The organism is Spirosoma sp. 48-14, from assembly GCF_001898575.1.
Classification (GTDB): domain Bacteria; phylum Bacteroidota; class Bacteroidia; order Cytophagales; family Spirosomataceae; genus Spirosoma.
Genome location: NZ_MKUD01000041.1, coordinates 134687 through 177619, shown reverse-complemented (window position 1 = coordinate 177619; position 42933 = coordinate 134687). Strand labels below are relative to the sequence as shown.

The following is a 42933-nucleotide window of genomic DNA, read 5'->3' as shown; positions in this document are numbered from 1 at the left end:
TACGCACAGACTCAAATTCAATGGCGGCAGGATGGGTGCTTCTACCCCTGTCACGCTGATGGGTGTGGTGGAGGTACAACCCAGCGGAGTGGTGGACGTCAGGTTGAACAGGTTCACCCCAGCACTGATGCTCACCGGAGAAGTCAGGATCTGACCTGTTACCAGACTACCCAGTCGGAATACATTGGTCAATCCACTTAAGGCTGACAACGCGCCCGTCGGACTTACCAGACTACCCAGATCCAGGTTCGTACCTACGCACAGACTCAAATTCAAAGGCGGTAAGATCGGCGCTTCGACACCTGTCACGCTGATGGGTGTGGTGGAGGTACAACCCAGCGGGGTAGTGGACGTCAGGTTGAACAGGTTCACCCCCGCACTGATGCTCACCGGCGAAGTCAGGATCTGACCCGTCACCAGGCTACCTAGTCGGAATACATTGGTCAATCCACTTAAGGCGGACAACGCGCCCGTTGGACTTACCAGACTACCCAAATCCAGATTCGTACCCACACACAAGCTCAAATTCAAAGGCGGAAGGAGCGGTGCCTGTACACCCGTGATAGCAATCGGAGCGGTTGAGGTACAACCTAATGGGTTCGTCGATGTAACATTGAACAGGTTAACCCCTGCCGATACAGAAACAGGTGTACTCAGTATGGAACCCGACCCAAGTATATTACCCAGGCGTAACACGTTCGTCAATCCAGAAAGAGCCGTCAAGTTACCACCAAGGCCACTCAGATTGGCAGGATCGATCGTTGTACCCACGCACAAACTCAGACTCAAGGCTGGTAATATGGGCCCATTTATCCCCGTCACGGTTACTGGCGTCGTTGCTGTACAGCCCAATGGAGTGGTCGATGTAACGTTGAACAGGTTTACACCAGCACTGACACTGATTGGAGCGCTAAGGATTGAACCCGAACCAAGAATATTCCCCAGACGCAATATATTTGTTAGACCCGATAGAGCGGTTAAGCTTCCTCCTAATCCACTCAGGTTGGTTGGGTCAATGGTTGTACCAACACATAAGCTTAGGCTGAGTGGAGGCAGGGTCAACGCAGGGTTGACCGTTATTGTAACAGGGCAGCTACCCAGAACAGAACCGACAATGGGTACTACTACTGTAGCCAGATAGGTAGTGGTAACGGTCGGCGAAACAACGTTCGACGTAAATGTATTGATCACATTCCCAAGCGGCCCTAATTCGCTGAAACTTAATAGACCGCCCAACGGTATCCCTGCAACATCCAGTTCAACGGATTGTCCAGCACAGATCGTGGACGCCGACGGAGTTAGATTAATGAGTGGAGTTGTACTGACCGTTACCGATGCAGTAGATGTTACCAAACAAACAGGGCTGCTATAAACCGTAACGGTAAAGTTATTTACCCCCGTGGGCAGATTTGTAGCAATCGCCGTAGCCGTATTGGCCCCCGTCAACGAAACCCCTACGGGTCCACTAACTACGTATGTATAATTATTCGCTGGACTAACGGTTGTAAGTAAGGCAACTGTTTGCCCCTGACAGATGGCATTGGGAATAGCGGTTAGGGTGAGTGATGGGGGCGTACAGGGCGCGTAACCCGCATCGAACGAGAAATCGTTCACGCCAGCCTGCCCTAGTGTGAATGTAACGAGGCCTGACGCATTCGGATCTGTATCGATATTATCCGTATTCGTTCCCGTTGCCGAATTTGGTTTGGTACTCAGGCTGGCGGTACTGACGCTGGTCGGAAACGTAAGTGTATAGGAACTCCCGCTCGTAAGACCAGTCAAACTATAAGCAGATCCCAGAACGTTCGTGCCGCTCGCATTGGAGAAATAATATTCGCCAGATGCGTTGGTTGTTACACTGACCGGCGAAGCCAGACCAGGCCCACTTAACGTTACTCTGACGCCAGACAAGGGGGTTTCGCCTGGATCCTGTATACCGTTGTTATTTGAATCCAGCCAAACCCGGTTACCTATCTGAGTTGGTGCAAGATTACATAACACAGCCAGGCCTCCCAGCCCGTTGGCTTTACCGTAGCCAAGCGCATCGGACGTGTACAATTCTGCACCAGCAGCTACGTTCGTTGTGTTACTTATATAAGTAGCATTGCCATCTTTAGCTCCTGTAGCGTTGATCAGCCGCTTTATCCCGCCTGTATTAAATATGTCCAAAGGATCAACAGCCGTCATCGCTACTTTGGCGCTGCCGGGCAACTGAGCAATACCACCTTGAGAACTTAAGCCGTGGTTAGCGGCATTCTGCACCTCGTCTCCCCAATAGTATTTACCATCACCAGGACCTGCCGTAGATGACTGCGCTAACGAAGTAGTGCTTCCACACAGCGACCCTCCGCTTTCTATAGACCATTGTACATCCGTCACATTACACTTTCGAGCCCGCAATATCTCGCCTGGCGTAATTGCGCTATATAAAGTTGTCGACGTAGTAAAAGGCAGGTAATTCTGGTAACCCATCTGGTCGCCATATCGGTCCCGTATGCCTAAGATCATATCGCCGGTCGCGGGCTCAAATTCAATATCCGTTAGCCACGCTTGCGGGTACGATAAAACGCCATCATTTCGATCTGTTTGAAATACGGAAGTCCAGGGCCGCCAGTATTCGGCGCGAGACTGGCCAGTCTTATCGGCGTTCGTTGGAGCCTTCTGATAGGTTAACGGGAAAGACAGAACCGTTGTGAATGACGACAATGCCGTTGGGTCAATCGCATAAACAGTAGCACTCAGACCAGCCGTTGACCCATAAGTAACGGTTGTCGAACCCAAATCTTCACGCGTACAAACTACACCAACGTATACTTTATCCCGATAATATTTAACCGCAAACGGCCGATAGCTCCCATTGACTGCGGTCCCGGTGGTCGGGCACCCTGGGTTGGGAATGGCAATACTCGTGTACGATTTATCGGCAGTGCTGATCCTATATAAATTACGATTCTTAAGATTGACAACAAAAAGAGATTTGTTATCATCCGACAGGTCCATCCCTCCCAGGCTGGTTTTACCTACGGCATCAAAGGCCGCATTATCGTGGCTCGCCAAACTGGTCGAGGTAGGCAGATCGGTTCCATGGGCTTCTGTAGTGGATGTAACCGCCGAGCTGCCTACCGTCGTAAAATTGAAGAATTCAGTAGTATTACCACTAGTAGCCGAGGTAACGTTTGTGACATAAATCGCATTAGGCCCACCCGTTGCAAATCCCACATGGCGTTTTGTAAAGGACGCCGAAAACAGTCTATTACTGGCTGGAGTATTATCGTACGCAATTCCCCAAACGGCCCCTACTTCACCAACCGTGGCATAGTCGGTCACTACCTTACTGGTTTCTACGACTGTATACGAAACGCTCACCGTTGCTGGTCGTGCCTTAACAGAGGCAATCGCGTTGGCTGCATCTGTAGCTACAAAGCAACTGGTGATCAACTGTGGCGAGGTCGATTGGCAGTAATCGGCGGGATAGTTCAGTCCAAAATTGACATTCGTAGCTCCACCATTGACAAATTGGATCGATGTGGCGTTACCAGAACCATGAAAGCCCTCATAATCAGGCCCAACAAATCCTGTAAACTCTACCCGATAGGCATTTGTATTCGCTACGTTTAAGGTATAGCTGCCTAGGGAAGCCGTTAATGTGCTGCTCGTTGTAGAGGCCGTTACAACACCACTGGCATTATAGGCTTTAATAGTTACTCCTCCTACGCCCGGTTCACCATACGCGTAAGTTCCTGAGAGGGGCGTACTGGTATAGGCCCCATCACTATTAAAATCACGAAACACCGTCCCTGTGATAGTTTGGCCCAAACCGGGCAGCGATGACGCTAAACAGACTGCCAGGAAAAGAAATAGCCGACTTAAGGCTTTAGTAGTAGAAATAGGCATATTTTCTTGTGTTACAAGTAAATATTTATGACACACAAGTCTTAGTTTCAAAAAATATGCCGCAAAGAGTCTTATATGATTTTATATTAAATTATAATCACCTAATCGTATAATCAGCAAAAATTCAATAATCTTATATTACAATAGTTTAATAAAAATGGACCTTATCAAAATTTATGCCGATTATAAGTTACCTTAAAAACCAATAATTAAATTTATAAACTCACCAAACACAAATAATTAAAAATAAATATACATTTCGTGCAACAAAACAACTAAACCCACTAAATTCCATACCACACTCGAAAAACCGACCTTACTTATAGACATCCAGATGCATCAATCGTCCCCCTATTGCCAACAGATCGCGAACTTTATCGAGTAAGGGTATGCGGCAATAGAAATGCTCCGGCATTCAGTGGTAACATTCTGAAAACCGGAGCACCGTATCGCTAACAAGATCATCTATTGACCAATTGTAATCTCCTTCTCCTTATAGCCACCCCGTGTAGAAAGCAACTTGACTTTGGCCTTGACTGGTCCTGGCTGGCTCAGTTTGACCCGGAAGGTAGCCTCTTTCTTCTCGCCGGGCTTTGTATAACCAGCATAAACAGTTTTATCGAATAAAGCTGGCTGAGTGATGATGACTTTAGCCTCTTTGAACCCTTTCAGCAATGCTTTATCGAAGTCGAGCGTAACCCGGTCCTCCTGCACCATCTTTACTCGCTTAGCCTGTTCAAGGGCCACGGGTAATTTACCGGAGTTCGTCCAGGTGGCTTTCACTTCATATTCGTTATCAGCCAACGGTTTTACGGTTACGCCGGTCAAGTCAACTTGTGGAAGTTCTTTGGCCATTGCCAGGTTAAAGAGTGATTCTCGCGAAATCCAGTTTTCCAGTTGCCAGGCCGGGCCATTCTGCGCGAAAAATTTTGGATGGAATCCACCGATTTCAACGGCTCCCAACTGCGGGTGGGTAAACTTGGTCCAAAGCTTGAAACCTTGTTTTTTATTCGCTTCATCGTCCCACATCAACCCATCGTATTCATCGTAATCGCCGTCGCCATCGTAATCTTTCATGGCTCCCCCATTCCAGAGTTCATCACCATACCACACCGCCCCGTACTGAAAATAGCCAAAGTCAGGGCCGTGTCCAAAAAGAGGCTCCGGCTTGGATGGATCACCCGTCAGGCGGTTCACTTTGTTGCGGGTATTATACACATCATACACATCACCCGCCCAGGGATAGTGGGTAAACGATAAACCCAGGCTATCCATATGCTTGTAAATCGCCAGATCGGGAGGAAACATACTTTCGGCACTAGCCGAGGTGGAGGGTGGACGCAGATGCATCGGTACGCGGGTATCCATCGAGTTGACGACCGTAATATTCGGATGCCCCATCAGCCACACATAGGTAGCCCGTGTTTCGGGTTCACTGAGCGGGAATTCACTGGCGCCACCCTGTGTGTAGCCTCGCCCGGTGAAATCGCCCCCCTGATCGGGTCGCCAGTTTTCAGGATAGTTGCGGTGATTATCCAATCCGCCGATACCATCTTCATTGTATTTGCCATCGCCGTCGTTATCAATGCCCTCGGTATAGACCAGATAATCGCCCTGACCAGCCTGCACCCGCTTCATCAGCCGCCCCGCTTTATCTTTCGGATCGATGACATAATCGGCTTTTTCCAGTTCTTCTTTCGTTACGGCTTTTTTCCGAATCTGATAAATGATGCCGTCGCCATCCAGATCATCTTCCGAATCTTCGTCCAGCAGGCCATCCCGGTCGTCGTCGCGCGGGCGCATGGAACTACGGTTGCGTTGTGCCGTATAGAGGTACATGGTAGCCCCGTCGGGGTTGTTTTCCGGACGCAGGTAGATCGATTTGGTATCCAGCAATTTGGTGATAGCGGGGTCTTTACCGTAATTGTCGAGCAGGTGTTTAGTCAGCCAGAGTACCGCTTCACTACTGGTTACTTCACCACTGTGTCGCCCGCCTTCAAAGTAGGCAGCAGGCTTGTCGGTATGCTTTCCCGTCTTCTTGTTGGTCAGCGTCATCTGCAAAATCGGCCGACCTTCGTAGCTTCTGGCCACTTCGTACAGATCGACCAGATTGGGGTATTGTTCGGCCCATTTCCGGCACCAGCTATACATCACATCGGGCGTGTGATAGATATCGAAGGTAAGCGTTGAACCAGGCTCGTACTGAACTTCTTTGAACCGATGTTTTTTGAAATAGCTAATTCCGTGTCGTTCTCCTTTTACGGTATACACTTTACGGGCTGTATCCTGTTCAGGCCATTTTTCTTCGATGCCATAATAGGATTTCTGGGCGTAGGCGGCTCCGCAAATAACTAGAGAGAGTAGTAAGGTACTAATTTGTTTCATGGAAGAGAGGTTGTGATGAAGCAATATATTGATGATTTTGCGAAAGGCGAAAACGAACGAATAATCCGTATCCAAATCCCACGTCTTACCAACTAATCCAACAGCAAAGGCCTATTTTTTACCTATTTCATCCTATACGCCTTTCCAAATGAACCCGTTAACCGTTCACGAAACAGGGTAGTTACCGGTTTCGGTTTTGTGTCTGAAATCACGTATTTGCCTGTCAATACGTTCACGTCCTAACTCCTATGAAACACTGGCTACTTATTACCTTTCTTGTCTCTTCCTTCGTAAGCTGCTCAGATACATCCAACAAAAGCGATTCGACTAATCCAGCCGACTCGGCCCGAGCCACAGGGGGCCCATCTACCTATGAAGACACAGAAACCTCATCGTTTCAACTGCTGAAAAAAGACAGTACACAAGGCTGGCAATATCGAACCGACGAGACTACCTATAAAGTTGTGTATATAGCATTGGCAGGAAAAGACACTCAGCACTACATAGCCAGATACCGAACCATAACCAATGGTGCGACTGGCTTGGAGGGGCAGACCCGTAGTATTCAGGTCTCGCTGAGTTCACTGGAAAACCCAGCCAAAACACGACTGAAAGCCAAACACGACTGCGACGAACTTACCCTGAATGCCCGGAATTTTCAAACGGTAAAACATGGCTGCTGTGGTAGCCTCGATCAGGTAAAGCTGTACGACTATCAGAATCGGCTGATCATTGAGGGCGACAGTAAAATCATTCCGGCCGAAGTACCCAACCAGTTTACATTTTACCTGTCTTTTCAGGCGGGTGGATCAGATAAGACTACCATCGGTACGGTACATCTGAGTTACGGCAGCAACGAAGCCTACCATATTCAAATCAAATCCCCTAAACCTGCATCCGAAAACTGTGGCCCGGTTGTTCCGGCTTTAACACTCCGGTCAGCCAGCAAAAAGGATTCGTACAATGAAGGATTGAATCAGTATGACCTCTGGTCGCTGGAGCACAGCACATCGCCCAGCCAACTTAATAACCTGACCATCCGGGCCAATTTCGACTGCGACCCATCGCTCGGCCTCATCGATATCCCCATCATCAAGGGTCGCCCATTCGGGAAAGCTGAAACCAATCAGGTATACTGGATACAGGGAAAAAGTATAAATAAATAGAACCATATCGACGGACCGTCAGATTTTTATGATCTTTATACGTCCTTATAATCTGTGTAAATCATAACGATCATAACGATCCGTGTTCTATTTTACCCTAGACCCTATGAAACTTTACCTCCTATCCCTCCTAGCCTGTTTATGTACACAGCTAGCCTGGGCACAGCCCGCCGTACAGAAACGTTACCAGACCCAGTTGATCATGGCCGACAATGGCAGCACCATCGACCTCGATGCGGGCACCTTTACCTTCACGGGTAGCCTGTCGTTGCAGGACAAAAAACGGATTGTGATCCGGGGAAAAGGCATCGACAAAACCATCCTGAGCTTTAAAGGCCAAACCGACGGAGCAGAAGGTCTGCGGGTATCCAATGCCGAAGATATTGTAATCGAAAACCTGACCGTGCAGGACTCCAAAGGCGACGGCATCAAAACCATGAACGTGAAAGGCATTACGTTCCGAAACGTGAAGGTCGAGTGGACGGGCGCCCCCAAAGCCGAAAACGGTGGCTACGGCCTATATCCGGTTCAGTGCGACAATGTCGTGATTGATGGCTGTACGGCTATTGGAGCTTCCGACGCCGGTATTTATGTCGGCCAATCGCGCGGTATTGTGGTCAAGAACAGCAAAGCGTATCATAACGTAGCTGGTATCGAGATCGAGAACTCCCGTAATGCCGATGTATTCGACAACGAAACCTACGAAAACACAGGCGGCATTCTGGTGTTCGACTTACCCGATCTGGTCCAGAAACAGGGGGGCAATGTGCGGGTATTCAACAACTACGTCCACGACAACAATTTCCCCAATTTTGCCCCAGCCGGGAATATTGTAGCCAGCGTGTCGGACGGAACAGGTCTAATGATTCTGGCCGCGAATAACGTAGAAGTCTTCAATAACCGATTTATCCGTAACCAGACACTGGGCACAGGTATCATCAGCTACCTGCTCACCGAGCGGCCCATTACCGACAAAGCTTACTACCCTTTCGCCACGGGCATATCGATTCATGACAATGTCTACGAACGGAATGCAGGGCCCGTCAGCCAGCGCGGTCGGTACAATAAACTATTCAGCCAGGTCTTGAAGCCGGGGCAGGATGTCCCACACATTATTTACGACGGCATAGCTGATCCCAATACGCTGGATAAAGACGGAAAACTACAGGCCGACAAGCGCATCTGCATCCGAAACAACAAGAATCAAAGCTTCGTCAATCTGGATGCTGGGCGTGGTTTTCAGAATGTTTCGTTCAATACAACCCTATTCGATTGTCAGTTGGAACCAATCAAGACGTCGGTAAGCAACAACCGTTAAACCATGCGAACCTGTCTAGTCTGGGGTGTGCTGCTGAGCATTGGCTGGCTGATGCTAGGTAGCTGGCAAACCGTACCCATTCCCGAAAAACTGTCAGATTACGGCTTTTTTAAGGGTAATCTAGCTAATCAGCAGCCTGCCGATGGGGTTGTCCAGTATGCGCTCAATACCCCCTTGTTCTCGGATTATGCCGAAAAACTCCGGTTTGTCAAGCTGCCTGCTGGTCAGTCAGTGGCCTATAACGACACGGCTGTACTGGACTTCCCGGTAGGCACTACGCTGATCAAAACGTTTTACTATCCGAACGATTTTCGGAACCCCGCCAAAGGGCGTCGCCTGATCGAAACGCGGTTGCTGATTCATCAGTCTGAAGGCTGGAAAGCGCTCGATTATGTCTGGAACGACGACCAGACGGATGCACTCCTCGAAGTGGCGGGCGATACCAAAACGGTTAGCTACATCGATGCCAATGGGCAGTCTCAGCAACACCCGTTCGTCATTCCGAACCTGAACCAGTGCAAAGGGTGCCACAACCGGGCCGAAGTGATGACGCCCATTGGCCCATCGGTCCGGCAGTTGAACGGCGATCTGGCTTATGGAGCTACCCGACCTGAAAATCAGCTACGCCACTGGCAACGAGCGGGTATGTTGACTGGGTTACCAGCTCTGGAAAAATGTCCGAAAGCTCCCGTCTGGAACAAGCCCGAAACGGGGTCTCTCAACGACCGGGCACGCGCCTGGCTCGACATCAACTGCGCCCATTGTCACAACCCCAAAGGGCCAGCCATGACATCCGGTCTCAACCTGAATTATTCCGAAAAAGACCCTACGGCACTCGGCATTCAGAAAACACCCGTTGCGGCAGGACGCGGTTCAGGCGGACGCACTTACGACATCGTACCCGGAAAACCCGACGAATCGATCCTGATTTATCGCCTGGAATCGACCGATCCCGGTGAAATGATGCCCGAACTCGGCCGCAAAACCGTCCATCGCGAAAGTCTGGTGTTGTTAAGAGAGTGGATCAAAGCAATGAAGTAACTAGTTAGCCCATCAGTATTTTTCTTCAGCGGGGTTCACCTGATCCGACTTGTGCTGATGCGTTCAGTTAGTTTTACACGAGCTGATTGTCTATCTTTACTTAGGTTTCATCCAGTACTATTATCGTTTTTTTATCTATGGACGTGCAATATCTTTCTGATGCCCAGGGCCGACATACGGCTATTGTGATTCCGATTGAGGAATGGAATACCATCACGGCGAAACACGAAGAGTTGAAAATGATAGGAGCGCCGAAGCAGAAACTATCCGAAAAATATGCCGGTAAGCTACCTTCTACGCTTGCCGACGAACTTCAACACTATGTAACTCAAACCCGTACTGAGTGGAACAGCAGTATTTGATTGATACGAACGTCGTTATAGACTATCTCGGCCAAAAACTCCCAGCTTCTGGTATGGCTTTTATGAACAATGTTATCGATGCTGTGCCGAATCTATCAGTGGTTACAAAAATTGAAGTACTTGGCTTTAATGCTCCCGATGAGCATTATCAATTGCTTATCGGTTTTATGGAGGATGCATCCATCCTAGACTTGACTAGTCCGGTTGTCGATCAGTGCATTGACCTGCGTAAAAACTATAAAGTCAAACTACCTGATGCCATTATTGCTGCAACTGCTCTTGTTCATGGACTAGCCCTGTTGACGCGAAACACCAAAGATTTTCAGACTATTTCGGGCCTGGTTAGTATAAATCCACATGAGTTATAGTTGCCTCTCTACGTCGTCCCCTACCCTTTCCCGGCGGGATTTTGCCGCAGGTCTACTTGCTGCCGGTATTCTGAGTCACCCAGCCGTTGAAGCGGCCGACGCGCTACTCAACCCAACAGCCAAACCTTCCGACAAACTGGTTATCTACCAGATTTTTACCCGGCTGTTTGGCAATCAGAAAACGGCCAACAAACCCTGGGGTAGCCGCGATGAAAACGGCGTCGGAAAATTCAACGACATTACAGCCAAAGCGCTACAGGAGCTAAAAAATTTCGGTATATCACATGTGTGGTATACAGGTGTCATTGAACATGCGGTCATGACTGATTACTCGGCCAATGGCATTCAGCGCGATAATCCACTCGTGGTAAAAGGCAGAGCTGGGTCACCGTATGCCATCAAAGATTATTATGATGTTAATCCCGATCTGGCGGTCGATGTCAATAACCGGATGGCGGAGTTCGAAGCGCTGCTCAAACGCTCGCATGCCGCTGGCCTGAAGGTGATTATCGATTTCGTACCGAACCATGTAGCTCGCCAGTACCATTCGGATGCTAAACCGGCTGGGGTTCAGGATTTAGGCCAGGGCGATGATACTGCAAAAGCCTTTTCGCCCAACAACAATTTTTACTACCTGCCTGGTGAATCGTTTCAGGTTCCAGATGGTGTTTCCATTCCCGATGGCCTGTCGATTGGCCCTTATGTCGAAAATCCAGCCAAAGCGACGGGCAACGATGCCTTCAAGGCTAAACCGGGAATTGACGACTGGTACGAAACCGTGAAGCTCAACTATGGCGTCGATTATGCCAATAACCGCCAGACCCACTTCGACCCTGTTCCGTCAACCTGGGTCAAAATGCGCGACATTCTGCTATTCTGGGCTAAGAAAGGCGTCGATGGGTTTCGGTGCGATATGGCCGAGATGGTTCCGGTTGAGTTCTGGGGCTGGGCCATTCCACAAGTAAAAGCCACTCGCCCCGGCCTGATCTTCATTGCTGAAATCTATAACCCCCAACAGTACAAAGCCTATATTCAGCAGGGCAAATTCGATTACCTCTACGACAAGGTCGGCCTGTACGACGCCCTACGCCGTTTGATGGAAGGTAAAGGCACCGCAGAAGACATTACGAAGGTCTGGCAGAACGAGTCGGGAGATATTTCGGAACACATGATGCGTTTTCTGGAAAATCATGACGAACAACGTATTGCCTCCCGATTCTTCGCGGGCGATCCCTGGGTTGCCCTACCTGCCATGACCCTCTCCGCTACCCTGCACACCGGCCCCACTATGCTCTATTTTGGACAGGAGTTGGGAGTAAATCCAACTAAAGCCGAAGGGTTTCAGGGTGACGATGGACGAACTACGATTTTTGATTACTGGGGCATACCAGAATACCAGGCCTGGGTCAACAAAGGAGCCTTCGATGGTGGGCAATTAACGCCCAACCAACGGAAACTCCGTCAATTCTACCAGCAACTGATCCAGCTTGTCAACACCAGCGATGCTATCCGAACGGGCAGTTTTTACGACCTACAGGCCAGCAACAAAAATGGCCAATCTTCGGGTTATGATGGCAATCGACTCTACAGCTATCTTCGCTATTCAGGGAGGCAGAAGCTGCTGATTATCTGCAATTTCGACAAACAGGAACCCGTCAACACAACCGTACAGATTCCTACCGAAGCCTGGAAAGCTATGAACCTGTCGGGCTCGCAAACGCATGTATTCCAGGATATTTTCCGGACAAAAACCCGGATTGCCGCCCGCAATAGCGTTCCTGTTACATTACCCCCGCTAGGCGTATTGGTATTGGAAATTAAGTAGTGTTCTGAATGAACGGCAATGGCGCTAAAGTGCTAATCAGTACGACCTCGATGGGGTCGTACTTTGTTTTGTTAAAGCACTTTCAGGCGATTGCGCGCTTTGCGACAAACTTTGCGTTCTTTGCGTTTAAACGATTTCCAGCAAACTGAAATGAAAAAACTACTACTCTGCCTACTTGCCACGACATCTGCCTTTGCGCAACCAGGAACCAATCGTTCCGTAGCGCATGTGACTACCTATCAGCCCCCCACCTTCACCGATGGTGATCGGCTAAAAAAACTGGAAGCCGCCTTTCCCATTGTTGAAAAGCTATTCAAAGACGCGGTCGAAAAGCGGCACTTTCCAGGATTGGCCTTTGGCATTGTGCTGGACGGTAAGCTGGTGTATTCCGGTGGATTGGGCTATACCGATGTAGCGAAGAAAACGCCCGCTACGCCTAAATCCTTGTTCCGCATTGCTTCGATGACTAAAAGCCTGACGGGCATGGCCATTCTGAAACTACGCGACGAAGGCAAACTCCGGCTAGACGATCCAGCCGAACTCTACATTCCCGAACTGAAGTCGCATAAGTACCTCACAGCCGATGCCCCAAAGATTACCATTCGTAACTTACTGACCCACTCGGCTGGTTTTCCCGAAGATAACCCCTGGGGCGACCGCCAACTGGCCGATTCGGATGCCGATTTGCTCAAACTCATCAAAGACGGTATTTCCAATGCCAACGTTCCGAGTTTTGCCTATGAATATAGCAACCTGGGTTTTGCCATGCTGGGCCATATTATCACGGTCGTTTCGGGTAAACCTTATCAGCAATACATTACCGATACCATTCTGAAGCCATTGGGTATGAACGACACTCAATGGGAGTACACTCGCGTGCCAACTGACAAACTCGCGTTAGGCTATCGCTGGCAGGACGATAAGTGGCTGGAAGAGGCTCTCCTTCACGATGGTTCCTACGGGGCAATGGGCGGCCTGATTACTTCCATCGACGATTTCAGCAAATACGTAGCCTTGCATGAATCGGCCTGGCCACCCAAAAATGATGCCGATACGGGACCGATTAAACGAAGTTCGATCCGCGAAATGCAACAGCCCTGGACGTTTTCGGGCTTATTTACGCAGGCTCGAAATGCAGCCGGTCAGGTATGCCCCACCGCCAGTGGCTATGGCTACGGTCTGGGCTGGAGCAAGAACTGCACAGGTCAGGTCGGTGTAGGGCATAGCGGTGGATTGCCCGGTTTTGGCAGTCAGTGGCGCATCCTGCCCGATTATGGAATCGGGGTCATTTCCTACGCCAATCTGACCTACGCTGGTATGGGTTCCGTCAACACCGCCGTGCTCGATACGCTGGTAGCCATTGGTAAGCTACAACCTCGTCAACTTCCGGTTTCACCCATTCTGGCACAACGCAAAGCCGAACTCATCAAGCTATTACCTGACTGGACCGGAGCCGAACAAAGTGGTATTTTTGCCGAAAACTTCTTCCCCGATAAGTCGGTCGCCATTCGGCGGAAAGTAGTGCAGGACTTGTATGCAAAAGCCGGAAAAATTCAGCGCGTAGGCGAGTTAATTCCCGAAAACCAGCTACGTGGCCATTTCCTGCTCGAGGGCGAAAAAGCCAATATCGACGTATTTTTCACACTGACACCCGAGAATCCAGCCCTTATTCAGCAGCTCGATTTCCGGGAAGTCCCTAAATAAAGCCATTCATTTTTATGAGCAATGCGTCATTGTCCGGTAATAGTCAAAACAGGAAAATGACGCATTGCCAATGACTACAAATGACAACCAAATGACGTCAATAACACCTGCCACCGAACAGGACATCCCATCTTTAAACCTACTCGTAAACAGTGCTTATCGGGGCGAAAGCTCGAAAAAAGGCTGGACGACTGAAGCTGATTTACTGAGTGGCATTCGCACGGATGAGGAGGGCTTAAAAACCATGCTCCAGAACCCGAATGCCACCATTTTAACGTATCGAGAAGATGATCAATTACTGGGCTGCGTTTACTTGGAAACGAAAGGCGATGCCCTTTACCTTGGGATGCTGACAGTTTCGCCCGAAGCACAGACCAATGGCATCGGAAAAAAATTACTGGCCGCTGCTGAGCAAACAGCCCGTGAACGACAGTGCCAGGCTATTACGATGACCGTCATTACCGTTCGACATGAATTAATAGCCTGGTACGAACGACGCGGCTACCAGTCAACCGGCGAAACCAAACCCTTCCCGAATGACCCAAGCTTCGGTTTGCCTAAACACCCGTTAGAATTTATAGTTATGAAAAAAGAGATCCTTTAAAAAGGATTTTTACCGAGCACTCGATCATTGCCCGATTAACCGTCTTACCGTATGAAAACCAAATCGTTTTTATGGTTTCATCAAAGTGGGCGTTTGCAGAACCGGTAGGTAAAAAGCAATTATGGATGCATTTTGACCAAAATACCGTTTTGCGTTTGCCGATTTAACTCCATAATTTCACCACGTTAATTAGAAACCACGATCTCATATAGCTTATGTCAGCTTCCAAACGCGTCCTGATTGCCGAAGATAGCTCCGTTATCCAGAATCTGGCCCGCAAAATTCTTGAGTTCCAGAACTACGACATTACTGCCGTTAAAAACGGGGAACAGGTATTGCAAATTCTGGAAAAAGAAGATTTTAGCATCCTGCTGCTCGACATCAACATGCCGCTGATGGATGGAATGGAGTGTGTTCGGCGCGTTCGGGCTTTATCCGATCAGACCAAAGCCAATGTGCCTATCGTGGCCATCACCGGCAACGCCAAAAATTATACAGAAGAAGAATTTAAAACAGCCGGTTTCAACGACGTACTCGTAAAACCTCTCAACTTCGATCGCCTGGTTGAAGTTGTCAATCAACTGACGGATAAATAAAGTATGTAGTAGTGAGTAGCGAGGAGTGAGAAGGCTGACGCTAATGTTGCGCCAGCACTCCTCGCTACTCACTACTCGTTCCTCACTACTATGGTTATTACCCTGCTGGGTACCGGAACCTCATCGGGGGTGCCGCTTATTGGCTGCCAGTGCGATGTGTGCCGTTCTGTCGATTTTCGGGATAAACGACTCCGTACGTCCGTGCATATTGCGGTGAACGGGCGTAGCTTCGTTATCGATACCGGCCCCGACTTCCGCCAGCAGGTATTGCGGCTCAATCTTCAGCAGCTTGATGCGGTCCTGTTCACCCATGAGCACAAAGACCATACGGCCGGACTCGATGAAATTCGCGCCTATAATTTCCGGTCGGGACAAGATATACCCGTCTATGGCCGACCAACCGTTCTGGCGCAATTGCAACGGGAGTTCGCCTACATTTTTGCCGAACATAAATATCCCGGAACGCCCCACGTTCGACTGCATGAAATCCATAATGAGCCGTTCGACCTCTTCGATGTTCGGGTCACACCGATCGAAGTGATGCACCATAAACTACCCGTTTATGGCTTCCGAATTGGCGATTTTACGTACCTGACTGACCTGAACTACATTTCCGACGACGAATTGGAAAAGGTATACGGAACCCGTATCCTGGTCGTCGATGCGCTTCAGCGGCAGGCCCATATCTCTCATTTTACCCTCGATCAGGCCATAGCCCTTGCCCAGCGTGTCAATGCCGACCGAACGTATTTTGTGCACATCAGCCACAAACTCGGCATGCACAGCGAAGTCGAAAAAGAGCTACCGGCCAATATCCGGTTGGGCTACGACGGCTTACAGATCAAACTGTAAACTGAAAGCCCGAAAAAGATGTTGGTTCTGAAAGCCTGTTTTCCGATGCCAACGCTCGTCAAGCCTACCCGTGTCTTTCCTGATGCCTTACTGGATCAATACCGCCAGCAGGGCGATCTCCCAGCCGATGCCGTGATTACTGCTGTGATCGAAACCGACGGCCCGGCAGGTTTACGGTCGCTGATGGGCTGGCTGGCCGATACAACCGACTTTTCAACGACCAACCAACACCAGACGGTACAGGATTTTTTCGCTTCGCAAACCCGTTTACCCGATTGGGCCGACTCGGCAAAAATGAATCGGGGCATGCGTTTTTTCCAGAAACACGCCCAACAGATCGGCTTTACGCTTGGCTTTTTTTCATTGCCTTACTCTTATCTTGGTGCTAAAGGGGCCCAGGTGCTCTGGCTCACCGAGCGCATCAAGAATGACACCGTTCGGCGGTTACGGGAAACCGGAGAGTGGGTATTTGCAGTCAATAATGAGAAAGAATGGTCTACTGGAAAAGCGATTGCCCGAACCGTTAAAGTTCGGCTGATTCATGCGGGAGCACGGTGGTTTTCGTTGCACTCCGGCCGATGGAATACAGACTGGGGCCACCCAGTTAATCAGGAAGATATGGCTGGAACCAATCTCACTTTTTCGTACATTGTTTTACTCGGCTTACGAAAGCTCGGCATTTCGGCCAGCGAGCAGGAAGAGGAAGACTACCTGTATCACATTAATGTGGTCAGTTATCTGAACGGCGTAACTGAAGCACTTCTGCCCAAAAACTTACGGGAAGCGTTTACACTGCATCAGGCTATCCTCCGCCGACAATTTGCCCCGTCCGAAGCAGGCAAAGGCCTGACCAGCGCCTTATTAAATGCTATGGCCGAAGTGCTCCCCGCTCAGGCAAATACACCAGGTGGTGTCAATCGGTTCGTTCCATACAAACAAGCCAGTACCGAAACCATGCGGAACCTCGCAGCTGGTGAAATGCGTTTCTTCCTGGGCGACAAATACGCCAACTGGCTTGGTGTTCCACAGGTACCCATTGAAAAACGCATGGTTGACCTGCTAAACCGCTTTTCTATTTTCCCTCTGTGAATCTCTGTTTGTCTCGGCGTAATACCTGTTTCTCCGAGACTTACGAAGGCAAACAGAGACTCCCAGAGTTATGTCTATTTTCCAATTAGAACCCATTGCGGCCTTAGCCACTGCCCCCGGAATCGGAGCCATTGCGGTGATTCGGGTATCGGGCGAAGGAGCCATTGCTGTTACCAATCGTATTTTTCGGGGAAAAGATCTTACCCAGCAGGCGAGTCATACCGCCCATTTCGGAACGCTACGAAACCCCGATGGGAGTATTATTGATGAAGTGTTGGTGACGATTTTTCGAACCCCTACTTCCTTCACCAAAGAAGATGTCATCGAGATTTCGTGCCACGGCTCCGAATTTATTATTCAGCAAATTCTGCGTCGGCTCACGCAGGAGGGTATTCGGCTGGCGCGTCCGGGCGAGTTTACACAACGAGCTTTTCTGAATGGTCAGTTCGATTTGGTCCAGGCCGAGGCCGTTGCCGATTTGATAGCCTCCGATTCTGACGCCAGTCATCGGGCCGCCTTAACGCAGTTACGCGGTGGGTTTTCGAAGCAGTTGAAAGAACTACGTCAGCAATTGATCGACTTTGTGGCTTTGGTTGAACTGGAGCTTGATTTCGGCGAGGAAGACGTCGAGTTTGCTCACCGGGATCGGCTTCGTCAGTTGATGGTCGATATTCGACGGGTTCTTCATCCACTGATTGACTCGTTCTCGACAGGAAACGCCATCAAAAACGGTGTCCCGACGGTGATTGTCGGTAAACCTAACGCGGGTAAATCAACCCTCCTGAATGCGTTGCTGAATGAAGAGAAAGCCATCGTTTCGGATATTCCCGGCACCACCCGCGATGTTATCGAAGACGAACTCTTCATTAACGGCATTCGATTCCGACTGATCGACACCGCTGGACTACGGCAGGCCACCGATCAAATCGAAGCCATTGGCATTGAGCGTACCCAGCAAAAAATGCGCGATGCTGCTTTAGTGCTTTACCTGTTCGACGGAAGCCGTACAACCACCGACGAGTTAATCCAGACCCGAACAGAGCTACAAGCGGCCGAAAAGCCCTATTTGCTGGTTGGCAACAAAGCTGACTTATTAACCGACGCACAACGGGCCGCTATCAACCACAGCCTTGATGGTGAGCCTATCGTCTGGATTTCGGCCAAAGACCATCGGATCGATGAATTGAAAGCATCGCTTTCGACCCGCGCCCGCACCGATGCCGCTATGCAAACCGGTAGTGCTGTGGTAACCAACGCCCGTCATTACGAACACCTGACTGCCACCGACGATGCACTTGCGCGTGCCATCACGGGCCTTGATAACCAGGTCACCCCCGACTGGCTCGCCATGGACCTGCGAGTCGCTCTACAACACCTCGGACAATTAACCGGAGAGATCACTACCGATGATTTATTAGATTCTATTTTCAGTAAGTTCTGTATCGGAAAGTAACTGTCCTTAACACTCAATTGCATCCTGCTATCATATCGCACTAAAACCCTTAAAATGAGAGTTTTATTCTCTGCATCATCTGTTTGTTGAGTGATTATTTGATCCTTTATTGTATCTGGTGACCGGGCTTTTTCTATAAGATAGTTCTGTTTTGCTGAGTTATCCCGAAAAGCGTCTTCCAACGCTTACCCGGTAATTTCCCCACGACTGCTCCCCCACATTATTGGTATTTCACATCCAGACTGCATAACTCGCGTCTAGGCGTTTATCTGAGCCAAATCGCAACATAGGGCCTAAACTGTTTGCATAACGCAACAGGTTCGTGCCCTTCAATCCTTGATTCATAGAGTCTTAGTAGATCTTGAATATACTTAGATAAGACCCCAAATTGTTCGGTATTAACCCTCCTGCTGCTGAGTAATTATGGGCGATTTTTATCTGAATAACATCGCCTGCTTTAAAGAGTAGCATATCCGTTAACTGCGCTGTTGCGTTCGATGTCGAAACAAGGTTATTCTGGACGTGCATCCTAACCACCTCGCCATTTTTAACTAAGTAAATAGTCATAAAAAAGGTACTGCCTGGGGTAGAGGCAGACGAAGATGAGGTGAAAGACGCCGAAACAGAATATAGACCAGTAACTGGAACTGTGTAGGAATCATAGACCGACGAAAACCCTCCTGACCCAAACGAAACTTCGGCTTCTTTAAAGTCTACAACTGAGGGGAAATTTGGATAGGGTTGGCAACAGTAAGCTTGGGCAGTAAACCCTTCCTGCTGGACTACCTGTAAAGGTCTCCAGGTTGAACCATCACATGTGTAGAGTTTATTCTCCGGGATTTTAAAGACGGTTCGCCCAGCAATGCAATCCGGTAGCGTAGAAACCGAGGGGATTTTAATATAGTCTGGTGTAAGCTCCCATGTCTGTGAAAATCCGGTAAAACTTAGTAGCCATAAAAGGATGGTAAAAAATAGCCTCATTTTGTGTGTATTCTATCGGGGAAATATTTCCAGCAAAATGCAAAATTATCAGGAGTATCTAGAGGCTACATATGGAGACGAGCCCATTTAAAAATGTGAAATTGGTAGGTAAAGGCTAAAAATACTTTAGTAACTATTTGAATTTCAGATACATGAATTCATATTTGATAATTCCCGGTTTGGCAATGGCTATTTATAGCGTTTTACTAACTGTTTCAATTTGTCAAGCTATGCCCTTAATTCTTGAATAGACTTCTGCTGATCTTGATTGTTCTGAATCCATTTTTGAACCTGCTTATCCTGCTGGACACTATATAACGTCAGCTCCTTAAAGTCCGTAAAAGTAGGAACAGAAGGCTACCTACATTGGTCGAGAGACAGAAGTAGCATCAGGCTGATCCTGTGACCGACGAAGAAAAAGCATTTCGTCGATCTTTCCTGGAAAGGCGGCTGGGGAAGGGTGTAGTCCCCACCCTGGTTCTTACACCAGTAGCGAACGGTTCAGCCCAGGCCAAACTTCTTAATGATCTGGTCGGCTAATTGGTCAGAATACTGCATACAACGTTGAATGGTATGAGTAGACAGTTGGTATTATCATTCGTTCACCACGCTCCACCCGTTCCTATTCACTGGAGTGTCCGTAGAAATACCGGTAGAATAGCTATCCAAGGTCATTTTGAAGAATTTTCCTCCTATTTATACCCCTAACACAATATTCAGCAATTAACTAATTGAATAATAAAGCATTATACACGTACATTACATTCTGTATCGGAAAGTAAGCGTGCTTAGAGCCCTGAAAATGGGCTTTTTGATGCTTGGTCCCTTCCTGAAAAGGTTGGTTCTGCTCAAGGCAACTCATGGATAAGAAAGTCGTTACGTCTACTCTCAAGACCCCTACTAAAAATGATAGTGTCGCCATTAAATAAAGAAAATTAGTAGTAAGGTTTTTTTCCAAAGACGGTTGGTTCAACAGATTGTTAGCCCTGGAAACAAGTCTACACGAATCAAAAACGTTATGGATAGCATTAATCAACAACAACCCGAAGCCAATCACCAGGATCTGACTGGGACCGAAGCCGGAAAGAAAATCAAGGAATTGGTAGACCAGAATAAGACCTGTTATTTCTGTACGAAAATCACCTCAGGCCAACCCTTGACAACTAGGCCAATGTCGGTGCAAAAGGTGGATGAAGCCGGTAATTTCTGGTTCCTGAGCGCCGACGATAGTCATAAAAATGCGGAGATACAGCTTGACCAGCGAGTTCACCTTTTATTTCAGGGCTCGGCCCATTCCGATTTTCTGAGTATATATGGTGAGGCCACTATATCGAAAGATAAAACCCTCATCAAAGAACTCTGGGAGCCGCTGTTAAAAACGTGGTTTACCGAAGGAGAGGACGATCCGCGTATTACGGTGATCAAAGTAGATACGCGTGAGGGCTATTATTGGGACAATAAACACGGGAATGCGATCGCCCTAGTCAAGATGGTTGCTGGTGCAATTATGGGGAAAACCTTAGATGACTCGATTGAGGGTACATTAACGGTATAAAAACTAGTCGCTCAATAGCCGTTCGTCAATTCGGGTAATACGGTAATAGTATTGCCCAAATTGACGAGCGGTAGTTGATGGAAAACTACCACGTAGCGCCTTTAGCTTACATAATTACCGGTTCGATACACCCCGTATCCGTTCAACATCCTTCTGATAGAGTCGGCCGATGGGTAGCTCCAGACCAGCGATTTCAACATAGTGGGGTGTATAACTAGTGATCGCCGAAACTGCCACGATAAATGATCGACGTATCCACACAAACTGGTTGGCAAGTAACTGGGCTTCCAGTGACCGATCGTCTGCTTAACGAGTAAGGGTTTGACCGTACGGGTTACAATACGGACATAATCTTTCAAGCTTTCAATGTATAAAATCTCGTCTGGCTGCACGTTGACCAGCTTTTGGTCGGCCCAAAAAAAACGAATCGGCACTGACCGGGCGAGTCATTTCATTGGCAGTTTTTTTCAAGGGATCGGTGCTCGGCCATTTCTTTTCGAACCGATCCACATACATCTCCTTTGCCTTTAATAATCGACAAGGCCTTATAAAAATGTCAATTTTGTGTTGGTAATTGTCAACATATGGCCCGTTGACAGCGAGTATCTAAGATAACTTTGTATAAAAACAATAATTAAGCGATTTACTAGGACTAACTTATCCATAGTGATCTGACTTTGCACCTGCTGGATAGGAACTTATCGAAGTGTGCGGTTTAGTGAGCAAACGATTCTATGAAACCCATTCAGGCTATTCTTGGCATAAGTACAGCGAATAAAGTATTCCTGACGAAAGAGATTGTACAACCCTATTATTCAACGCAATTTCATTTTCATCATGAATGCCAGCTGACGTATATCGTCGAAAGTTCAGGGCAGCGCATCATTGGCAATAACATTGAATATTTTGAACCCGGTGAGCTGGTTTTTCTGGGCTCAGGTGTTCCGCATGTCTGGTACAACGATAAAGAATACTTCCAGGGGAGTGAACATCTGCGGGCCCAGTCGCTGGCTATGTATATCAATCCTGATCAACTGGTTGAGTCCCTGGAGGGCTTCGGTTGTCGAAACGTACTGGACCATTGGCTGACGATCAGCCGCCGGGGCGTTATTTATACAGGAGCCAGCAAAACGGAGCTCATTGGCCTGTTTAAAGCGCTTTTTTACCAGGAAGGGATGGCTAAACTTATAACCTTTCTGCAGCTGATTGACCGATTGATGCACGCAACCGATTATCGGCTCTTATCAAGTCCTGATTATGTAAACAGTTATTCAGAGAATGATCAGCAGCGGATGGAACGGCTCTTTCAATTCATTTTTGCCAATTTCAGACGCGACATTTCGCTGGACGAGATTGCTTCGCTGGCCAACATGAATGAGTTCTCCTTCTGTCGCTATTTCAAAAGCCGAACGCAGAAATCGTTTACGCAGTTTGTGAACGATCTCCGAATCGGACATGCCTGCAAACTGATGCAGGAACGTTACAACCCGATTGAAACCGTAGCTTATGAAAGCGGCTTCAACAATATCACGCACTTCAATCGACAATTCAAACGCATCAAAGGGGTAACGCCCCGTGATTATCGAAAACAGCTTAGAACATTCTCCTAAAAAGGCGTAATCGCTTACCGCGCATCCATGTCAACAACCTCCGTGTTCAGTGAAGCCAATCGGGTAACGGCACAACCGGGTAGTACGTATATTACGGCCATATCAACACAGGATCGCCGGTTTGCCCTGGGCGAAGGGGTTGGTACGGACTCTATCCACCAGACCCCCCAATACTCCTACGCGGTCTGTGTATTAAAAACAACCACATCCGTTGAAGGCATCGGCCTTGCCTTTACGCTGGGTGCAGGCAATGATCTGGTTTGCCGGGCCATCGACTACCTGGCCCAACCGCTGGTCGGACTTGACATTGAGGAGTTGATGGCCGATTTCGGCAGTATGTATCGCCAGATGGCCGATTCACCTTCCCTGCGCTGGCTGGGTCCACAAAAAGGGGTCGTCCAACTGGCACTAGCCGCCGTGGTCAACGCCTGTTTCGACTTGTGGGCAAAAACACGGCAGGTTCCCTTATGGAAACTTCTACTCGATCTGTCGCCGGAGCAACTGGTCAATACCCTCGATCTGAGCTATCTGGAAGAGGTCCTGAATCGGGAGCAGGCAATCGACCTGCTCACACGGGCGCAGGCAACCCGGGCGGATCGATCGGGTGTATTACAAACCGGCTACCGAGGCTACGATACGTCGATTGGCTGGTTCAACTACACCGATGACCAAATCATTGACAATACCAAAAAAGCGATGGCACGCGGCTTCACGGCCATGAAGCTCAAAGTTGGGTCCGACGACCCCCAGCGAGACCTTCGGCGAGCCTCGCTCATTCGGGAAACGGCGGGCGAGTCGGCAACCATCATGCTCGATGCCAACCAGCGCTGGAATGTACCGCAGGCGCTGGCCATTTGCCACCAGTTGAGCAGCATCAACCCATTCTGGATTGAAGAGCCGACTCACCCCGACGATGTGCAGGGTCATAAAGCGATTGCCGATGCGCTGGCTCCCTTTAAAGTGGCCACGGGCGAGCATATCCCGAATAAGGTTATCTTCAAAAACTTTTTGCAAATGGGCGCTATGGCTTTCTGCCAGGTCGATGCTGTGCGAGTTGGGGGTATTTCGGAGTTTCTGACCATTAGTCTGCTGGCCAGGCACTTTGGTGTTCCGGTCGTACCGCATGTAGGCGACATGGGACAAATTCACCAGCATCTCGTGCTGTTCAACCACATCGCGATGGACCATGAGAATCTGTTCCTGGAGCATATTCCTCATCTGCGGCAGTACTTTACCCAGCCGGCCCTGATTGTCGATGGCTACTATCGGGTGCCTCAGGAGCCCGGCAGCAGCAGTGACCTTATAGTTACTTGTTCATGAGCTCGTTACAGAATAAAATTGTGTTTATAACCGGGGGTGCGTCAGGAATCGGCATGTCCTGCGCGCTGGCCTATGCCCAGGCGGGTGCTCAGGTGGCCGTGATGGACCGCGACGCCAGTGCGCTCGACCTGTTACTCCATCAACTGGGCGAGACCCACCTGAGCATTCTCGGCGACGCGCAGTACGGCCCGGATGTACAAAAAGCTATTGACGCTACCCTGGATCGTTTCGGTCGGCTGGATATCGTGCATAACAATGTGGGTATGTCGAGCCCATCGAAACCCTTGCATGAAACGACGGAAGATGAATGGGATGCTCTGTTCTCGATAAACCTGAAGAGCGTTTTCTGGACGACCCGTTATAGCCTAGACGCGTTGAAACAAACAAAAGGCTGTATCCTTAACACGAGCAGTATGGTGGGTGAAATAGGTCAGCTTAACCACGCAGGCTACGTGGCCACAAAGGGCGGTATGAATGCGCTGACCAAAGCAATGGCGCTGGATTACGCTCCTTTTGGGATTCGGGTCAACGCAATTTGTCCGGCTGGTGTCTGGACGCCTATGTTGCGAACCTGGGCCACTCAGCAACCCAACCCGGCCACGATAGAAACGTACCTCAACGACATTCACACACTGGGGTACTGCCCCGAAGGGGATGTCATCGCTGATGCTGCTGTCTTTCTGGTATCAGATGCAGCCCGGTTTATGACCGGCTGTATACTGCCCGTCAGCGGTGGTGCCGAGCTGGGATATGGCCGAAAAAGTGCGCTGTAAGCTTTTCGCCATGCCCTGTTAACCCTAATCGATTGTTAATGTATCACCCCCTTGCTTTTTACCCTAATGCGTACCTGTCTGGCCCTTGATCTGAAAAATGACCCCGCCCTCATTGAACAGTATGAGCACGTTCATCGACCCGGACATATGTGGCCCGAGATTCCACAGGGTATCCGGGAAGGCGGTATTGTGGATATGCAGATTTATCGAATTGGAAACCACCTGTTCATGATTGTTGAAACCCCCGGTAATCTGACCGTAGCAGAAGCCTTTCAACGCATCGGCGAACTACCCCGTCAGGCAGAATGGGCTGCATTTGTGGGGCAATTTCAACAACGGTTGCCTGAGGCTCAGCCGGGCGAACACTGGGCGGAAATGAAAGCGGTATTCTCGCTCAACGAACATAGAACGGTATGAAAACATCATCGCGCTTTGTGGTCCCCCTGCTGGTCGTTATGAGCCTGATGTTCATCTGGAATCTCAGCCGGAACATCAACGATGTATTGATTCCGCACTTAAAACGAGCCTGCCAGCTTACCGACCTGCAATCGTCGCTTGTTCAGACTGCTTTTTTTGGTGGTTACTTTTTGCTGGCGTTGCCGGTAGGCCAGTTCATCCAGCGCTACGGCTATCGGGCAGGCATGGTAACTGGCCTTCTGACGGCAGCCCTGGGAGCTGGTTTATTTTTCCCGGCCGCCGAAACCAGGTACTATCCCCTTTTTCTGGGAGCGCTCTTCATTATGGCGGCCGGATTTACGTTTCTGGAAGTAACTGCCACGCCCTATATTTCGGTACTGGGCGATCCCGAACGCGCATCGAGCCGATTAAGTCTGGCCTCCGCTGTTGGGTCGTTAGGCGCTACCCTTGGCCCACTGGTTGGCGCCCAGTTTCTGCTGCATGCACAGGATATTCCGGAAGCCAGCCTGCAACAGCTGAAACCGGATCAGCTGACGGCCTTTCTGAATGCCGAGGCCCAACTGGTTAAAACGCCTTACCTATGCCTGGCGATCCTGTTTTTGGTACTGGGCCTATGCCTGCTGTTCATTCCACTGCCCACCCTGACCGAAAACGGAGAGACATCGGCCCGTCTTAAGGACATCCTTGGCTTTCGACATACCGTGCTGGGGGCACTGGGCGTATTTTGTTACCTGGGTGCCGAAGTAGGCATTGTTAGCTTTCTGATCCGGTATGCCAGATCGGAGAAGCTGCCGGGTTTGTCCGAGCAGAAAGCTGCCCTGTTCATCACGCTCTTTATGGCCCTGGTCCTGCTGGGGCGGCTGGCGGGAGCCTGGCTATTGCAACAGGTCGATTCGGCGCGGTTGCTGACGCGCTGCGCGGCAGGTGCCGGGCTGCTGGTCATTATCGCTATGCTTACAACGGGCTATGTCTCTTTGTATGCGTTGAGCTGCGTGGGGTTGTTCACCTCTGTCATGTATCCTATCCTGTTCACACTGAGTATTCATCAGCTGGGGGCGTATACCAAAACAGGTTCTTCCCTGCTGATCATGAGTATAGTAGGTGGAGCGCTTATTCCGCCCATTATGGGGCTAATTTCGGATACGTTGAGCATTCGGCTGGCTTTTACCGTGCCTGTACTCTGTTATAGCTACATCCTGTATTATGGTCTGCGGGGCTACATCACTTCGCAGCCTGTACGTACCCAAACCATCCTAAACCACTGATCACTATGCGTCTATCCATAAAACTACTCTACTGTGGTTTACTGCTGACCAACCCCGTTCTGGCCCAATTGCCCTCATCCGATGCAGGTCGTCTGCAACGATGGCGTGATAATCCGCTGAGTCTGTTTGTACACTGGGGGCCGGTCAGCCGCATTGGCAAGGAAATAAGCTGGTCGCGGCAAGCCTACGGGAAGGCTCGCTACGACTCCCTGTATCGAGGGTTCAATCCGACTCGCTTCAATGCGCTCGAATGGGTTCGGATGGCCAAACGGAACGGGTTCAAACAGATCGTGCTGACTGCCAAGCATCACGACGGCTTCTGTCTGTGGGACACCAAAACGGTATCGTACAACATCATGCACTCACCGTTTGGCCGTGACGTGTGTAAGGAACTGGCACAGGCAGCCCATCAGGAGGGATTACCCATCGGCTGGTATTTTTCGGTGGGCGACTGGAAAGACCCGGATTGCCGGAATCCAGCAACAAATGATGTGTTCGTTCAACGAATGCTGACCCAGGTTCGGGAACTACTGACCAACTATGGAAAAATCAGCCTGCTCTGGATCGATTTTGAAGGGTGGCCCAGCCCAACGCATCCCAAACAGGTATACGATCTGGCGCGTCGTTTACAGCCTGACATTATTATCAACAATCGACTCGAGCCCTTTACGCCCGATGAGTCTCATGCCCGGGTTGGCCCGTACTCTGACTATGCCACGCCCGAAAACTTTGTAGCGGGCTACGGAAAAGTGCCCTGGGAAACCTGTACCAACATGGGCCACCAGTGGGCCTGGAAATTCGGCGATACCCCCCGACCACTGCCCGAGTGTGTGCAGACACTGTTGCGCTGCATTGGAGGCAACGGCAATTTGCTGTTCAACATCGGGCCTGACAGCACCGGGGTTTTCCCGGCATCGTTCGTAAGCCGTACAAACGAAATGGGCGACTGGATCAACCAACATGCTGAAGCCATTTATCAGGTACGAGGTGGCCCGTACATGCCTACCCGACAGTATGTGAGCACGTATCGTAAAAACAGGGTTTACGTGTATCTTTTTCCGGAATCGCCTGCCGAAATTCGGCTCCCACCCCTGGCTGGATCGATAAAAAAAGCCCAGTTGCTGAATGGAAAAACCGTGACGGTGAACCAGAAACCAGATGGGCTGTACATTAGCCTGCCTGCCTCAAGCCGGGATTCGGTGGCTACCGTCATCGCCCTCACACTCGATCGATCAGCCGCGTCGGTAGAGCTGATCCGGCCATTTACCAGCAGTGGTGCCCTTTCCTATGGCCAGCAGGCCAGAGCTTCGAGCGCTTTAGGCAACTTCTTACACGATGCCTCGGCGGCCGTCGACGATAATCCGAATACGGCCTGGAAACCAGGTCGCCGGACAGATGTCGATTTCAATGCCTATTATGGCCGCAATGTTCATTATATGTCCGATTCGGTCATGAACTTGTTTCAGCATACAGGCTGGCTGGAGATCGATCTGGGGAAATCACAATCGATTAGCCGCATAGCCGTCAGCGAACTGGTCTATCAAAAATCACAAATCAAGGATTTTACGATTCAGTACCAAAAGGCCGGGCGATGGATAACCCTGGTACGGGATACAACCATGGGAAACTGGTCGAAAGAGATTACGCCCGTACGGGCGCAACGATTCCGGCTGGTCATCAACGATTCATCGGGCTACCCCGGTGTGCGTGAGTTTCAGCTATTTGGAACATCACGCCCCGAACAAACCAATAACGGCTGAATAGGCTTTTGTCTGGCGAACGTCAGGCATGCCATTCAAAACCGTACCATCCAGAATCTCCATCTCCATAACCGGATCACACTCCGCGTAGCCTGTTGTAGCGTCTGTGGCACTGAGATACATAGTCAATGTACAACCAGGACGTATCACCTACGAATACCTGAGAATCAGTGATCGGGTGATGAATGACTTACAGTACACCATAACGTATATAGACGACCGTTCAATCGAATTAATCTAAGACTCGTATGTTTCTGCACGGACAACGTCTGCGCAGAAACAGCATTGCTGAACTATCTGCTGGCCAAACTAATTTCGTTGGCTCGAACCCCGGATGATCAGTTCAGTTTTGAGTACCCGTGTGATCGGCTTCCATACCGACGAATCCGTATGAATCTGGTCGAGCAGCAGTTGAGCAGCTACCTGACCGATCTCCCGGGTTGGCTGGGCCATAGTGGTCAAACCGGGTTCAATCAATGCAGACCCGTAATCGTTACTGAAACCGACAACGGCCATCTGCTCAGGGATTGACAAACCCTGTTCCTTGATCACATTGATGGCTTCGATGGCGGTGGGGTCATTGACGGCAAAAAGCGCATCGGGCGGGGTGGGCAAGTCCAGCAGGTATTTCACGTAAATCTTCACTTTCTCCAGCGTCAGGTCGTAGCTAATGATCAGATCGTCCAGGATAGGGCGTTTATGCTTCCGCAAGGCGTCTTTATACCCTTCCAGTCGCTTTCGGCTGATGTACAGGGACGGCGGGCCAGCCAGATGGGCGATGCGCTTTTTTCCCAGCAGAATCAGATGTTCGGTCGCTTTAAAAGCCCCTTCGTAATCGTCGACCACCACTTTGGGTGTTTCAATGTCATGGCATACGCGGTTGAAGAAGACTAGGGGTATCCCTTTTCGTTTGAAAACGTCAAAGTGCTCAAAATTTTTGGTCTCACGCGTCATGGAGATCAGCACGCCATCTACCCGATTCGCCAGCATAACCTTCGCATTGGCGACTTCGGTTTCGTAGGTTTCATTTGATTGACTGATCAGTACTGAATAGCCCGACTGGGCAGCAATCTCCTGAGCCCCCATGATGACAATAGGAAAGAAAGACGTCACAAACTCAGGCACGATGATGCCAATGGTCCGGCTCTGACTGGAGGACAAATTAATAGCCAGCATGTTACGCTGATAATCCATTTGCTGAGCAAGTTCCATAACTGCCTGTCGGGTATCAGTCCGTACACTCGGGTGCCCGGTGAGCGCCCGTGAAACAGTGGATTTCGAAATGTTCAACTTCTGGGCAATGTCAATTATAGTTACCTGGTGCCGCTTCATATGAATGAAGATATAAATTTTGTACTATACCAATAATACAAAATAGCACTTTTTTTACCAATTGCTCTCATTTCATGGGAACGCTCCCACGAAATGGGAGCGTTCCCATGAAAATAAATCCACAAAGCCCTCAAAATTTAGTACTATATTTTTCAATGTTTGTACTGTTCTGAGATTTTAGAAGAAAAAATTCACAGATCGTTTTCACAGGCGGAACCAACCCAAGCAATTCTGGCAATCTATGGGATTTTTTCGAGCGCCCTCGGAAACCAACACTATTTTGACTTATTCCAATACAAACGCTTAAACCTTAATCACCTTTATGGATCTTTTTACAGCATTTGCCAGCAGGGAGAAAAGCCGTTGGATCATCGGTTTCATGCTCCTGTTGAGTCTCCATTGTCAGGCACAGTCCGGTCGGTCGGTTACGCTGAAAGGGGTTGTCACCTCTGCCGATACCAGGCAGGGCATCCCGGGCGCCAACATCATCGTCAAAAACACGCAGATTGGGGCAACTACGAATGCGGAGGGTGCGTTTGTTCTCTCGGTTCCCGAGGGTACCCGTGTTGTAACGGTTTCGTACATCGGCTACCAGACGAAAGACGTTTCAATCGTCGGGCAGAACAACGTCAATATAGTGCTGGAAACGGATGATCGCTCGCTGAACGAAGTGGTGGTCGTGGGGTATGGCACGGTCAAAAAAAGCGATCTGACAGGCGCGGTCTCTTCCGTAAAAGCGGCAGAACTGAAACAAACACCCATTGCCAACTTCGTGCAGGGCTTGCAGGCCCGTGCGTCGGGCGTTCAGGTAACCCAGAACTCGGGTGCACCGGGCGGTACCATCAGTGTCCGGATTCGGGGCAACAGCTCCATCAGTGGCAGCAGCGAACCCTTGTATGTGGTCGATGGCTTTCCGATCTCAGGCAATGATAATCCACTGGCGGGTGGCGGTAGCAGCTTCGGCACCGACAACGGCAACCGCCTTTCCGTGCTTTCAACCCTCAACCCGAACGACATTGAAAGTATTGAGGTCCTCAAAGACGCGTCGGCTACGGCTATTTACGGTACGCGGGGTGCTAATGGCGTCGTGCTCATCACGACCAAACGCGGGAAGACAGGCCAGACCCGGGTTACCTATGAAGGCTATTATGGCCAGCAGCAGATACGCCGGATGCTGCCGCTTATGAACGCTACCCAGTTTGCTCAGTATGAAAACGAAATTTCCGGGCAAACACTCTATCCGAACCCGGAGCAGTTAGGTGCCGGTACCGACTGGCAATCCTACATTTTTCAAAAAGGAGGCATGCAGAACCACCAGCTGTCGGTATCGGGTGGTACAGACAAATCCCTATTCAATGTGTCGCTGAACTACTTTGATCAGGACGGCATCATTATCAATTCAAATTTCAAGCGGGGGTCCGTACGGGTAAACCTGGACAATACGATCAGCAAAAATTTCAAGATCGGAACCAGTCTGACCTATACCTACTCGCAAAACAATGGCGCCGTGACATCGACCCTGGCCGATGCCGGTGCCGGTGGGATTGTCATATCGGCTCTGGCTGCCCCGCCGACCGTGTCGCCCTATGATGCCCAGGGGAACCCGACCATTTTCAGCGGCCGGTACATCGACATCAACAATCCGATTTCGGTTGCGACCAATGTACTGAACCGCAACACAACCCGCCGGTTTCTGGGGAACATCTTTGCCGACTGGACAATCATCGATGGGCTGACGTACCGGGCTTCGTTTGGCGGGGATCTGGTGAATGACACCCGCGATTCGTACGTCAATCGGCTCGTCCGCACGGGTGCCCAGGTTAATGGGATCGGCGGAAAGGGGAATACCTACAGCAACACCTTTCTGCACGAAAGTCTGCTGAACTACCAGAAATCGTTCGGCGTACACAATCTGGCGCTGACGGGGGTTTTCTCGACGCAAAGCCAGTTACAAACCAGCGATGCATCGACGGGCCAGACCTTCCCCAACGATCTGGTACTGAACGACAATTTGAGCCAGGCTTCTATTGTCACCATCAGCAGCAACAAACAATCCTGGCGTCTGGACTCCTACACCGGCCGTATCAACTACAATTACAAAAGTAAGTACCTGCTCACGCTGACGGGCCGGGTCGATGGATCGAGCCGCTTCGGTGCCAACAATAAGTACGGCTTTTTCCCGTCGGTAGCGGGCGCCTGGCGCGTTTCGGAAGAAAAATTCATGCAGGGACAGCAGGTCGTGAGCGACCTAAAATTGAGAGCCAGTTTCGGGATCACAGGCAACGCGGACATTCCCCTGTACAACTCGTTATCGCGCCTGAACTCCGTAGGCAACTATAACTTCAACAACACCCGGAATATCGGCATTCTGGCGGCCAACATTGCCAACCCGGACCTGCGTTGGGAAAAGAGTGCGCAAACGGACCTGGGGGTAGATATTGGTTTGCTGAACAACCGGGTTCAGCTGACAGCCGACGTATACATCAAAAAGACGAGTGACCTGTTGTTGTCGCGGGCTATCCCCCTTTCGTCGGGCTTTGGTTCGGTGTTCGGCAACTTCGGAGGCCTTGAAAACCGGGGGATCGAACTGTCGCTCAACGTGGGCGTTCTGAACGGGCCACTGAAATGGGACATCAGCGGCAATATATCGGCCAATCGGAATAAGCTGACGCTGATCGACGGAAAACGAACCGAGATCATTCCCGGTGATGGAGGAGGTTCCGTAGCGGCCTTTTCAAACACCAGTCTGCTTCGGATCGGGGCACCTATCGGCTCATTTTACGGCTATTATTTCGATGGCATCTACCAGACCGGCGACAATATACCTACCGGAAAGACAGCAGGTAATATACGCTACCGGGACCTGAATGGCGACGGCGTTATTTCGGCGGCCGATCAGGATATTATCGGTAACCCAAACCCGAACTACTATTTCGGGCTGACCAACAACCTGAAATTTAAAGGCTTCGATTTCAGCCTGTTCATCCAGGGCGTGCAGGGCAATCAGCTGTTCAATGTGGCCCGGCTTCGGCTGGAGAGTGCATCCGGTGGCTCTAACCAATACGTTACGGTCGTTGACCGCTGGACACCTTCCAACCCGTCGAATCGCTACCAGAAAGCGTCGATCGGGCAGCGGGTGAGTCAGTCCGACTTCCAGATCGAGGATGGCTCATTCGTCCGGTTCAAGAACGCGACCCTGGGCTATACCTTCCCCCAGATCGGCAAGATAAACTGGCTCAGAAACAGTCGTGTCTACGTCAGCGCCAACAACTTTGTCACGATTACGAAATACACGGGTTACGACCCCGAAGTGAACACGGCCGGGCAGAATAACCTGAACCTGGGTGTCGACAACATTGGCTATCCGGTTGCCAAATCATTTATCGCTGGCCTTCAACTAACGTTTTAAGTACTCCTGAACCATGAAACGGATCTATCAACTCCCTCTGCTTTTTATCGCTTTAGCGTCCGCTTTGACCGGTTGTCAGTTGGCCGAAAAACCCTATTCGTTCATTACGCCAAGCCAGTTTTACAATACGGCATCCGATGCCGAAGCTGCGCTTACGGCGGCTTATACACCCATCACCGATCTGTACAGCCGGGTAGGAACGCAGGTGCCCGACTACTCGGCGGACCAGTGCTTTCCGCGGGCCGTTGTCGGACGGGAGCAGCTAACCGTCTTCTCCTACGACGCAACCAACGATCTGATCGGCCAATACTGGCAGCACTGTTACAACGGCGTCAACCGGGCCAATCAGGTTATCGAAAATGTACCCCGCGTATCGATGGACGAAACGCGCAAAAAACAAATCCTGGCCGAAGCGCAGTTTCTGCGGGGACTTTATTACTTCCACCTGGTGAAAACCTTTGGCGATGTACCCATCAAACAGATCAGTACGAAAGACATTGCCAGCACCGAAGCCCCCAAAAGTAAGGCCGAAGATGTCTATGCTTTTTTGATAAAAGACCTGGAACAGGCCGTTAAAGACCTTCCGGCACAGCCCAAAGACCGGGGGCGGGCCGCCAGTGGGGCCGCTCAGGGCTTACTGGCCAAGGCCTATCTGTATGCAGGCAATTACGCCAAAGCCGCCGAAAATGCACAGTCGTTACTCCAGTCAAATCGGTATAGCCTCATGCCCAATGTGCTGGACCTTTATAACCCACTCAAAGAAGATGCGGCTCGTGCAGAGATGATTTTTGCCGCTGAATTTTCAGCGCTGAGTGGCCTGATCGGCTATGATCTGGTTGGGTTTTATGCCCCGGCCAACTCCCCTCCGGTCTTTTCTAAAACCGCCTTCGGTTCGGCATTCGGCTATATGTCGTTCTACAAATCCTTTAACCCGATTGACAAACGACGACAACTGCTGGATACCGCTTACGTGAATGCGACGGGGGTGCTGATCGGCCAGTCCGATGTAACCCTGAAAGACCGAATTCTGGTCAAGAAATTTCTGGACCCCAACTCGAACGGGGCCAATGGCGAAAACAACTTCCCGATCCTTCGCCTGGCAGATGTGTACCTGATTGCTGCTGAAGCCGAAGCCCGGCAAAATGGGCCAACGAGCGTTGCCTATGCAGCCATCAACACCGTTCGTCGCCGGGCGGGTATTCCGGACCTGACGACCGGCCTGACCAAAGACGCCTTCATTGAGGCCGTTTTGCAGGAGCGCTCCTGGGAATTATGCTACGAAGCCGACCGCTGGTACGACCTGACACGGACGGGTAAGTTTAAACTGGTAGCGAACGTGCTGAACTCCTATTACCCATCTCGCCCGGTTCAGGACAAACATCGCTTCTTCCCCATACCAAATCTGGAGATTCTGACCAACTCGCAGTTGGAGCAGAACCCCGCCTGGAAATAGTATAGCGTTCATTATAGGTTGGGAATCATGCAAACGGCTCTGTCGAGTGCAGAGCCGTTTCATTGTCTACACCGCATTACCTCATATCGAATGAATTGGCTCCCTGGATTCGTATTTCTGATTTACTGGACAACGGCCACGGCCCAGAAGCAGCATTTGTTCCTGATTGCGGGCCAAAGTAATGCCGTTGGGCAGGGTACGGCGGCCCAGTCCGTGATCTGCTCGCCAGGTATAGCGCTGGCGTATCGGGCATCTACCGATTCGCTGGTGACGCTGGCGGATCCGTTTGGCGAACGGGTGGGGCATTTTGAGCAGGCATCAACGGGCAGTATAGCCCCTGCCTTTGCTCAGGAGTTCCACCGAGTCACGGGGGACAGGGTCGTACTGCTCTCAGCAGCACGGGGAGGAGCCTCCTGTGATCAGCGGGCCGAACTAGGCAACTATGGCACCTGGGCTGAAACGGGTAAGTTACCCCTGCTCCAGGAAGCGGTAGCCAATACCAAACGCGCGATGCAGAAAACAGGGCTCCCCCTCAGCGGCATCATCTGGCTTCAGGGAGAACGGGACGCCAATGCCATTGCCGATACGCTGATGACAGGTACCGATTATCTGAACGCGCTCCTCGACGTGATTCATCGATTCAGAGAAGGCTTTGGCCGCACTGTGCCGGTTTATATCGTACAGACGGGCTATCAGGCAGGACGCACAACGACTGGAAGTGATGCGGTTCGGGCGGCCCAACTTGCGGCAACCCAACGACTGCCTAAAACCTATGTAGTTTACCAGGAAACGAACGCGTTCGCCAAACGGGGCTGGATGAAAGACTTCGTGCATTATAACCAGACAGGCCTCAATGACATTGGTCAAAAAACGGCTCGTTTTGTCGGCAAACACCTCAACTAACCCTGCACTCATTGCCCTATGAACTCGCTCCTTCTAAACCGTCGGAATTTCCTGCTGTCGACCGCAGCCCTTTCGGCCGCCACCTGTTCACGGTATCTCATGGCCAGCCATTCAGGGCTGGCCCACAAGCCATCTGGGGTAGAGCCTGACACGCTCAACCTCAACGCCATGATGCAGCCTGTACAGGCACGATCGGTCCTGCGCGACCCCGACTGGTTTATCTGGGGAGGTGGTATGGTTCGTACAGCAGATGGCCTTTGCCATGGTTTCTTTGCCCGCTGGCCCCGAAAGGAAGGGTTTAATGCCTGGGTCACTCATTCGGAGATTGTTTATGCCACCAGCGCCGACCCCCTCGGCCCGTGGACGATGGTTGGCCCTGTATTTGAACGAAGGGCCGGTTCCTGGGATGCTGACAACCTGCATAATCCATTGATTCAAACCTTCGACGGAAAATACTACCTGTATTATTCGGGCAACTACGGCCCACGCAATGGAACCAAAGAGGGCTGGTGGGTGCATCGGAACAACCAGCGGGCGGGGGTAGCCGTCGCCAGCCATCCGGCGGGACCATGGCAGCGCTTCGACAAACCCCTGATCGAGCCAACACCCGGCGGCACCGACCACCTGCTCACCAACTCACCAACCGTAGCCCGCCGGAACGATGGCAGGTATGTGCTGATTTACAAGGGTGTTTCTGACGGGCCACGGCCGTTTGGAGGGAAAGTCAGAATGCACGTAGCCCTGGGCGACAGCCCGATCGGCCCGTTCATGAAACAGCCGACTACGGTTTTCGGCCATGAATCGATGCAGTTCCCCACAGACGACAACGTTATCTGGCAGCAACAGGGACGACTCTACGCCATCGTAAAAGACTACCGGGGCCTCTACAGCCAGCAGGCAAGACCCGGCTCGACGGAAAAAGAATCACTCGTCCTCTTTACATCCGTTGATGGCCTCGACTGGCGGCTGGCAGCCCATCCCTTTGTCTCTGACTTTCGCATTCACTGGGCCAACGGGCAGGTAAGTGACCGATTACACCGATTCGAGCAGCCGCAGGTATGGCTCGAAAACGGGAAACCTTCCGTCCTGTTTCTGGCTGTAAAAGCAAAATCAGACGACGACGATACGGACTTATCCTACAACATTCAAGTAAAACTCAACGCATGAACACGACCATCGACACGGCAGTAATCGTCCTTTTTTCAGCCTTTGTGCTGGGGATCGGGCTGTTATTTGCCCGCACAGGCCGCAACCTGAAATCATTCTTTGCCGGGGGCGAAGCGGTCCCCTGGTTCATCGGCGGGTTATCGTTGTTTATGAGCTTTTTCTCGGCCAGCACCTTTGTTGCCTGGGGGAGTATCGCTTACAAACACGGTTGGGTAGCCGTCACTATTCAGTGGATGATGTGTGCCGGGGCGCTGGTAACCGGCATCTGGCTGGCACCACGCTGGAAAAAAACAGGGGTGCTGACCGCGGCTGAATACATTCGCCAACGGCTCGGCCTGACCGTTCAGAAAACGTACATCTTCATTTTTACGCTCGTCAGTATCTTCATCAAAGGATCGGTTCTGTACCCGGTAGGCAAACTGGTAAGCGTCTCGCTGGGCCTGCCCCTGATCCCCACAACCATCGGGCTCGGCATTTTTATGATTGCCTATACATCGGTAGGAGGTCTCTGGGCCGTCATGGTGACCGATATTCTTCAGTTTGTGGTACTGTCGGCAGCCGTTTGTATTCTGTTACCACTGGCCTTCGATCAGGTAGGGGGTGTTACCGGGTTTACGGCCAAAGCGCCCGACGACTTTTTCAACCTGCTCAACGGCGAATACACCATTGGCTTTATACTCGCTTTCTTCCTATACCAGGTGGCTTATATTGGCGGCAACTGGACGTTCGTGCAGCGCTACACCAGTGTCGACAGCCCGAAATCGGCCCGAAAAGTGGCCTTTCTGTTCGCTGGCCTCTACCTCATAAGCCCGGTTATCTGGATGCTGCCGCCGATGATCTACAAGACGATCAACCCATCCCTGACGGGGCTGGACACGGAAAATGCCTACCTCGAAATCTGTCGGCTGGTGTTACCTCCCGGCCTGCTCGGCCTGATGCTGACGGGCATGTATTTTTCCACCTCAGCCAGCGCAAACACAACGCTCAATGTGGTCTCGGCGGTGTTTACCAACGACATATACAAGGGACTGCTGAACCCCGGTGCCACGGATAGCCAGTTGATACGGGTAGCCCGGCTGTCTTCCTGGGGCTTCGGCATCGGTATGATCATCATTGCCTTACTGGTGCCCTACATCGGTGGCATTGTGGAGGTCGTGCTCACCATTGGCGCGGTGACAGGCGGCCCACTGCTGGCCCCACCCATCTGGGCACTCTTTTCCAAACGCCTGACAGGTCAGACAACACTTCGCATTACCCTGATTACCTTGTCGCTGAATCTGATCGGTAAGATCATTTTGCCGCTGACCCTGAACGTTAAGCTCAGTCGGGCCGAAGAAATAGTCATCGGTGTGGGGGCGCCCGTCCTGCTCCTGGCGCTGGCTGAGTGGCTGGCCTCCCGCAAACGAACAGCCAGCCCGGACTATCTCGCCTACGAAACGATCCGGGCCAGCGAGCAGCCAGTTGTCGGGCAGGAACAGGCCGATGAAGCCGCCGAGATAAGCCGCCAGAATCAGTTTGGTCTGCGGGTCATTGCCATCTCGCTGGTTGTTACAGCGCTCATTCTGTTTGGGCTAAGTTTTTTGACTTCGCAGGGAGCGGGTATAACGGCCCTGCTGGCCGGGACCGTACTCCTTACGGCCCTGATTCCCTGGCGGGCTGCTGCCCGAATGAACCCACAGAAGAAGCTGGTCGAAACGGCTGCGCCATGGCTCTAATAACGACGGATTTTCATTGAAACGGACAGGCCAACGGACCGTACGGTATTCACACAAACGATTGACTTAACGAATGATACGCGAACAGGCAACTGATCATCGTCCGCTTCGGACGATCCGGCACGACGCCGATTTACTGGTAATTGGCGGAGGGCTTTCGGGCGTTTGCTGCGCCATCACGGCAGCCCGGGCCGGAATTCGGGTGGTACTGGTACAGGACCGGCCCGTACTGGGCGGAAATGCCTCGAGCGAGGTACGTCTGTGGGTGCTTGGCGCGACCTCACACATGGGCAACAACAACCGTTGGGCGCGGGAAGGGGGCGTTATTGATGAACTGCTTCTGGAGAATCTATACCGGAACCCGGAGGGCAACCCGCTGATTTTCGATACGATTCTGCTTGAAAAGGTAGTCATGGAGACCAATATTACCCTGCTACTCAACACGGCGGTATACCACGTAACGATGGCCGCAGCAGGTACCGGGCGCATTGAGTCTGTGCAGGCATTCTGCGCCCAAAACAGCACGAGCTATGACTTGACAGCCCCCTTGTTCTGCGATGCTTCGGGCGATGGTATCGTTGCGTTCCAGGCAGGGGCGGCCTTTCGAATGGGTGCCGAATCGACGGAAGAGTTTGGCGAAAAGTTTGCCCCTTCGGCGGACTATGGCGAGCTTCTGGGCCACTCGCTTTACTTTTATTCCAAAGATACCGGCAAACCTGTCCGGTTTGTGCCTCCGGCCTACGCGCTGGACGATATCACCCAGATTCCCCGGTTTCGCTCGTTCAATACCAGCGACTATGGCTGTCGATTGTGGTGGCTGGAATATGGCGGCAGACACGATACCGTACATGATACCGAAACCATTAAGTGGGAACTCTGGCGGGTGGTATACGGGGCCTGGAACTACATCAAAAACTCGGGCCTTTTCCCTGAAGCCGCTAACCTGACCCTGGAATGGGTCGGCCATATTCCGGGCAAGCGCGAGAGCCGCCGATTTGAAGGCGACTACATGCTGACGCAGCAGGACATCGTCGAACAACGTCAGCATACCGATGCGGTCGCCTTTGGCGGCTGGAGTATCGACCTGCACCCGGCAGATGGAGTATTTTCGGAAAAACCAGGCTGTAATCAATGGCATAGCAAAGGACTCTACGCCCTACCCTACCGCTGTTTTTACAGCCGCAATGTGAGCAACCTGTTTCTGGCAGGGCGTATTATATCGGCTTCACACGTGGCCTTTGGATCATCGCGGGTGATGGGAACGAGTGCTTATGGTGGGCAGGCGGTGGGTATGGCGGCTGCACTTTGTACCCGTCACAGCCTGTCCCCCCGCGACATCACCAACGACCCGACCCTACTGAACGAACTCCAGCGGGCGTTACTCAAAACAGGCCAGCATATCCCTGGCCTACGGCTTCGGGATGACCAGGACCTGACACATCAGGCCACGCTGTCGGTATCGAGCGAGTTTGTCCTCCATGAACTGCCGCCCGATGGACCGATGACGGTGCTTCGGCATTCGGCCGGGCAGATGCTCCCATTGCCAGAGGGGCCAGTGCCGAAGCTTACCTTTTGGGTCGTAGCAGCTCAGGATACAACCCTGGTCGTTGAGTTTCGGGTGAGTAGCAAGCAACACAATCATACACCGGACAACGTCATTGAACGGCATGAAATCAGCCTCCGGAAAGGCAGACAGCCCGTTCAGCTGGCCTTCTCTGAACCAATGCCTTACGAGGGTTACGCCTTCATCTGTTTCCTAAAAAACGATCAGGTATCGGTTCAATGCAGCCAGTTGCGGGTATCAGGTATCGTGTCGGTATTCAACAAAACCAACCCGGCGGTATCGAACTACGGCAAACAGGAGCCGACGGACGATATCGGTGTGGAAGCTTTTGAATTCTGGACACCGGAGCGCCGACCCAAAGGGCATAACCTGGCGGTTCAACTAGAGCCTGGTATCCGGATGTTCGGCCGGGAGAATGTACGAAACGGCTTTCAACGGCCGACAAACGTACCCAACGCCTGGGTAGCCGACCCGACCGACCGGCATCCAACCCTGACGCTAACCTGGCCCGACGTCAAACAGATTCGGGAGGTTGTCCTGCACTTCGACACAGATTTCGATCACCCGCTTGAGTCTGTCCTGATGACACACCCCGAAACCGAAATGCCCTTCTGCGTCCGGGATTTTGTACTCTGCAATGACCAGAAGCAACGGATTTACGAACACAGCCATAACCACCTAAGTCAGCGCACCATACGATTTGAGCAACCGATCCACACAAGTAGCCTGAGTATTCATCTGAACACGGCAAACAGCGGTGCCCCGGCTTCGCTGATGGAAGTTCGATGCTATGCTATTGATTGATACAGAATCTGTTTAAACCCGGTTTTCACCTTTCCTCTTAATTTTATGAGAACGATTGTATGTATGCTCGGTGTATCCCTGTCAGGCATCTCCCTGCTCCAATGTCAGCCCGCTCCTGTCGTTACGCAGCAAGCCGTCACGAAGACCACCGCTACCAATGCCCGTGTTGCGGCCACCGACCTGCCCGTTACAGGCTACACATTATGCTACCAGCAAACCTTCGACACGGGGACTACTCCTAGTGCTTCCGAGTGGATTTACAGAACAACCGATCGGCTGGGCGGATATAACAGTGCCAGTCAGGTTACAGTAGGCAATGGTTCCCTGAACATTAACTATAATTACAGTGGTGGGAATTATTACGGGGGCGGAGTTATTTCGACCCATACGTTTGGCTATGGCTTCTACGAAGTCCGTTGCAGTCTGTACTCAGCTACGCCCGGCCTGCATCAGTCTTTCTGGACAATGGGGATAAGCCCGGGCACCAACTCCGCCAACGAAGGCTATTCCCAGATGCAGAATGATGAACTCCCTCAATACAATACCGCCCTTGAGATTGATGGCTTTGAACAAAACTCGTCCAATGCCAAACTAGCCTGCAACCACCATGTGTACACGCCTTCGCACTCGTCAAGTATTTCGCAATCGGTCTGGCCCAACCCAGGCAGCAGCTGGTTTACAATGGGGTTTGAGTGGAGGCCCGACGGCATCACCTACTACTACAAACCCGATGGCGCAACAGCATGGACACAGGTTGCTACTAAATCGCTGGCCGCAAGCCCCTGGAATGTGTATGCTCCCCAGAATTTCTGGCTGTCGGCGCTGCCTGTTCCTGGTGGCGACTATGGCTGGGGTGTAGCGACGCCACCTAATGCCGGAGCAGCCATGAAAGTTGGGCATTTCAACTACTATGCAAAACCCCTGCCCGGTAATAATCTGATTGGAAATGCTGGTTTTGAATTTACCAGTGCCAGCACCGCAACAGACGGCTATCCGATTGGCTGGATCGAGTCACGAACCTACGGCAACACGCCCGACCGCAGCTATGTGACGACCAATGCCACCAATGCCAATTATGGAGAACGCTACCTGGTGCATGAATCGTACAGCACACCCTACAACTGCACAACGAAACAGCGGCTGGACTATATCCCCTACGGAAGCTACAAGCTCACAGCCTGGGTCAGAAGTAGCGGAGGCCAGGCCGTAGCGCGCATGCGGGTAATTGTGGGCGGTGTCGAACGCTATGTCAACATACCAGCTACATCGAGCTGGCAGCAAATCGCGATCGACAATATCGACGTCCAGAGCGACGACGTAGTGGTTGCTTTTACCTCAAATACGGACGGACCGAACCAATGGATTGCGGTAGATAGTGTTATCATGGTGGCCAAATAAACGCCAACTTAACCCCTGTCTATGTACGAATTACTAAACAGCATAAAAAGAAAAATCCTGTGGCTGACGCTCATCAGCCAGTTGGCCATCACAACCTGGTCGGTAGGTCAGTCGGCTGGCAGTAACGGTTCAACCATGCTTTGGTACGCGAAACCGGCTACGCAGTGGCTGGAAGCCTTACCTATTGGCAATGGACGAATGGGGGGCATGCTATTCGGTGGTATCCGAACGGAGCATCTACAAGTCAATGACCAGTCGCTGGTGACGGGAACTACGCAAAAAGTGGGCTATTATCAGCCTTTCGGCGATGTGTTCGTTGAGCTGGACTCGGCAGGAACGATCCGAAACTATCGACGGGAGCTGAACCTACAGAACGCAGTACACACGGTTCGCTATGAATCCAATGGGGTACAGTTCGTGCGAACCGCCTTCGCCAGTTTCCCCGATCAGGTACAGGTGCTTCATTTTTCGGCCAGTAAGCCGGGCCAACTCACCGGAACCATTCGACTGACCGATGCTCATCAGGCGTTGGTTCGCGTAGAGGATGGTAAACTGGTGGCTACCGGCACGCTTGAAAATGGCATGATACATGAGTCGCAGGTACGGGTAGTGGCAAAAGGCGGTCGTGTTTCGGTAAGCCCCGCCGGTATTCGCGTTAATCAAGCGACTACCGTTACGGTACTGCTGGCGGTCGGTACCTCGTTTGTCAATGATGAGTCCTTGAACTTCGTTGGCCAGCATCCGCACCAGCGGCTCAATAACCAACTGGAGAAAGCGGCAAAAAAGTCAATTGACCAGCTAATGTCGGCCCATACACTTGATTATCAGTCACTTTTCGGACGGGTTCACC

General features: G+C 51.0%; 32 protein-coding genes. 27 read left to right on the top strand and 5 right to left on the bottom strand.

Annotated features, from left to right (window positions below; genetic code table 11):
- Both BGO59_RS20960 and BGO59_RS20955 read right to left on the bottom strand, forming a co-directional pair.
- Window positions 1–3894, bottom strand: a 3894-nt coding sequence (locus BGO59_RS20960; protein WP_293686415.1) for an SdrD B-like domain-containing protein, incomplete at its 3' end; no start/stop codon positions are given.
- Window positions 3895–4359: 465 nt separating this feature from the next.
- Window positions 4360–6279, bottom strand: coding sequence for a M14 family metallopeptidase (locus BGO59_RS20955; protein WP_293686413.1), 1920 nt, complete (start codon window positions 6277–6279; stop codon window positions 4360–4362).
- A 248-nt stretch (window positions 6280–6527) separates the two neighbouring features.
- Between BGO59_RS20955 and BGO59_RS20950 the strand changes: the two genes are divergently transcribed.
- From BGO59_RS20950 to BGO59_RS20890, 13 genes are all read left to right on the top strand, one after another.
- Window positions 6528–7445 carry a hypothetical protein gene (locus BGO59_RS20950; RefSeq protein ID WP_293686411.1) on the top strand — a complete coding sequence of 306 codons (918 nt, stop codon included), beginning with the start codon at window positions 6528–6530 and terminating at the stop codon, window positions 7443–7445.
- A 106-nt stretch (window positions 7446–7551) separates the two neighbouring features.
- Window positions 7552–8763, top strand: a complete 1212-nt coding sequence (locus BGO59_RS20945) for a parallel beta-helix domain-containing protein (RefSeq protein ID WP_293686409.1) — start codon at window positions 7552–7554, stop codon at window positions 8761–8763.
- Window positions 8764–8766: 3 nt separating this feature from the next.
- Window positions 8767–9804 carry an SO2930 family diheme c-type cytochrome gene (locus BGO59_RS20940; RefSeq protein WP_293686407.1) on the top strand — a complete coding sequence of 346 codons (1038 nt, stop codon included), beginning with the start codon at window positions 8767–8769 and terminating at the stop codon, window positions 9802–9804.
- A gap of 137 nt (window positions 9805–9941) precedes the next feature.
- A complete protein-coding gene (locus tag BGO59_RS20935) occupies window positions 9942–10166 on the top strand; it encodes a hypothetical protein (protein ID WP_293686405.1) in 225 nt (74 codons plus the stop codon).
- Window positions 10148–10534: a type II toxin-antitoxin system VapC family toxin gene (locus tag BGO59_RS20930; protein WP_293686403.1), complete on the top strand. Its 387-nt coding sequence runs from the start codon at window positions 10148–10150 to the stop codon at window positions 10532–10534. The genes BGO59_RS20935 and BGO59_RS20930 overlap by 19 nt, the downstream gene beginning before the upstream one ends.
- Window positions 10524–12359, top strand: coding sequence for an alpha-amylase family glycosyl hydrolase (locus BGO59_RS20925; RefSeq protein WP_293686401.1), 1836 nt, complete (start codon window positions 10524–10526; stop codon window positions 12357–12359). Before BGO59_RS20930 ends, BGO59_RS20925 begins: the two co-directional genes overlap by 11 nt.
- A 150-nt stretch (window positions 12360–12509) precedes the next feature.
- Window positions 12510–14063 carry a serine hydrolase gene (locus tag BGO59_RS20920; RefSeq protein ID WP_293686399.1) on the top strand — a complete coding sequence of 518 codons (1554 nt, stop codon included), beginning with the start codon at window positions 12510–12512 and terminating at the stop codon, window positions 14061–14063.
- A gap of 91 nt (window positions 14064–14154) precedes the next feature.
- On the top strand, window positions 14155–14667 hold the full coding sequence (locus tag BGO59_RS20915; protein ID WP_293686397.1) for a GNAT family N-acetyltransferase: 513 nt from the start codon (window positions 14155–14157) through the stop codon (window positions 14665–14667).
- A 215-nt stretch (window positions 14668–14882) separates the two neighbouring features.
- Window positions 14883–15263, top strand: a complete 381-nt coding sequence (locus BGO59_RS20910) for a response regulator (RefSeq protein WP_020599715.1) — start codon at window positions 14883–14885, stop codon at window positions 15261–15263.
- 90 nt (window positions 15264–15353) lie between these two features.
- Window positions 15354–16115: an MBL fold metallo-hydrolase gene (locus tag BGO59_RS20905; RefSeq protein WP_293686395.1), complete on the top strand. Its 762-nt coding sequence runs from the start codon at window positions 15354–15356 to the stop codon at window positions 16113–16115.
- A gap of 45 nt (window positions 16116–16160) precedes the next feature.
- Window positions 16161–17204, top strand: a complete 1044-nt coding sequence (locus BGO59_RS20900) for an oxygenase MpaB family protein (protein WP_293686393.1) — start codon at window positions 16161–16163, stop codon at window positions 17202–17204.
- 70 nt (window positions 17205–17274) lie between these two features.
- A complete protein-coding gene (mnmE, locus tag BGO59_RS20895; protein WP_293686391.1) occupies window positions 17275–18657 on the top strand; it encodes a tRNA uridine-5-carboxymethylaminomethyl(34) synthesis GTPase MnmE in 1383 nt (460 codons plus the stop codon).
- Window positions 18658–20656: 1999 nt separating this feature from the next.
- A complete protein-coding gene (locus BGO59_RS20890) occupies window positions 20657–21193 on the top strand; it encodes a pyridoxamine 5'-phosphate oxidase family protein (RefSeq protein ID WP_293686389.1) in 537 nt (178 codons plus the stop codon).
- A 114-nt stretch (window positions 21194–21307) separates the two neighbouring features.
- Here the strand turns inward: BGO59_RS20890 and BGO59_RS20885 are convergent, their stop codons facing one another.
- The gene (locus tag BGO59_RS20885; RefSeq protein WP_293686387.1) at window positions 21308–21454 is read right to left on the bottom strand and encodes a hypothetical protein; all 147 of its coding nucleotides are present in this window, start codon (window positions 21452–21454) and stop codon (window positions 21308–21310) included.
- Between the two features lie 473 nt (window positions 21455–21927).
- On the opposite strand from BGO59_RS20885, the gene BGO59_RS20880 reads away from it, so the two are divergent.
- The 6 genes from BGO59_RS20880 (at window position 21928) to BGO59_RS20855 (ending at window position 28338) form a co-directional block, all read left to right on the top strand.
- On the top strand, window positions 21928–22803 hold the full coding sequence (locus BGO59_RS20880; RefSeq protein WP_293686385.1) for an AraC family transcriptional regulator: 876 nt from the start codon (window positions 21928–21930) through the stop codon (window positions 22801–22803).
- A gap of 27 nt (window positions 22804–22830) precedes the next feature.
- Window positions 22831–24123, top strand: coding sequence for an enolase C-terminal domain-like protein (locus BGO59_RS20875; protein ID WP_293686383.1), 1293 nt, complete (start codon window positions 22831–22833; stop codon window positions 24121–24123).
- Window positions 24120–24896 (top strand): SDR family NAD(P)-dependent oxidoreductase, encoded by a 777-nt coding sequence (locus BGO59_RS20870; RefSeq protein ID WP_293686381.1) that lies wholly within the window; start codon window positions 24120–24122, stop codon window positions 24894–24896. The genes BGO59_RS20875 and BGO59_RS20870 overlap by 4 nt, the downstream gene beginning before the upstream one ends.
- 66 nt (window positions 24897–24962) lie before the next feature.
- Window positions 24963–25313 carry an L-rhamnose mutarotase gene (locus tag BGO59_RS20865; RefSeq protein ID WP_293686379.1) on the top strand — a complete coding sequence of 117 codons (351 nt, stop codon included), beginning with the start codon at window positions 24963–24965 and terminating at the stop codon, window positions 25311–25313.
- Complete coding sequence (gene fucP, locus BGO59_RS20860) at window positions 25310–26578, top strand: L-fucose:H+ symporter permease (RefSeq protein WP_293686377.1); 1269 nt, start codon at window positions 25310–25312, stop codon at window positions 26576–26578. Before BGO59_RS20865 ends, fucP begins: the two co-directional genes overlap by 4 nt.
- Window positions 26579–26583: 5 nt before the next feature.
- The gene (locus BGO59_RS20855; RefSeq protein ID WP_293686375.1) at window positions 26584–28338 is read left to right on the top strand and encodes an alpha-L-fucosidase; all 1755 of its coding nucleotides are present in this window, start codon (window positions 26584–26586) and stop codon (window positions 28336–28338) included.
- Here the strand turns inward: BGO59_RS20855 and BGO59_RS20850 are convergent.
- Window positions 28309–28461, bottom strand: coding sequence for a hypothetical protein (locus BGO59_RS20850; RefSeq protein ID WP_293686373.1), 153 nt, complete (start codon window positions 28459–28461; stop codon window positions 28309–28311). The genes BGO59_RS20855 and BGO59_RS20850 overlap by 30 nt on opposite strands.
- A gap of 186 nt (window positions 28462–28647) precedes the next feature.
- Complete coding sequence (locus BGO59_RS20845) at window positions 28648–29670, bottom strand: LacI family DNA-binding transcriptional regulator (protein WP_293686371.1); 1023 nt, start codon at window positions 29668–29670, stop codon at window positions 28648–28650.
- 322 nt (window positions 29671–29992) lie between these two features.
- Between BGO59_RS20845 and BGO59_RS20840 the strand changes: the two genes are divergently transcribed.
- From BGO59_RS20840 to BGO59_RS20805, 8 genes are all read left to right on the top strand, one after another.
- Window positions 29993–33079 (top strand): TonB-dependent receptor, encoded by a 3087-nt coding sequence (locus BGO59_RS20840; RefSeq protein ID WP_293686369.1) that lies wholly within the window; start codon window positions 29993–29995, stop codon window positions 33077–33079.
- A 13-nt stretch (window positions 33080–33092) separates the two neighbouring features.
- Entirely contained in the window at window positions 33093–34532 is a 1440-nt protein-coding gene (locus BGO59_RS20835) for a RagB/SusD family nutrient uptake outer membrane protein (protein WP_293686367.1), read from the top strand.
- A gap of 90 nt (window positions 34533–34622) precedes the next feature.
- Window positions 34623–35435, top strand: a complete 813-nt coding sequence (locus BGO59_RS20830; protein WP_293686365.1) for a sialate O-acetylesterase — start codon at window positions 34623–34625, stop codon at window positions 35433–35435.
- Window positions 35436–35453: 18 nt separating this feature from the next.
- Complete coding sequence (locus BGO59_RS20825) at window positions 35454–36602, top strand: glycoside hydrolase family protein (RefSeq protein ID WP_293686363.1); 1149 nt, start codon at window positions 35454–35456, stop codon at window positions 36600–36602.
- A complete protein-coding gene (locus BGO59_RS20820; RefSeq protein ID WP_293686361.1) occupies window positions 36599–38317 on the top strand; it encodes a sodium:solute symporter family protein in 1719 nt (572 codons plus the stop codon). Before BGO59_RS20825 ends, BGO59_RS20820 begins: the two co-directional genes overlap by 4 nt.
- A 73-nt stretch (window positions 38318–38390) precedes the next feature.
- Complete coding sequence (locus BGO59_RS20815; RefSeq protein ID WP_293686359.1) at window positions 38391–40685, top strand: FAD-dependent oxidoreductase; 2295 nt, start codon at window positions 38391–38393, stop codon at window positions 40683–40685.
- Between the two features lie 45 nt (window positions 40686–40730).
- Entirely contained in the window at window positions 40731–42083 is a 1353-nt protein-coding gene (locus tag BGO59_RS20810; protein WP_293686357.1) for a family 16 glycosylhydrolase, read from the top strand.
- Between the two features lie 21 nt (window positions 42084–42104).
- The coding region (locus BGO59_RS20805) for a glycoside hydrolase family 95 protein (RefSeq protein WP_293686355.1) at window positions 42105–42933 on the top strand (829 nt) is incomplete at its 3' end.

Bases quoted from the DNA above. Each gene is read 5' to 3' on its own strand.
- BGO59_RS20955 (WP_293686413.1), bottom strand. From the start codon at position 6,279: ATGAAACAAATTAGTACCTTACTACTCTCTCTAGTTATTTGCGGAGCC.
- BGO59_RS20950 (WP_293686411.1), top strand. From the start codon at position 6,528: ATGAAACACTGGCTACTTATTACCTTTCTTGTCTCTTCCTTCGTAAGC.
- BGO59_RS20945 (WP_293686409.1), top strand. From the start codon at position 7,552: ATGAAACTTTACCTCCTATCCCTCCTAGCCTGTTTATGTACACAGCTA.
- BGO59_RS20940 (WP_293686407.1), top strand. From the start codon at position 8,767: ATGCGAACCTGTCTAGTCTGGGGTGTGCTGCTGAGCATTGGCTGGCTG.
- BGO59_RS20935 (WP_293686405.1), top strand. From the start codon at position 9,942: ATGGACGTGCAATATCTTTCTGATGCCCAGGGCCGACATACGGCTATT.
- BGO59_RS20925 (WP_293686401.1), top strand. From the start codon at position 10,524: ATGAGTTATAGTTGCCTCTCTACGTCGTCCCCTACCCTTTCCCGGCGG.
- BGO59_RS20920 (WP_293686399.1), top strand. From the start codon at position 12,510: ATGAAAAAACTACTACTCTGCCTACTTGCCACGACATCTGCCTTTGCG.
- BGO59_RS20915 (WP_293686397.1), top strand. From the start codon at position 14,155: ATGACGTCAATAACACCTGCCACCGAACAGGACATCCCATCTTTAAAC.
- BGO59_RS20910 (WP_020599715.1), top strand. From the start codon at position 14,883: ATGTCAGCTTCCAAACGCGTCCTGATTGCCGAAGATAGCTCCGTTATC.
- BGO59_RS20905 (WP_293686395.1), top strand. From the start codon at position 15,354: ATGGTTATTACCCTGCTGGGTACCGGAACCTCATCGGGGGTGCCGCTT.
- BGO59_RS20900 (WP_293686393.1), top strand. From the start codon at position 16,161: ATGCCAACGCTCGTCAAGCCTACCCGTGTCTTTCCTGATGCCTTACTG.
- mnmE (WP_293686391.1), top strand. From the start codon at position 17,275: ATGTCTATTTTCCAATTAGAACCCATTGCGGCCTTAGCCACTGCCCCC.
- BGO59_RS20890 (WP_293686389.1), top strand. From the start codon at position 20,657: ATGGATAGCATTAATCAACAACAACCCGAAGCCAATCACCAGGATCTG.
- BGO59_RS20880 (WP_293686385.1), top strand. From the start codon at position 21,928: ATGAAACCCATTCAGGCTATTCTTGGCATAAGTACAGCGAATAAAGTA.
- BGO59_RS20875 (WP_293686383.1), top strand. From the start codon at position 22,831: ATGTCAACAACCTCCGTGTTCAGTGAAGCCAATCGGGTAACGGCACAA.
- BGO59_RS20870 (WP_293686381.1), top strand. From the start codon at position 24,120: ATGAGCTCGTTACAGAATAAAATTGTGTTTATAACCGGGGGTGCGTCA.
- BGO59_RS20865 (WP_293686379.1), top strand. From the start codon at position 24,963: ATGCGTACCTGTCTGGCCCTTGATCTGAAAAATGACCCCGCCCTCATT.
- fucP (WP_293686377.1), top strand. From the start codon at position 25,310: ATGAAAACATCATCGCGCTTTGTGGTCCCCCTGCTGGTCGTTATGAGC.
- BGO59_RS20855 (WP_293686375.1), top strand. From the start codon at position 26,584: ATGCGTCTATCCATAAAACTACTCTACTGTGGTTTACTGCTGACCAAC.
- BGO59_RS20850 (WP_293686373.1), bottom strand. From the start codon at position 28,461: ATGTATCTCAGTGCCACAGACGCTACAACAGGCTACGCGGAGTGTGAT.
- BGO59_RS20845 (WP_293686371.1), bottom strand. From the start codon at position 29,670: ATGAAGCGGCACCAGGTAACTATAATTGACATTGCCCAGAAGTTGAAC.
- BGO59_RS20840 (WP_293686369.1), top strand. From the start codon at position 29,993: ATGGATCTTTTTACAGCATTTGCCAGCAGGGAGAAAAGCCGTTGGATC.
- BGO59_RS20835 (WP_293686367.1), top strand. From the start codon at position 33,093: ATGAAACGGATCTATCAACTCCCTCTGCTTTTTATCGCTTTAGCGTCC.
- BGO59_RS20830 (WP_293686365.1), top strand. From the start codon at position 34,623: ATGAATTGGCTCCCTGGATTCGTATTTCTGATTTACTGGACAACGGCC.
- BGO59_RS20825 (WP_293686363.1), top strand. From the start codon at position 35,454: ATGAACTCGCTCCTTCTAAACCGTCGGAATTTCCTGCTGTCGACCGCA.
- BGO59_RS20820 (WP_293686361.1), top strand. From the start codon at position 36,599: ATGAACACGACCATCGACACGGCAGTAATCGTCCTTTTTTCAGCCTTT.
- BGO59_RS20815 (WP_293686359.1), top strand. From the start codon at position 38,391: ATGATACGCGAACAGGCAACTGATCATCGTCCGCTTCGGACGATCCGG.
- BGO59_RS20810 (WP_293686357.1), top strand. From the start codon at position 40,731: ATGAGAACGATTGTATGTATGCTCGGTGTATCCCTGTCAGGCATCTCC.